Here is a 57671-nt window from a genome sequence, read left to right as displayed (position 1 = left end):
AAGTCCGATGGCTTCCAGTTTGCTTTCTTTCAGGATCCTTTTTTCCAGTTGATGGCGCTCATTTTCGAATTTTTGTTTTTCGATGAGGCGTTGGCTTTCTTCGTAAGCCTGGTTCTTTTTGTTGTAACCCCTGATCAAAAGGATGAAGATGAGAATTATAGCAGAAATCAGCAATAACAGGCTCAATAGGATATAATTGTTTTGAATAGGCACACGGTTATGCTCGTAAAAATCCGAGTTCAGGGAGATGACCCAGTGGGCTGCGCCGATGTCGATCCATTCGAAGGCACCCAGTTTCAGGACCTTGGTCGGATTCTCTTCACCCCACCAATAGGAATAATAGCTGAGCGTTCCTTCTTCTTGGGTGAGTTGGGCTTCCTCCAAGCGTCTCAGATCGGAAAGGTCCAAATCCGGGAACTGCTCCTGGCGGCCGGAGATGATATCAAGGCCAACTTGGCTCTCGACCGGATGGATGACGACTTCCATATCGGCGTTCTTCACCAATGGATAGCCGCTGTAGTCGCTAGTATCGCTGAATATTTCCGCCTTGAACATATTTTCAAGGTTCAACGGTGCGATAAAATAACCGTTGATTTGGCCATCGGTTGCAACGATTTGGGAATAAAGGTTGACGAACGATTGGTTTTCCAGAAAATATTCGCTGCTGTTTTGGACAAGCGAGCCGCTGCTGAGTAAAGTTTCCAGAGTCGGGTCCGCTTGCAGATAAGTTTCGGCGATATCTTCGGAGAGTTCCTGGAGGGCACCATTTTTGAACTGCCAAGCCTCCGCCAAAACACCTGAGCCGTCAAGCTGTATCAACAGATTGGTTTGATCTGCATAGGCCCCCAAATAAGCGGCGATGATCGCCTCTCTTTCGGAAGCGGCGAGTGGCGCTTCCAGGTGATTATCGGAAGTCAGCTCATGGGAGAATTGCTGAAGCGATAAGGACCGGTTTTCGATAACAAGCTTCAGGTTGTTCGTCACATAATTCAAGGTGCGCATCAGTTGTTCCTGACCGCTTTTCTTGGCGTTCTGTTCCACGGTGTAGAAGCTGCCCGCAATCGTGACCAAGGTAATCGCGATGATGATGAATAACCCTGTCATGATGATATTGATGATGCGTGTCGTCGGTTTGTTTTCCATCATAAAAGCCCTTTCTTAAAAAATGTATAGTATGTAAATAACCACTTGACAAAACGATGTTCTGCTTGCGAAACTAGAGAACATTGAGGAGGAAAAATATGAACAACCAAAAAATACTCGTCGTGGATGACGATATCGCAATCAGACGGCTTATTTGGAAGTCGCTGCAATCAACGGGCGTTCTTATTTACCAAAGTGATTCCATCGAAAAAACACTGGATATCATGACCCGTGTGACGTTTGATCTTTTTCTGTTGGATATCAGTCTGGAATATGAGAATGACGGCTATCATCTGGCGCAGCTGATCCGCGCCGACTATCCGTTAACCCCTATTATATTTATAAGCGGCAAAAAAAGCGAGACCGATATCATCAACGGTCTCGAAACAGGTGCTGATTATTATATTACGAAGCCTTTTTCGCCTAATCTTTTGCGGGCTCAAATTTTGAGTACATTGGAAAGGATGAAGACCATCCAGTCACAAAAAACAAATCCCAACAGTCGCACCATCAAAGTGGGCGATTTTACCTTCGATAAAAACCTGTATCAATTACAAAAGAGGGGGCAAGATATCGCCCTCTCCTCCAAAGAGATCCAATTGATGCTGTTTTTCCTGGAAAATCCGAATCAAGTTTTTTCGAAGGAGCAAATCTATGCGAACGTCTGGAATGATGGTGAGATCGACAACAATCTGATCATGGTCTACATCAGCTACTTGCGCAATAAAATCGAGGATGACTCGAAAAAACCGCGTTATCTGAAGACTGTCTGGGGAATCGGCTATACATTCAGCCCGGACGGCGAATAGAATCAGAACAGATTCTCCAATTTTGCAAAAAAGATACCTAATGATAAAAGATCGGCAGCTCCTCCCGGGCTCAAGTGTCTTTCTATCAAGACTAGGTCATAGCTGTACATCAACTCTTTCAGGTTGTCTTCCGTTGAAGCCTGCAGGAGTTTTTTTGCTTCCGATTTGACTGTCTGCCATGAATCGACGCCTCCACGGTGAATGATGTTGCCATCTTCGACTTGGCTCATCAACAAGAGCAGCGTCTCCAACAATAGCGTTTCAATGGGCTGGCCTTGATTTTCTCTTAAAAACGGCAAAATCAGTTCGCTCAGGGCAGGGTAGCCGGCTTCGGCTTCGCCGCGGATACCGGTAATGCCATAGCGGAGGTATAATTTTTCTCCATACGTCAAGGAGGTTTTGGCAGCGAGATCGGCAAAATCATCCGTCACCAATCCATGACTCATTTCTTGGGCATAGGAGAGCACTTTTTGCGTATCATTTTGTGTGAAAGGAGGCTGCAGACCCCGACCGATGCAAGCGCCGGTCGCCCCCAACAGAACGGCAAATGAAAAGTTGGCGCCTTTGTGGGTATTGATGTTTTTGGTGGCGGCCAACATCGCTTTTTCGGCGTGGACGCCCATTGAGCGGACTTTATGGAACAACTCTTTTGCGGTTCCTTCATGTTCGATTCCTAATTTTACATATTGGTACAGGTAAGGGCTCAGGCTGACGATGCTGTCCAAAAAAGTAAAGAAGTTCATGTCGGAGTGGGCGCCGTTGTTGTTGCGATCCACCAGACCGGGTTTTGGCGTCAATGCTACTTCATAAAGGAGAGCTTTCTCGGCTTGTCCGGCAATTTCGACGAGCAGCTCATTCATTGGTTTCAAAGTCAATTTTACGTTTCTCCATTTCTTTGACGATAAAATTCAGCGAGCGATCCAAATGTTCGTGGGTGATGAGTTGGATCTGGAGCGCATCCTGAGTCTTCATTCCGCGGTAGATCAACCAGTGTTCCGCCAAAGCAAAATCACGTCTTTCCTTCGAACTGATCGAAATGTCCCTGAAGTACATCAAGTATTCCGATAGCTTCAGAACGATGGACTTCAAGCGTTGCATCTGGCTTTTTTCGTATATGAAATCATTGAATTCAAAAAATTTCTGCTGTAATTCCTCGACTTTATCTTCCTGATTCAACACTTCGCAATATTCCAAATGCAGGCGCATCACTTTGAAATCCTCGGCTGTCATCAGCTTCATGGCTGTTGTTGTAGCGAGGGTATCCAGTGCTTTGCGGATATCGTAAATTTCGTACGCATCTTTTATGCTGATGCCTTTTACGACGACGCCGACTCCAGGGACGTGTTTCACTAAATCTTCTTCGGTCAACTTTTTCAGAGCGTAGCGGATGGGTGTGCGGCTGATGTTCATGTTTTCGGAGAATTCTTTTTCGTTGATGCGTTCTCCGGCTGGGATTTCGCCTAAAATGACGGTCTTGCGGAAAGCCTCGTATATCAGGTCTTTGAGAGGCATGTTTTGGCTAAGGTCCAAATTTTTGCTGACTGCTTTGATTATAGTGCTCATATTTTTCCCCTTCATCCTATTATTTTTTGGTTAACGGTTGGTTAGTTCTTTCTGAGAGCGATTCCTTTATACTAAAAAGCCGAGCAGAGTCGCCCGGCTTTCCATTCCTTATAAGGATTATACGTTTCTTTATTGCGGGATGTAAAGCGGCATATTGCCGAACAATACGATTGTCACTAAGAAGATAAGGAAGATTCCTAGCGCATATTTCGCAGATTCTTTCTGCCAAGCGCCCATGTCCAAACCAGTCAAACGAAGCAACAGGTAGATGAATGCTACCAATGGGCTAAGTAGGTGGAATGCTTGACCCATCAGGGAAGCCAAAGCCATCTGCATGTTCGTGAATCCGTAAGAGCGACCAGCTTCTGCCAATACAGGCAAGACACCGAAATAGAAGCCATCATTGGAGATGAAGAAAGTACCTGGTGCAGAGACAAGGGCGATGATGATTCCCCAGAAACCTGCCAATTGTTTAGGAATGATTGTTGCGAAGCTTTCTGCCAAAGCAGTAGCCATTCCGGAACCCTGGAACAAGCCCATGAATACGCCAGCTGCGAATACTAAGATAACTACTTGCACAGCGTCTCCGCCATTTGCGCCGATACGAGAAGATTGATCTTTAAGAGCAGGGTAGTTCACCATCAAAGCGATACACGTACCAACCAAGAACAACATCAATGGTGGCATTGAGATAGCTTCGATGAACGATCCAGCAACCAACCAAGCGATCAGGCCGACTGTAAGGATGGCATTGAATACGAAGTTGTTTGGGCGACGGATTTCTTGTGTTTCAGGGTCTGTAACAGTAGTCATTTCATCGATTTCTTCATCAGTCAGGACTTTAACGCCTAAACGAGCGCGTTCTTTGCGGCCCATGTGCGGTGCAACCCAGAAAATAACATATGCTAAAGCCAATACCATACCAGGAGCAAGGTAAGAAAGGATGCTTGCATCAACTTCCAGAACAGCCATTGCACGAGCAGTAGGACCGCCCCATGGAAGCAAGTTCATGATTGTGTTTTGCAGGATGATCAATACAGCCAGATTCATTACGTTCATATTCAATTTCTTATAGATAGGAAGAAATGCTGAAACGCAGATCAATGTTGTAGTGGTTCCGTCACCATTCAAGGAAACAGTCGCAGCAACGACAGCAGTTGCCATCAAGACTTTCATCGGATCGCCTTTAGCGAAGTGGATCATTTTCTTAGTGATAGGGTCGAATAGACCAGTATCCAACATGATAGAGAAGTATAGAATAGCGAACAATAACATGATACCTGTTTTAGAAGTAGTGGTTACCCCTTCCAAAACAAATTCCCCAATGTTTCCTGAGGTAACACCCGTTGCCATAGCGATAAGCGTAAAAACAAGAGGGATGATTACTAATGCGGTGAACGGTGATAATTTCTTTTTCATGATCACGTACATGAAGATTGCGATCATTCCATAAGATAAGACTGTAAGTAACATTTTTTTTCTCCTTCCGACTATAAAAAAGTTTTTTGAGAGTCCCCGACTGCTTCCATCTTTAAATAAGGTAAGTGAACAGATTCACATTTTTTCTAATTTAAAAAACCCGAAGTTGTTTGGGCTGTCTCTCTAAGAGCAATAATAGTTACTTTACAAGTTAATTGAAAGCCGTTACTTTAAAAAAACACACAAAACACACACGAATTGAAACGCTTTCTTAAATGCGGCTTAACCAAATATTAAAAAAGTCTTAAATGGCTATAAACGTTGATATGACAGTATTTGTGGTGGTTTAGCGTTTTGAGAACATAAAAAAAACAATAAAACGGGCGTATTGACCTGTTTTTAATGAGAGAAATTTCTATAATGGGATTAAATCCATAGAAAGGACGTGAGAAAATGATTTTTTTCAAAGGTTTCTTTGGGAAAAAGGACACAACAGCGCCTGAGCCAGTACCACCAGAAACTGTTTCTGCCAGTGCACCCGTAAATGACCTGATTGAAATTCCAGCTTTTATACCCACTGATCCGAATGAATATGAACTAGTCAGTGTCATCGCGACAGCAATCGCAGCAGGAGATCATCCTAAATCGCAGTTTGTGGTAAAAAATATTATGAAGCGTAATCCCGAGGCTCATCTTGTTTCGCTGATTTCCGCAAGCCTTGCGGCAGGCACCATGCCTGAAAGTAAATTTGTCGTAAAAAAAATAAGTCAGGTTAAATAATAAGGAGGAATTATAAATGTTAAGAAAATTTAAGATTGCAATCGATGGTAAGGAATACTTAGTGGAAATGGAAGAAATCGGCGGCGTGCAACAACCGGTTCACGCACCAGTTGCAGCAGCACCGGCAGCTCCAGTAGCGGCGCCAGCGGAACAAGCAGCACCGGCACCGGCTGCAGCGCCAGTTTCAGCGGCTTCAGGAGATGCAATGACATCCCCAATGCCAGGAACTATCCTAAGACTGTTAGTGAACATCGGCGATGAAGTAAAAGAAAACCAACCCTTGATGATTCTTGAAGCAATGAAAATGGAAAATGAAGTTGTCGCAAACCATGCTGGTAAAGTAGCCGGTATCCATGTGAACCAAGGTCAAGTCGTAAATGCCGGCGATGCATTAATCACCATCGCATAATTATTTTATTAGGAGGAAGTGAATAAATGGAGACATTATTAGCAGGAATTACATCCATTACGATGGGTCAAATCGTGATGATGCTTATCGGGGCTACCCTGATTTATTTAGGAATAAAGAAAGAGTACGAACCTACATTATTAGTGCCTATGGGACTGGGTACCATCTTGGTCAACTTCCCAGGTACCGGCGTTCTGACCCAAATGGTCAACGGATCTGAATCAGAGGGCGTTTTGGATGTTCTCTTCGAAGCAGGTATCAGCACAGAGCTGTTCCCGTTACTGATTTTCATCGGTATCGGTGCCATGATCGATTTCGGTCCGCTATTGCAAAACCCGTTCATGTTATTATTCGGTGCTGCCGCTCAATTCGGTATCTTCTTTACAATCGTAGTCGCTATCTTCTTCGGATTCGATATCAGAGAAGCCGCTTCAATTGGTATCATCGGTGCCGCTGATGGCCCGACAGCCATCTTCGTATCCAACCAGTTGGCGCCTAATCTACTAGGACCGATCACTGTAGCCGCTTATTCCTACATGGCGCTTGTTCCGATCATCCAACCGATCGCCATCAAAGCTGTCACTACCAAAGCAGAACGTCGCATCCGCATGACTTACAAAGCGGAAGGCGTATCCAAAATGACAAAAATTCTTTTCCCGATCATCATTACGATCGTTGCCGGTTTTATCGCACCAATTTCCCTTCCGTTGGTAGGTTTCCTGATGTTCGGTAACTTGTTGCGCGAATGTGGCGTCTTGGACAGACTTTCCTTGACTGCCCAAAACGAATTGGTAAACATCATCAGTATCCTGTTGGGTCTTACGATTTCCGTCAAAATGCAGGCTGATTTGTTCTTGAATTTCCAAACATTGATGATCATCGCTTTCGGTTTGGTTGCCTTCATCATGGACACAATCGGCGGCGTATTGTTCGCAAAACTGCTGAACTTGTTCAGAACTGAAAAAATTAATCCAATGATCGGTGGAGCCGGTATTTCCGCCTTCCCGATGTCAAGCCGTGTTATCCAAAAAATGGCTACGGATGAAGATCCTCAAAACTTTATTTTGATGTATGCTGTCGGTGCGAACGTATCCGGACAAATTGCATCGGTAATCGCTGGTGGTTTAGTACTTGCCTTCTTTAGTTAAGAAGGTTCATTGAAAGGAGAATTATTATGGTATATGATCCAGAAGCTTTAAAAATTGCATTTGAATTGATGATTTTCGGTATGGGCGGCATCTTCCTAGTCTTGTTCCTCCTGTATGTTGTATCGATTGTACTGATCAAACGTTTTCCAGCCTAAAAATAAAAAAAAGAAGGCTCACCTATGTATGAACTGAAAAGAATCTGGATAACGCGTGTTCCAGCGGACAAAAAAGCTTGGGAAGATTTATTGGTCTTAGGCGGATTGGTCCCGGACGAGCAAGTCGACTATACAGTAGGCCTCTATGACCGAAACAAATTAGTCGCTACCGGATCGACTTATCAAAATATCATCAAACTAGTCGCTGTCGATCCTGAATATCAAAGCGAAAATTTATTGACAAAAATCGTGATGGCTTTATCTTCCAAGCTTCACGATGAGGGCATTATCCACTTCTTTTTGTATACGAAACCCTGCGTGGCGATTTCCTTTGCATCTCTGGGCTTTAAAGAGATCATTCGCACAAACACGATTCTCTTTATGGAACAAGGCTCACCCGATTTTTCGGACTACATGGCCTTGCTTGAAAGCCGTAAGAGGGATGCCGATCATGCGGGGGCCATCGTAATGAATGCGAATCCGTTCACTAAAGGTCATTTGTACTTAGTTGAAACGGCTGCTGCACAAGTTGATATTCTCTATCTTTTTGTCCTGTCCGATGATCGCTCCGAATTTTCGACGGAAGAGCGATCAAAGCTTGTCAAGGCGGGCACTCAGCACCTTCCGAATGTGGTCATTCTCCCGACAAGGGATTATCAAGTGTCATCCGCTACTTTCCCATCCTACTTTCTGAAGGATCAGGCAGTAGAAAGCCTAGCCCGCGTACAGGCGACGCTGGATGCAACCTTGTTCAAGGAGAGGATCGCGCCTGCTCTCCAGATCAAAACGCGCTTTGTAGGGGAAGAACCATTGTCCCCCGTTACAGAGGTATATAACGAGAGTATGCGTGAGATTTTTTCTGATACGCTTGCCCTGACAGTCGTTCCCCGGATCGAACTGGATGGACAGGTCATCAGTGCTACACGTGTACGAAAAGCATTGAAAGAAGATGATTTTCAAACAATTAAAAAACTTGTACCAGCAACAACGTATTTGTATTTAATAGAAAATTATGGAAAAAATAATAGGGGTGAAAAAAGTGGAAATTAAAAAATATGCAGTAGCTGGAACGACTGAATCAAGTGACATCATGATCGTCGTAGAACCTAGCAATAACAATGAAGTTGCCATTACACTAGATTCAAGCGTAGAAAAACAATATGGCGATCGTATCGAGGAAGTCATCATCGCAACACTTAAAAATCTGGGCATCACAAGCGCGAAAGTATCCGCTGTTGACAAAGGTGCATTGGATTGCACGATCGAAGCGCGTACAGTAACAGCCATTCATCGTGCTGCTGAAAACGACGACTACAACTGGAAGGAGATGGACACATGGAACGTTTAAGAAGAACGATGATGTTTGTCCCGGGTGCAAATGCTGCAATGCTTAGGGATGCACCCCTGTATGGTGCTGATTCAATCATGTTTGACTTGGAGGACGCTGTTTCTCTGAAAGAAAAAGATTCAGCCCGTACCTTGGTGCATTTTGCATTGAAAACATTTGATTACAGCAAATCAGAAACAGTTGTACGTATCAATAGTTTAGACACTGTTGGAAAACTAGACATTGAAGCTGTAGTTTTGGCTGGCGTAAATGTTATCAGACTTCCAAAAACAGAAACTGCTCAAGATATCATTGATGTAGATGAAGTAATCACTGCAGTAGAAACAAAATATGGTATCGAAATCGGAACAACTAAAATGATGGCAGCCATCGAATCTGCTGAAGGTACATTGAATGCTCGTGAAATCGCAAAAGCATCTACTCGTTTAATCGGGATTGCATTAGGCGCAGAAGACTACGTAACAAACATGAAAACAAAACGTTACCCGGACGGTCAAGAATTATTCTTCGCAAGAAGCTACATTCTTCATGCTGCTCGTGCAGCTGGAATTGCAGCTATTGATACAGTTTACTCTGACGTTGACAATGTACAAGGCTTCGCTAGAGAAGTTGAACTTATTAAACAACTTGGTTTTGATGGTAAGTCTGTTATTAATCCTCGTCAAATTCCAATCGTTAACAAGATTTACGCACCAACAGAAAAAGAAATTCAAAATGCAAAAGAAGTTATCTGGGCAATCAGAGAAGCAGAAGAAAAAGGTTCTGGCGTTATCTCATTGAAGGGTAAGATGATTGATAAACCAATTGTTGAACGTGCACAACGTGTTATTGCATTGGCCAAAGCGGCTAAACTGATTAACGAGGAGGAGGTTTTATAATGGCCATCAATAAAGTTGGAAAAGATATTCCTGATGTATTTGCTCAACAATATGGTGTTTATGATGGGGAATTAGCAAACATCGCTGATTACGAAGAGTCTACTCGTAAACTTCATCCTGTAAAGCCTAACGACAAAAAGATGTTGGGTAGCATTCGTGAAGCGATTGAAAAAACAGGCCTTAAAGACGGCATGACAATTTCTTTTCACCATCATTTCCGCGAAGGTGACTTCGTAATGAACATGGTTATGGATCAAATTGCTAAAATGGGTTTCAAAAACATTTCTATCGCACCAAGCTCCATTGCAAATATTCATGAACCATTAATTGGACATATTAAATCAGGTGTTGTGACAAACATTACATCAAGCGGATTACGTGATAAAGTTGGGGCAGCTATTTCCCAAGGTATCATGGAAAACCCTGTTGTGATTCGCTCTCATGGTGGACGTGCCAGAGCAATCGTCCGTGGAGATATCCATATCGATGTTGCTTTCTTAGGCGCTCCAAGTTCTGATGAATATGGTAATGTGAATGGAACATCAGGAAAAACAACGTGCGGATCTTTAGGCTACGCTATGGTAGATGCAAAGTATGCTGATAAAGTTGTCGCTATTACTGACTCATTGATGCCTTATCCAAACACACCAATCAGTATTCCTCAAACAGATGTTGATTATGTTGTTGTCGTTGATGCAATTGGCGATCCTGAAGGAATTGCTAAAGGGGCAACACGGTTCACTAAAAACCCTAAAGAACTATTGATTGCAGAATATGCTTCTAAAGTAATAATTAATTCTCCTTATTATAAACAAGGTTTCTCTTTCCAAACAGGTACCGGTGGAGCATCTCTTGCTGTAACGCGCTTCTTGAGAGATTCTATGATTGAAGATGGTATCAAAGCTAGCTTTGCTTTAGGTGGTATTACTAACGCAATGGTAGAATTGCTTGAAGAAGGACTTGTTGGAAAAATCATCGACGTGCAAGATTTTGACCATCCATCTGCTGTTTCTTTAGGAAATAATGTTAACCATTATGAAATTGATGCAAACATGTATGCTTCTCCATTAAGCAAAGGCGCTGTCATCAATCAATTGGATACAGCTATTTTATCTGCGCTAGAAATCGATACCGACTTTAACGTGAATGTTATAACAGGTTCTGATGGTGTTATTCGTGGCGCTTCAGGCGGACACTCAGATACAAGTGCAGCATGTAAAATGAGTTTGGTTATTTCGCCACTTATTCGTGGACGTATCCCAACAATTGTTGATACAGTAAATACTGTCGTTACACCAGGTGACAGTGTAGATGTAGTTGTTACCGAAGTTGGTATTGCTATCAATCCTGAACGTAAAGATTTAATTGAACACTTCAGTAATCTTGATGTTCCTCAATTTACAATTGAACAATTAAAAGACATTGCATATTCTGTAGTAGGAGCGCCAGAACCTATTGAATACGGAAACAAAGTAGTTGCTTTAATCGAATACCGTGATGGCACGATAATCGATGTGGTAAAAAATGTCTAATTCAACCCTTTTTACTGAAGGAGAACGCGTCACTTTAGAAGAAATGTTGGCAGTGCGTGAAAAACGTGTCGCCATCCAACGGGAATTATTGAGCAGCCAGAAAGAGGACAGCCTCTTGATGGCACTCATGAATATCCCGGGTCCGATAAAAAACAATCAACAGTTGGAAGCTGTCTTTACTGAAGTTCTGGAACGCATTGAAGAAGTGTTGGGCAATGATCTGCCGCAAGCTTCCCTCTACCGGAACCTGAAGACAGGGGCGGAATACTTTTTCCTTTCGCCATTGACGCCTGCACAACTGAAGGAAAAAATGGTGATGATCGAAGAAACGCATCCTTTTGGCCGATTGTTTGACCTGGATGTTCTTTGGATGGAAGGAAATGATCTGAAGAGCATCAGCCGGACCGCGTTAGGACTGAACACGAGACGCTGTTTCATCTGCAATCGTGATGCAAAAGATTGCGGACGCAGCCGTCGCCACACCATTGAAGAAATGCAAGATGCCATTTCTAAAATAATACAAGAAGGAAGTGACCAATTACATGACTAAAGAAATCCGTTTTATGGAAACGGTCTTGCGTGATGGTCAACAAAGTTTGATTGCAACACGTATGCCACTATCAGATATGTTGCCGATCATCAAAACCATGGATGAAGCCGGCTACCACTCCATCGAAATGTGGGGAGGCGCCACTTTTGATTCTTGTATCCGTTATTTGAACGAGGATCCTTGGGAACGTCTGCGCACGATCCGTAAAGAAGTCAAAAATGCAAAATTGCAGATGCTTTTGCGTGGCCAGAACTTATTGGGATACAAACACTATTCCGATGATGTCGTCAGCGCATTTGTCGAAAAATCGATCCAAAACGGAATCGATGTTGTGCGTGTCTTCGATGCATTGAATGACTTGCGCAACCTGAAGACAGCCATCGATATCACCAAAAAAGCTGGCGGCCATTGCCAGACTGCAATCTCTTATACAACCAGCGAATTCCACACAGTCGACTATTTCGTCGGCTTGACGAAGGAAATGGCTAAAATGGGCGCAGATTCCATCTGCATCAAGGACATGGCCGGCGTTTTGACGCCAGCCGTCGCTTTTGAATTGGTAAGTAAAATCAAAGCTGCAGTTGATTTGCCTTTGGAAGTCCACACACATGCGACAAGCGGCATTGCTGAAATGACCTACCTGAAAGCTGTTGAAGCTGGTGCTGATATCATCGACACAGCCATCTCCCCGTTTGCTGGCGGCACAAGCCAACCGGCTACTGAATCCGTCGCAATCGCGTTGGAAGGTCTGGGTTACAACACGGGTCTTGATATGAACAAACTTGCAGAAATCGCCGATCATTTTGCACCGATCCGGGATCGTTTCCGCAACGAAGGCATCCTGAACCCTAAAGTGAAGGACGTCGAGCCGAAAACATTGCTGTATCAAGTGCCGGGCGGCATGCTTTCCAACTTGTTGAGCCAACTGACTGAACAAGGCCTGCAGGATAAATACGACGATGTATTGGCAGAAGTTCCGAAAGTGCGTGCGGACTTAGGCTATCCTCCATTGGTTACACCGTTATCGCAAATGGTCGGTACGCAAGCCTTGATGAACGTCATCTCAGGCGAGCGCTACAAACTTGTGCCTAACGAAATCAAGGAATATGTAAGAGGTCAATACGGCAAACCGCCTGTAGCGATTTCTGCAGAAATCACGAAAAAAATCATCGGCAACGAAGGCATCACAACTGTGAGACCTGCCGATCTGATCTTGCCGCAAATGCCTAAATTTGAAAAAGAGATCAGCCAATACGCTAAATCCACAGAAGATGTTTTGATGTACGCTTTGTTCCCGCAACAAGCAAAAGACTTCCTAGGACGCAGAGAAGACAGATTCTACGATGTTCCAGTACAAACAATCGATGTTTCCATCGACGTACAATAAGGATACAAAAGTAAAAAAGCCGAAATGCCCACGGGCATTTCGGCTTTTTTGTTAGTCATGCATCCCAAATCTGTTTTGTCGAAAGAGCTGAGAGCAGTTGGCTGTTCTGGTTGCGTTTGACCAGATTGTTGATCCTGCGCTCGTCGTAACCAGAACAGATCATCGTTTCTTCTGCTGACTCGGGTTGGATAATCGGCATCGCAAAGTCCAGATCTGAGCTGTCGGTGATGACGAAAGTCAGGAAAGCGTAGGCGCAGATTTGGCTTTCACCCGAGCGCACATCCGTGGCAGTCAGTTTGGCGAAGGCTTCCACGGAAGTGTTCCCGCAGCCGGAAACATAAGCCTCCACGTAGATGGCCTCATTTTTCCGGACGGGTTGGATGAAGGCGACCAAATCGACAGTCGCGGTGAAGGAAGGCCGCTTGACGAAGTTGAACACGGCCCTGCCGCAGGCTGAGTCGAAATGCGACATGATTTCGCCACCGAACAGGGTATCTTTATCGTTCAATTCGCTGTAGGAAACGAACGCAGTGCGCACGTTGCGCGTCTGGTTGCAGGTCAGTTCTTTTTTTGTATGGTCCATATCATCATTCCTTATTTTGGATTATTTTTTCCATTGTATCATAGCTTTCGGCCGCAATAGTGTCTTCCTGTTGCTTTTGCATTTTGCCGGTCGAGGGTTCTGGTTTGTATCCGTTTGCATAACGTTATAAAATGGACACAAGAGATGCATTTCCTGCCGAAAGGAACGCGGCTTGCATCTGTCCGCCGAAACCCGCAGAAGAAAAGAGGTCTCCGCAATGAACAGAAAACTGATGCGCATGCTGATTGTTGCCGCTTATATCCTTCTCCCTGTATTTATCGCTGCAGTCTCTCTCAGGAACAGGAGCTTCCTTTCCGCAGGCCCGCCATTTCTGGGGATTGTATCCTATACTTGGCTTTTGACGGGAGTCATCATCGCATCCCGTCCGAGGTTCATCGAACAATACTTCAGCTTGGACAAGCTGAATCGATTCCATGCCATCATGGCCGTCGTCGCCTTATCGATCGGAGTCACGCATAAATTATGGGTGACTGTTCTCTGGGGCTGGGTATACCGCTACTCGACCATCTTCGGGGACTTAGCCATCATCTTTTTTTTGACCATCGCTGTCCTTTCCGCCCTCATCATGACCAACTGGTTTGGGCGAAAAAAAATCGTCAAAACGGCCAAAACTACCCTCAAAAAATATCCCATCGCCAACTATGAGAAGATGAAAGTCATCCATAATTTCAATATACTCGCCGCCACTTTTTTGGCTATCCATGTCTTGACCATGACCGTGATCGTGCAGGGCGACTACCTTGCCGCAGGCATTTTCGGAGGCTATTTCGCTTTGGCGTTTGGCCTGTACATCAACCATAAATTCCTCAAACCCACAAGACTCAAGAAAAATCTGTACACCGTCACAGCCACAAGACCGGAAAAGGGCAATGTCCTGGAAGTCCATCTGAAGCCGGACAATGGCGAAGTATTCCCTTACCAAGCCGGGCAGTTTGTCTTTCTGCGCCTCTATGACCCACAGTATTCATCTGAAGAGCATCCTTTCTCGCTGATCAGTGCCCCACAGGATCGGGATGAAGTCGCACTGGCCATCAAGGATTCCGGGGATTACACGCACCGGTTCCAAACGCTGCAGCCGGGAGTCAAAGCGTCGCTTGAAGGCCCTCATGGCGGTATGTGGCATGTTCAAGAAGGGATGCACGATAAAACAGTGAGTATGGTCATGTTTGCGGGAGGAATCGGGATCACACCGATGCTGGGGATATTGGAAAACAGTGCGCACCTACAATTCCCGAACAGAATGGTGCTGGTCTGGAGTCTGAAAAATCAGGAGGAGTATGGGTTTACCGATAAGTTCCAATCGTTGAAGGACAGGCTCCCTGATTTCCGTTTGGTTCCTTTTTTTGCCAATGAGAGTGGCTTTCTGGATGAAGGGAAAATCGATAAGATTCTCCAGGACAATGAGATCCGATACGAGGCTGCCGAATACTTGTTGTGCGGTCCGCCGCCATTCATGAATGCGGTCGAAGCAGTTTTGCTTAAAAAAGGTGTTCCCAAAGACCGCATCCATTATGAAACATTTGGTTTATGATGAAGGAGGAAATTGCTATGAGCAGAAAAAAATTGAGCTTGATGCTACACGCAGGGATTGCCGGTCTGTTGTTGGTCGCATGCGCACCTGCCACTGTCGAAGACAGTGCATCTACGAGTTCCGAAGTCGCAACGGATAGTTCCATTACAGAGAGCTCAATCACCGAAATGCGTACCTTCACGCTTGAAGAACTCAGTCAATACAATGGCAAAAATGGCCAGCCTGCATATGTAGCCGTCGATGGGGTCGTCTACGATGTCACAAATGTGGAAGCTTGGAAAGACGGTGAACACAAACAGGGGTTGACGGCAGGCAATGAATTGACGGAAGAAATCACCAGCCAATCGCCTCACGGCAAACAAGTCCTTGAGGGGCTGCCGATCGTGGGCGAGTTTGTAGACTGATTATTACAATCGTGCAGAGAGAATGGGGCCTTCCTTGGAAGCGCTCCATTTTTCTCGATTAAACGGATAGTGTGACAAAAAAATGACAATGAGACAAGGCTGTTTTTTCTGTTCAGAAAAGCTCATTGAGGCGTTCCTGGATGCAAGGAAAGGGCTTCGTGTAGGGGGTTGTGAACAGAAACCAAGACGTTTTTCTCCAGTGTTGGTCCAATGGTTCAATTTTGAACAGAATCCGAACCTTTTGAAAATGGGGTGAAAGTGCCTTCAATTTTTCGAAAAAAATGCCTATACTTGTTCTTGTAGGAATACTAGAACTGCTAGCAATGCGTTGCAGTACCGGTCTGTACCGGAACTATTTTGAGAGGGGACATATCATGAGAGTCGATTTAAATACTAAACCTTATAACTTGGATGCCGAGGGAATCAAGTGGGTCAAAGATACGATTGCCGGCATGTCGGTTGAAGAGAAAATCGGGCAACTGTTCATCAATATGGGATCAGAGCGCACGGAGGAATATCTGACGGGCGTACTGAATAATTACCACATCGGAGGCGTCCGCTATAATCCAGGGATGGCAGAAGAAGTGTATGAGCAAAACAAAATTTTGCAGGAAAACAGCAAAATTCCTTTATTGATCGCTGCCAATACAGAAGCAGGCGGCAACGGCGCATGTAAAGACGGTACCTATGTCGGTGTTGAAGTGAAAATCGCAGCTACAAATGATACGAAGTATGCCTATGAAATGGGCCGCGTTTCCGGTGTCGAAGCTGCTGCTATCGGCTGCAACTGGAGTTTCGCTCCGATTGTGGACATCAACCGCAACTGGCGTAACCCGATCATCGCAACCCGTACATGGAGCGGCGATGTGGATAAAACGATCGCATTGTCTTTGGCATACATGAAAGGAATCCAGGAGAGCGGCATCGCACCAGCGGCAAAACACTTCCCTGGGGACGGAATCGATGAGCGCGACCAACATCTGTCATTCAGCGTAAACCCATATTCCACTGAAGAATGGGACGCTACATTCGGTAAAGTGTACGGCACCTTGTTCGATGCCGGCTTACCATCCATCATGGCAGGTCATATCTCCTTGCCTGAATACGTGAAATACTTCAATCCGGAAGCTAGCGTCCAGGAACAGATTATGCCGGCTACTTTGAACAAATACATCCTGACAGATCTGTTGCGCGATAAAATGGGCTTCAATGGTCTGGTCGTTACGGATGCCAGCCACATGGTCGCGATGACGTCTGCCATGAAACGTCAAGATATGCTGCCGACAGCTATCGCCGCAGGTTCCGACTTGTTCTTGTTCTTCAACGATCCGGACGAAGATTTCCAATGGATGTTGGATGGCTACAATAACGGCGTCATCACCGACGAGCGTTTGGAAGAAGCTTTGACGCGTATTTTGGGTACAAAAGCTGCTTTAGGACTGCATAAAAAAGCGAAAACAGAAATCTTGCCGTCCAAAGAAGAAGCGATGGCTAAAATCGGCTTGCCGGAAAACAAGGCAATCGCAGTTGAAGTTGCCGACAAAGCGATCACTTTGGTAAAAAACAACCAAAATATCTTCCCGATTTCACCGGATAAAACGAAACGTGTCCTGTTGGTCAACGTTGAAGGCCACAAAGGCGGATTCGGTGCAATGATCGGCGGCGAAGCGGTCCGTCCGGTCGATACATTGAAAGGTATCCTGGAAGCTGAAGGCTTCGAAGTCTCCATCTGGGAATCGACGGAAGAACGGATCAACAAATTGCCGGAAGAAGAAAGAGCTGCTGCCGTTGCGAACGTGTACGCTCAAAAACGTCCGATCAAAGAATTGATAGCAGCCTACGACTTGATCATCAACGTGGCTTCGGTACAACCGAATACGGATCAACGCATCCAATGGCCAGCTTCAAAAGGGACACCGGACATTCCTTTTTATGTCCATGAAATCCCTACAATCTTTGTATCTGTGCAAGCACCGAACCACTTGGCTGACGTGCCGCAAGTACAAACTTACATCAACACATACGATTCAAAAGACTTCACACTGCAAGCTCTTGTCAATAAAATGGTCGGCCGTTCCGAATTCACTGGCGTTTCTCCGGTGGATGCATTCTGCGGATTCTTGGATACGCGTTATTAATCGATAAGAAAAAACTTCACAAGTCCGCGATCCGCGAGCCTGTGGAGTTTTTTTGCGGGTTTTTCAGTGCTGTTGAGCCCTCCCGCATGCCTCAATTATCGAGAACATATTTGCAAGTACATGGTAGTGGTGATAAAATGAAAGAAATTTCATTTATCAAAAAATGAATAATAGAGCCTGAAAATGGCCCGAATGCGTACAGCCAGAGGAGGCAAAACGATGAAAAACGATTTGAAGGAAAAAATTCTGAAGATTATTGAAAAGAACAACAAACTGACTGATGAAGAAGTTGCGGTCATGTTGGGCGTTGCCACAGAAGAAGTGGCGATTGCCGTGAAAGAACTGGAAACGGACAAAATCATCTGCGGCTACCATACCTTGATCAATTGGGACAAGACCGGCGATGACGAAGTTTCTGCCATCATCGAGCTGCGCGTAAATCCGCAAAGAGGGTCCGGCTTCGACCGTATCGCGGAAAAAGTCTACCAATTCCCTGAAGTGGATACTGTTTTCCTGATGTCCGGCGGGTTTGATTTTATGGTGCAACTGAAGAAAGCTCCGATGAAAGAGATCGCACTATTTGTTGCGAAACGTCTTTCCGTCATCGACGAAGTACAATCAACCACTACTCATTTCGTATTGAAACGTTATAAAGATCACGGCACGTTGTTTGTGGATGAGGGTGGCGATAAACGGATGGTGTTGACTCCATGAGAAATCCGATAAATGCTAAGGTGCGGGAAATCAAACCTTCCGGCATCCGGAGATTTTTTGATATTGCGAATGAAATACCCGGAGTGATTTCGTTGGGGGTAGGCGAGCCCGATTTTGATACTCCTTGGATTGTGCGTGACGAAGGTATGTATACACTCCAAAAAGGGCGCACCTTCTACACTGCCAATGCCGGTTTGGCCGAGCTGCGCCAAGAAATCTGCCGATATCTGGAACGCCGCTACAATCTGCATTATTCCCCGGAAGATGAAACCGTCGTTACGGTAGGCGGAAGTGAAGCCATCGATTTGGCATTGCGTGCCATGTTGGACCCGGGTGATGAGGTCGTCTATGCGGAGCCTTGCTATGTCTCCTATCTTCCGTGTATCGTCTTGGCTGACGGGGTTCCCGTCGCCATCCCGTTACAGGAGAAGAACCAATTCCGTTTGACGAAAGAAGAACTGGAAGCGGCGATTACTCCGAAAACAAAAGTACTGATTCTTTCTTATCCCAACAATCCAACTGGTGCCGTTATGTCCAAAGAGGACTTGGAAGCGATCGCTGAAGTCATCATCGCCAACGATCTATTCGTCATCACTGATGAAATCTATAGCGAACTTTCCTATAATGGAGATCACGTCAGTATTGCCTCTTTACCGGGAATGAAGGAACGGACTGTGTACATCAATGGATTCTCGAAAGGGTTTGCGATGACCGGTTGGCGTTTGGGCTATGCAACTGCTCCACCGATCATTATGGAACAGATGATCAAAATTCATCAATTCTCCATTATGGCCGCACCGACGACAAGCCAATACGCAGGTATTGTTGCATTGAGAAGCTGCGATGATAATGTTGCCGAGATGCGTGAAAGCTACAATCAACGTCGCCGTTATTTAATGAAAATCCTTAAAGATTTGGACTTGCCATGTTTTGTACCTTACGGAGCCTTTTATATCTTCCCGAACATAACCGAATTCGGCTTGACTTCGGAAGAGTTCGCTACACGTTTGGTTCTGGAGGAAAAAGTGGCCGTTGTGCCAGGAACAGCCTTCGGAGAGAGCGGAGAGGGCTTTATACGTATTTCCTATGCCTATTCGATCGAAGAGCTGAAAGAAGCCTTCGAACACATAAAAAGCTTTATCGAACGCCTACGTGCAGAGAATAAAAGCAATCAATAAAAAGAAAGACTGCAGAGTTGCGTTCCTACGCAACTTGTGTGGTCTTTTTTTGCTCGATTGGTGAGGAAATGGCTATGTATCAGTGTTTTTGAACTTTTTTAAAATTTTTAAATAAAAAAGGTTTACAAAATATACCCTATGGGGTATTATGAATCCATAAGCGATTGATACTACTTACGAAAAAGGAGCCAAGTATGCTATTTAATTTATTCAACAGTATGCCTTCCGTATCCACTAAGGAACTGGAAGCAAAATTAACTGAAAAACCACAAATAATCGATGTCCGTGAACCGAACGAATTCATCGCAGGACATATTCCAGGCGCAAAAAATGTTCCGTTGAGAAAAGCGGAAACTTATACCCCTAAGGGTAAAGTGTATGTGATCTGCCAATCAGGCGGACGCAGCAAACGTGCAGCAACTATCTTAAAATCCAAAGGCTACGATGTAGTCAATGTCAAAGGCGGCATGTCCGCATGGTCAGGCGCGACAAGAGGAGGAAAACTATGATGAAAATTGTTATTATCGGTGGAGTGGCAGGCGGTATGTCCGCTGCAACACGTTTGAGAAGATTGAATGAAGATGCAGAAATCATCGTACTGGAAAAAGGACCTTTCGTTTCCTTTGCGAACTGTGGCTTGCCTTACTATGTTTCAGGCGATATCCAAGAACGCAGCGATCTATTGGTCCAAACGCCTGAGCAACTGCGGGCACGTTTTGACTTGGATGTCCGTCCTTTCAGTGAAGCGATTGCGATCGATTCAGATAAAAAAGAAGTCACGGTCCGTTCAAAAGAGGGCGAATACCAGTTGGCTTACGATAAAGTCATTTTATCCCCAGGAGCAAAACCATTCGTACCGCCAGCTGAAGGTCTATCCGAAGCCAAAAATATCTTCACAATGCGCAATGTGCCGGATGTGGATGCTGTCACAGGTTTCATCCTTGAGCATAAACCGAAAAAAGCAGTCGTCATCGGAGCTGGATTCATTGGTCTTGAAATGGCTGAAAGCTTAGCACACCGTGGTTTGGCTGTAACAATCGTCGAAAAAGCACCGCATGTCTTGCCTCCTTTCGATGAAGAAATGGCGGCTTACTTAGCGGATGAATTGAAAGCAAACGGCGTGACACTGTACACAGGCGTTGCGGCTACGGCTTTCCAAAACGAAGGCAAAACAATCGTCCTTGAAAACGGCGTGACACTGGATAGCGACTTGACCATCATGTCAGTCGGCGTCCAGCCTGAGAACAGCCTAGCGATCGCTGCGGGTATCGAAACAGGTATGCGCGGTGGAATTCTGGTCGATGAAAACTATGAAACAAGCAAAAAAGACATCTATGCAGTCGGTGACGCAATCATCGTGAAGCAGCAGATTACTGGTGAAGACACCATGATCGCTTTGGCTTCGCCCGCGAACCGTCAAGGACGTCAAGTAGCTGATGTCATCAGCGGCTTGAACAGAAAAAATAAAGGCAGCATCGGAACCGCAATCGTGCGTGTATTCGGTTTGGCCGGCGCTTCCACAGGTATGAACGAGCGCCAATTACAACTGTCAGGCAAAGAATTTGCAGTCGTGCATATCCAAGGAAAGAGCCATGCCGGCTACTATCCGAATGCATCAGCAATCGTCCTGAAATTGATTTTCCATCCGACAACCGGTGAAATTTATGGAGCGCAAGCTATCGGGGCGGATGGCGTAGATAAACGTATCGATATCATCGCTACAGCAATCAAAGGCAATTTGACGGTCCATGATTTGCCGGAATTGGAATTCACATACGCACCTCCGTTCGGTTCAGCCAAAGATCCAGTCAATATGGCCGGCTACGCAGCCATGAACATCATCGAAGGCGTTTCTGAATCCATCCAATGGTATGAATTGGAAAAGATGCAGGAAGCTGGCTATCAACTGTTGGACGTCCGCGGTGAGGGCGAAATCGCAAGACTAGGAGCCTTGAATGGCGCCATCAACATCCCAGTCGATGATTTGCGCGCACGTATCGGAGAATTATCGAAAGAAACACCGATCATCGTCAGCTGCCAAAGCGGCTTACGTAGCTATATAGCAGAACGTGTATTGAAACAAAATGGCTTTACAGTCAAAAATTTAGATGGTGCATTCAGCTTATATGCAACCGTCAGACCAGAAAAGGTGGTAAAATAATATGTATCAATCAATTACAATGCCGGAATTCGAACAATTATGGAAAAAAACTCCTGTCAAACTAGTGGACGTACGTGAAGCAGACGAATTTGCACATGCACACGTTGATGGTGCCATCTCTATGCCTTTGAGCGGTTTAGAAGACACTGTTGATCAATTGGATAAGGATGGAAATTACTATGTTATGTGCCTGAGCGGTGCGCGCTCAATGGCAGCTTGCCAATATCTTGCTTCAAAGGGCTACAAAGTAACGAACGTAATGGGAGGCATTTCGGCCTGGAGGGGTGAAGTTGTGTGAATCAATACAACAAAAATATAATCAACCGCATGAAGCGTGCGGAAGGACAAATGCGCGGCATCCTTGCCATGATGGAAGACGGAAAGAACTGTTCTGACGTCGTGACGCAATTGTCCGCAGTACGATCCAGCATCGACCGCGCAATGGGCATCATCGTTGCCGAAAATCTGGTTGCCTGTGTGAATGACCAGGAAAAAGACGGCATGTCCAAAGAAGAAAGTGTCCAACAAGCAATCAATTTGTTGGTTAAGAGCAGATAAAGCGAGAGAGCGTGATGATTCGCGTTTGCGTGAGAGCGAGATGAATCCCGGGTAGAAATCGAGCACTAAGAGGATATTACGAGAACGGCCGTTTTTTTGGCCGTGACGTAATATCAGCTTAGGCAGAGATTTCTGGGATTCAGAACGCGTTTACGATAGAGCGCGATGAAATATAAGAGGGGGCTGTCTCGTGATGATGAGACGGTCCTCTTTTTGCGAGGAGCGCAATGGCACAGGTCTCCGGTTGTCCGATTCAATCGGATTATCGGACAATCTCCGATGCTATCGGTCTCTAGTTGTCCGATTTTTCATGTTTATCGGACAAGCTGCGATGGCACCGGTCTCTGGTTGTCCGATTCATTCGGATTATCGGACAAGCTGCGATGGCACTGGTTTCTGGTTGTCCGATTTTTCATGTTTATCGGACAATCTCCGGCGAAGCGCCCCTGGCCGGAGATCACCGGTAATTATCAGCCGCACCTCCGACGAAGCCGCGCTCATCGGAGAACCCAAGCTCAAATGTTGGCTGAACTCCGGCGAAGCCTCCGCTCGCCGGAACAGAGCGGAGAACTGCAGTTAACCGGAGCAAAAATGTAAAATAATGAATACCGTACTTCAACACACAATTATTTTGTCCCCACAAGCCATTCTGATACACTGAACATGAAGAAGTTTTTTATATTCTGGCATAGCACAGCTTCGCTATCAGAGAGGGTGTTTCAGTTGGAGAAAATCATAGAAGTCAAAGGCTTATCAAAACGTTTCGGAGATGTGCAGGCGGTCAAGGACATCGATTTCCATGTGAATGCCGGCCAGCTTTTTGCATTTTTGGGGCCGAATGGAGCAGGCAAGTCAACGACAATCGATATCATCTGCACACTGCTGCAGGCGGACAGTGGTGAAGTCACGATAAATGGATTCACTATAGGGAAGGATGATTTTGCAATCCGCTCCAATATAGGCGTCGTCTTCCAAACAAACTTGTTGGACAAACTGCTGACCGTCAAGGAAAATCTTGAGGTAAGAGGGAGTTTTTACGGCTTATCCAAATCGGAATGGGAACCGGCATTCCTTCGAGCGACCGAGGCTGCCGGGGTAACGGGATTTTTGGACAGGCCGTACGGAAAGTTGTCTGGTGGCCAGAAGCGGCGAGCGGATATCGCGCGCGCCTTGATCAACACGCCAAAGATTCTCTTTTTGGATGAGCCGACGACCGGATTGGATCCCCAAACCCGCAAGAATGTCTGGGATACGATCCGGAAACTCCAAGCGGAACACGGAATGACGATTTTTCTGACGACGCATTACATGGAGGAGGCGGCTGGCGCAGATTATGTCGTCATCATCGATGAAGGAGAAATCATCGCGGAAGGGACCCCTGATGCGCTGCGGGAAAGATACAGCTCTGACGTATTGAAGATGCGCACCGAAGCAGTATCCGAAGTGAGCCGCATTTTGGATGCTCATCAAGCGCAGTATGAGCTACAGCAAGACCTCTTCCATGTGAAATTAGGCAAAACAATGGATGCACTGCCCATTCTGGAGCAATGTAAGCCATACCTGACTTATTTTGAAGTGGTGGCAGGGTCCATGGATGATGCCTTTATTGCGATAACAGGAAAGCAGGTGCAAGAATGATACCGATCATTGGCCGCAACATAAAAATATTTTTCAGGGACAAAGCGAATGTTTTCTTCTCCTTGCTGGCAGTGCTGATCATCATCGGACTCTACGTCTTTTTCTTGGGTAAGAATTTGAGGAGCGGTTTGGGGGATTCGGTAGGTGCGCAGTATGTCATGGATAGCTGGATTATGTCCGGTGTCATCTCGGTTTCCGGAGTGACGACAACAATGGGGGCATTCGCTGTCATGATCGATGACCGGGCCAATAAAATATTGAAGGACTTTACCGTCTCACCGATCCGACCCAGCAGATTGGCGGCGGCCTATATCCTGAGTTCGGTAGTTGTTGGTTTCATCATGAGCCTCGTCACGTTCGTGTTGGCCGAATCTTACATCTTCCTCAACGGTGGGGAGTTGTTGGCTCCGCTGGCCATACTGAAGATGCTCGGCCTGATTATTCTCACCGTGTTGACGAGCAGTGCGATGGTCTATTTCCTGACTTCCTTCTTCAATAGCCAGAACGCTTTCGCGACAGCCAGCACGATCCTCGGCACCATCATCGGATTCCTTGCCGGTGTCTATGTGCCAATCGGACAGTTCTCGGACAATGTGCAGACGATCATCAAACTGTTCCCGATGACCTATTCGGCTTCCTTGATGAGGCAAGTGATGATGGAGGAACCTTTGAAAATCTCGTTCGCAGGGGTTCCGGTTGAAGGTTTGGATGCCTTTAAACTGATGATGGGGCATACAATCCGCTTCGGTGAAACCACAGTGACTCCCTTTACGAGCATCCTTATCCTGATCGGCACCGCACTGTTGCTTTACGGCTTATCTATCCTGAACATCTCCAGAAAGGCGAAATAAGCAAAGAACCGATGGCCTCGCATTGAGCGCCATCGGTTCTTTCGTTTTTAAAACAGGTTTTTGATCTTCTCGATGTTTTTGATGATGACGGATGTTGTGCCGTCGGGATTGTTGATGAATTCCACAACGTCCGGGTCTTTGTAAAGCTCCAGCGGAATGCTGATTTCGATGCCGTTATCGAGCCTGAATTTTTGCTTGGAATATTTCGGTCCGGCGATTGCCGCTTCCGCAGGGGCGCGATCGACATAGCCCAATTCCTCGACCTGTTCGAAATATTTCTGCTTCTTGGCGAAGTTATCGCCGAACAAGGCTTCAGCGATCTTTTCATTGTCGATGAGGTTGTCTTCCTGCATACTCGTGACGATGGCTTCCTTCGTTTCGGCCAATACCTGGAATTCTTCGTCGTTGAAGGCTTTGCTTGTTTTTTGGACAGCCTTTTTGATGATGGAGATGTTCTCCTTCAGGCTCGGTTTCGGCGTGTCTTCGAGGAACATTTCCGTGAAGTAGTTTACTTTTTCCCCAAGTTCGGCAATCATGTGCTTTTTCTCGATGACATGGTATACCATCTGCTCCAGATTCACAACAAGGCCTTCCTGGATTGCTTGTCTTTGCGAAGGCAGAATGGCACGATTCAAGATGATCTGGTTGGTCAGAACGTCCCCTTCATACGAAACAAAGTGCGTATAGCTGTCTGAGTAGTTCAGCTTGAACACCCCAAGGCATGGCACTTCATCCAATTCAAAATGCGCAATCAGCAGATCTGCGGGCGGGATTTCGGGATTCAATTTGGTCACATTGAAGAATTTTTCCGACAAGGCTTTCGTGCCTTCGACAAAGTCGCTTTGGCAATTCTTGAACAGGGCAGTCATCTGATTGCCCTCTTCCAAAATCCCGTCCTTCATGCTGTCGGAATCTTCGACCTTTGCGACCATCGCTTCGATATATTCAATCATCATGCGCTCTGACGTATCCAGTCCGGCATAGGAAAAAATCGGTTCATTCGTGTTGATGTCCAAAATGTGTAAAATAGCTTGTTTAATGCGTATCAATTTCTTCAACCTCCGTTTTTGTTCACGCCTATCAGTATCCCATAAAATCGCCTTTCAAACAAAGCAAAAATATCAGCTTCCTATTTGCCTAAGCATCGCATATAATGATGTTATTTGAAAATGAAAAGGAATGGAGGGACGGAATGTCTCAATATAAATCCGGCGTGCTGTTTACCGTTGTAGGGGCTCTGCTGTGGGGGATTTCGGGGACCAGCGGGCAGTTTCTGCTGCAGCAGCGCGGTTTGACCTCCGGCTGGCTGGTCGCCGTCAGGATGCTGATGGCTGGCTTGATTTTGTTGGTGCTGTGTTACAAAAAAGAAAAGGATGCTATTTTTCGGGTCTGGAAAGAGAAGCATGACCGCAGGGATTTGTTCCTGTTCGCGGCTTTGGGACTATCCTTTTGCCAATACACGTATTTTGCGACCATCAGCCATTCAAATGCCGGAACGGCTACAGTCCTGCAATTTTTGGCCCCGGTCCTGATCATGATTTACCTTTCCGTCAAGAATAGAAAATTACCGCGGACGGCTGAAATGGTAGCCATCGTTTTTGCCGTCGCCGGTATTTTCCTGCTGGCCACACATGGTAGATTCGATAGTCTGGCCATATCGCAAGAAGCATTGATGTACGGACTCTTGTCGGCTGTGTCCGTCGTCATCTACAACCTCCAGCCTGCCCGATTGATCAAAACCTATGGGACGCTGCTATCGTTGGGGTGGGGCATGCTGATCGGAGGCGTTCTGCTTTCGATCGTGTACCAGCCTTGGAGGATCATAGGCACTTGGGATCTCGCTGCATTTGCTTCTTTGCTGGTCATCATCCTGTTGGGGACGGTCATTTCCTTCAGTCTCTATCTGGAAGGCGTGCATCGCATCGGTGCTACGGTCGGAAGCCTGCTATCATCGGCCGAACCGCTATCGGCAACGTTCCTTTCCGTCTTTTGGCTCGGGACCACTCTCGACTGGACAGATCTGATCGGCATCGCCTTGATCCTGTCGACCGTGTTCTTGTTGACGCTGAAATCAAAACCGTTGAAATCAAGCGAGGTCATCCAAACCGAACTGAATATCTGAATTTTTCAAGAACGTGGTGCCGAAAAGCATCACGTTTTTGTCTTTTGACAGCGTCATAATTTCTAAACCAGAGCATTTGTTCTATAATGAAGACAGGTAAATGTCAGTTTATGAGGATGGTCAATTCAGAAATGAGGGGCGAATTATGGTGAAAAAGACGAAGATAGTCTGCACAATCGGACCAGCAAGCGATTCAGTCGATGTGTTGGTAAGGATGATGAACAGCGGCATGAATGTGGCGCGGCTGAATTTTTCGCACGGCGCACATGATACGCATATGGTCAGTCTGAATAATGTCAGGGAAGCTGCACGATTGGCGAACAAAAATATAGGCATCATGATGGATATCCAAGGACAGAAAATCCGGACAAACAAAATGACGGATGATGCCGTTACCTTGGTTTCCGGGGAGTCGGTAATCATCAGCATGGAACCCGTGCTGGGAACAAAAGAAAAATTTTCTGTCACCTATCCTGAACTGATCAATGATGTGACGATCGGCATGCATATTTTGATCGATGACGGATTATTGGTTCTGGAGGTTACGGATATCAATTATGAAGCCAAAGAAATCATAGCCATAGTCCAAGTGGACGGCATTCTGAAGAATTCAAAAGGCATCAATGTGCCGGAAGCTAAATTCAGTATGCCCGGTCTGACGGAAAAAGATGCTGCGGATATCCGCTTCGGTGTGCAGCAAGGCGTGGACTTCATTGCCGCCAGCTTTGTCCGCAGGGCCAGTGATATCCTGGAAATTATTGAGATACTTGAAGAAATGGGTGCGACGGATACGCAGATCATCGCCAAAATCGAAAATCAGGAAGGTGTACAGAACGCCGAAGAAATACTCAAAGTGTGCAGCGGCTTGATGGTGGCGCGCGGCGATTTGGGCGTGGAAATAAACGGTGCCGATGTGCCTATTGTCCAAAAAGATCTGATCCGGAAATGCAATCTGGTCGGAAAACAAGTCATCACTGCTACACAGATGTTGGACTCTATGCAATGGAACCCGCGGCCGACAAGGGCAGAAGCGAGCGACGTCGCGAATGCTATATTTGACGGAACAGATGCAGTCATGCTTTCCGGCGAGTCGGCTGTCGGCCAATACCCAGTCGAAACCGTCGCGATGATGGCACGGATTGCGGAACGGACGGAAGAAGCTCTTGAGGCAAATGGCGGGAATCTATCCACACTGGCCTTGTTCGATAAGGCATCCGTTACCGAAGCCATCAGCCAAGCTGCAGCGCGCACGGTCATGAATCTGGGCATCAAAACCATCGTAGCGGCAACTAGTTCCGGACATACGGCCCGCATGATCTCCAAATACCGGCCGAAAGCGAATATTTTGGCGGCGACCTACAGCGAAAGGATTCAGAGAGGGCTGACGCTTGTGTGGGGAGTTCAGGCTTTCGTCACCGAAGAACCGGAAAATGTGGATGATATGCTGAGTAAGGTAACTGCATTGGCGAAAGAAAAGGGATTTGCGCAACCTGGAGAAGCTATCGTCATCACTGCTGGGACGCCGATAAAAGAAAGCGGCACAACTAATCTAATGAAGATTGAACGGATACCCGATTGAACTTAATGCATCGCACAATTGCATAAGAATAGGCCGCCTCATTGCGAGACGGCCTATTCTTATACAATTGTGCCCGGCAAGAGGCCAGCTAACCAGAGCTCTCCTCCGGCCAGCGGAACGGATCATCATTAGAATGCAAACAAATGCGGGGCCACCAAAACTGGTGGCCCCGCATTTTAGGTTACTTGTGTGATCAGGAAATGATCTGGTAGTCTTCTAATTTTGTTTTGACTGCTTCGATGTGCTCTTTCACTCGTTCCGGTGCCGGTCCGCCGGCTACGTTTCTGCGGATGACGCATTCCTTCAGGTCAACCTTTTTGTAGATGGTTTCATCAAAAGCGTCCGAGTGTTTTTTGTACATATCCAACGGGAAGTTTTCCAGCGTCAGGTTCTGTTCCTCGCATTCTTTCAGGATATTTCCGGTGATCTGGTAAGCGTCACGGAAGGGGATGCCTTTTTCGACCAGGAAGTCGGCACAGTCAGTCGCATTCAGATAGCCTTTTTGCGAAGCCTTCAGCATGGCTGCTTCAATCACGTCCATATCGTTCAGCATTGCAGGCAGAATCTCCAGACAGAATGTGACTGTGTCGATTGCTTCGAACAGCAATTCTTTTTCTTCTTGCATATCTTTGTTGTAGGCAAGTGGCAAGCCTTTCATCAAAGTCAATACGCCAATCAAATCACCGAAGACACGGCCGGATTTGCCGCGCAGCAATTCCGCGATGTCCGGATTTTTCTTCTGTGGCATGATGCTGGATCCGGAAGAGAATGTATCCCGGATTTTAACAAATCCGAATTCCTGTGAGGACCAAAGGATGACTTCTTCAGCCAGACGGGAAATGTGGACCATGATGATTGACATATCCGCCAACATTTCCATGGAATGGTCGCGATCGGATACGCCATCGAGACTGTTCCGGGAAAAATCCTTGAAGCCGAGTGCTTCAGCAGTGAAGGCGCGGTCCAACGGCAAGGTGGTAGTCGCAAGTGCGGCACTGCCTAGCGGTAAATAATGCAGTACCCGTTCTTGGGCATCATCCAGACGGGATTTGTCCCTCAGGAACATCTCCGTGTAAGCCATCAGGTGATGGGCAAAAGTGATGGGTTGTGCACGTTGCAGATGGGTATAACCTGGCATGATCGTTTCCAGATGCTGTTCGGCTTTTTCACTCAATGCGAGGGCAACGTTGGCAGTAAGACTGGACAGATGCTCCAACGCAGAAACAGAATACAACTTCAAAGCAGTCGCTACTTGGTCGTTGCGGCTTCTTCCTGTGTGGACCTTTTTGCCGATAGCGCCAAGACGTCGCGTCAATTCCGCTTCCAGGAAGCTGTGGATATCTTCTTCCGAGAAATCGATGGTCAGATCGCCATCCTGCAGTTCATCATTCATTTTGCCCAGTTCATTGACGAGAGCATCCGATTCTTCGCGAGGAATGATTTCGGTTTTGCCCAACATTTTTGCGTGAGCGATACTTCCGGCGATATCTGCATAGACCAGACGGGCATCCGCATCGATGGATGAATTGAATTCAAATGCCTTTTCATTCATGGAACCGTGATAATTATTTGACCAAATTGCCATAATTTCCTCCTCGGCAGGGTGTTTGTCTTGATGTGGATGACCACACCGCAATCCCTGGCTCTTTTCGATAGTATTTTAATACGCTTCATTATTGATTGCTGCTTTTTTCTTTTGCTTCTGTCAATTGTACAATTGTTTCGAACGCGAGTTCAATCCCTTTTTGCAATTGCGCATAATCTGTCCATTCTTCCGGAGTATGGCTGATGCCGTCTTTGCTGGGGACGAAGATCAGGCCTGTGTCAGTGAAGCTTGCGAATATCATGGCGTCATGCCCGGCGCCGCTTACCATTTTTCGATGGCGCAACCCTAGTTTTTCGCAATTTCCGATCAGCAGTGACTGGATAGTGGTCGACATCCCGACAGGCTCCGCATAAAGCAATTCCTCTGTGCTGAAAGAGATGCCCGGCATTATTGCATCTGCCGCTAGCTGCTTGATTTTACCGAGGATGCGCCGGATGGTACCGTTATTGGCGGAACGGATGTCTACTGTGAAATCAACCTGATTCGGGATGACATTGGCGCCGTTCGGAAGGACGTTCAGTTTTCCGACAGTCAAAACCGGCATGTCTGATTCACCTAAAACCAGCCCAGGAAGTTCCTTCAGAATCGATACCGCCGCCACTAAGGCATCGGCGCGGCCTTTCATCGGAGTCGTTCCCGCATGCCCGGATTTCCCTCTGACGGTGATGCGAATTTCGGTCATGCCGACGATCGATTGGACAATGCCCACATCCTGTGCCGCTTCTTCCAATAATGGACCCTGTTCGATATGCAATTCCAGGAAGGCTTTCACATCACTTGCGGTACGCAGCGCCGAACCGATGTCAGCAGCGTTGAATCCCATTTTTGCCATCGCGTCCGCTGCCGATTGACCGGTACTGTCCTTCATTTCATGCAGATCAGTAGGGGTAATTTGGCCTGCTATCATGCGGGAACCCAAAACACCGCCTCCGAAACGAGAGCCTTCTTCCTCGATCATGGCAATGACTTCGAGCGGATAACGGGGCTTCAGACCGTACTCCTGAAACAAAGCCGCCACCTCAAGACCAGTAACGACTCCGGCGGGACCATCGAAGGAACCACCATTCGGGACACTGTCAAAATGAGAGCCGATTATTACGGCAGGCACATTTTTCAACAAACCTTCTAGTCGCCCATAAATATTTCCAACCGCATCTTCCCGAACAACAAGGCTGAGGTTTCTCATTTCTTGCTTGATGTAATGACGGGCTGATTCATCTTCTTTGCTGTATGAGAGTCTGGTCGTTCCGTGACCGGGAGTTGCAGTAAAGCGCGCAAGCGACTCGATGTGGGTCTGGATGCGTTGTTTATTTGCTTTAAACATAGCTATTCGACACACCCTTTCTTAATGATGCTCTTTCCTAAAAAAATATGCAGGTGCAAGTATTCTCATTCTTTTTTAATTTTATTTTCTATATTGAATCCTAGAGCAAAAGCATCCAAAAAGCAAGGGAAATCAAGGATATTCATGAAAAATGGAGAATTAAAATGAGATGCTGCAATGAAAAACGCCACAACTCGTCATTGACAGAGGGCTGACAGCACGTTACAATAGCATTAATTTATTTTTAAATGTGAATTTAATGAAAAGATTCATCTAATAGCAATAATAGGGGCGGAGGAATGAGAATGATGGACGGCTATATGGACATGCATATGTGTTGCGGAAAAGTTAAGCATGTACGTCGTGCGCTCATTTGAACAGCCTTTTTTGGGAAGTGTCTGCAGGTTCGTCCGATCGACTGTAAGGGAACGATCACTGATTGATGTGTAGCCTTCTGAAAAAACAATAAGGGTTACCATGCGCATGAGTGTGTCGTCATACATATGTGCTTTTTTTGTACGCTAACGAGAAATTGAGGGAAGTGCGTGCAGATGGTGCGCACACATCATTAGAAAAAAATGTGACGGGAGGAATAATGGATGAAACCGATTATAGGAATTGGAGGCAACCATCTGACTGCTGAACTCGGCAATCAGATGGAAAAAACATACACACCGCAAGGGTTTATCGATGGTGTACAAGTAGCAGGAGGGATTCCGCTCGTGATTCCCATCAGCGATCCATTGGATGCAGAGCATTACATCAACGCTGTGGACGGATTGATTTTAGCAGGCGGGCAGGACGTATCCCCGATTCTTTATGATGAGGAGCCGACGCACCGGTTGGGTGTCACGCATCCGGCGAGGGACGCTTTCGAGATTGCTTTGGCCAGAGAAGCGTACAATCAATGCAAGCCGATTTTTGCGGTATGCCGCGGAATGCAGCTGATCAATGTCGCTTTTGGCGGCAGCCTGCATCAGGATATCAGCCAGCTGGAAGAGTATGATGTCCAACATGACCAGAAAACGAACATCCAGTATGCTTCCCATTCTATTTCGATTGCCCCGAATAATTTCTTGCGTTCCTTTTTGGGTGAGAAGCATCTCGTCAACTCTTTCCATCACCAAGGCGTCAAGGAATTGGCGGAGCCTTTTGAGGCCATCGCTTGGAGCTCCGACGGGTTGATTGAAGCCTTCCAAGCAAAAGAAAGAAGCCAAAATATCTTCGCGGTGCAGTGGCATCCGGAATTTATGCTGGCCTCTTCCCAGAAAATGCAATATTTCTTTGATGAGATCGTCTTCCTGGCGGGGACAGGCATCCATTACCAAGACAACGTGATGCATTATTGAAAATCGTTCAGAAACCTGCTGCCATCCGGTTGTTGGGTTTCTGAACTTTTTTTGCGTTCGAATCTACTAAAAATAGCTAAAGAACGCGCTATAGATTAAAATATAGGTAAGAAGAATACCAATGGTAGCTGGGAGGCTTAACTTATGAAACGTGTACCGAACATCCTGACGCTGATCCGCCTTTTTTTGATCCCTTTTTATTTGATGGTCTTCTATTCGGATGCGGCGCACCCGGTCCGTTGGGCGATGATCATTTTTCTGGTCGCCAGCCTTACCGACATCATTGATGGCTATATCGCCAGAAAATATGATGCCATCACGAAATTCGGGCAGGTGGCTGACCCTTTTGCGGACAAAGTGATGCAGATTTCAGTTCTGTACACATTGATGGATATCGGCTATATCGAAAACTGGTTTTTCCTGATCGTATTGATAAAAGATGGCCTGCAGATATTCCTGGGCGTGGCTTTACTGAATGTCGAGCCGAAAATCATCGTGCCGGCGAATGTATTCGGGAAGGCCACGACCGTCCTGATTTTTGCCACGATCCTTCTTTCCTTGTTCCGTCTGCCGGGTTTGATCTATCTGCAGATTTTTGTCGGGGGATTGGCGGTCATCACCTTCTCCCAGTATGCTTATCATGTCTGGCAAGCGTGGAAAAGAAACAAGTCAGGCCAAATGGATAATCAGTGAACAGGGGCTGTATCAGAACCAGAAAAGGATTTTCTGGCTTTGATGCAGCCTCTTTGTATGGGAATTGAATTTATGCTCAGAGATAGCCCGCCAAAACCTATTTGGCGGGGTAAAATGTCCAAGAGCAATACGAGTTTCTCCTTCAAAAGCCACTTTGGCGGGGAATTCCATCACCAAATCGCAAAGAAGAGGCTGCCTCATTTTTCGAGACAGCTCCCTTTCCTAGATATTCGGATAAGCCTTTAGGATATACGCTTTGATGCGGTCGATGGCTTCTTGCAGCACCTCTTCCGATTCGGCGAACGGAATCCTCAAGTAGCCTTCACCCATTTTCCCGAAAGCGGAGCCCGGCGTGAGTGCCACGTGGGTTTCCGTCAAGATTTCCATCGCAAAATCATAGGAGGTTTTACCGAATGTCTTGATGTTCGGAAAGGCATAAAAGGCGCCTTCCGTACTCAAACAATGGAAACCCGGAATCTGGTTCAAACCATCGACGATGATGTGGCGGCGACGGTCGTATTGTTCCAAGAAATAGCGGACATCATCCTGCGGTCCGGTGATCGCAGCGACAGCGGCTTTCTGGATGAAAGGCGGGACACAGAATCCTACGCCTTCCCGGAACTCGGCCATGCGATCGATGGCTTCCTGATTGCCGACGACATAGCCGATCCGCCAACCCGTCATCGCATAAGTTTTTGATAAGCTGTTCACCACGAAATGATTGTCTTTCGCTCCCGGAATCTCGAACAGACTGAAATGCTTCTTGCCGTCGTATATAAGGCTTTCGTAGACCTCGTCCGACAGAATCGTGATCTGATGGCGATCGGCCAGGGCCACGATGGCTTCCATATCGCTCGGATCAAGGATCGAACCCATAGGATTATTCGGGGTATTCAGAATGATCAAACGCGTTTTGTCGGTCAGGACCTGCTCGATGTCGGAAGCTTGCATCTTGAAAGAATTTTCTTCGTAGACAGGAACTGGAATAACCTGTGCCCCCAAAAGCATGATTTGGCCGAGATAATTCGGGTAGCTCGGATCGGCGATGACCACCTCGTCGCCCGGGTTCAGGATCGCCATCATCACGTGCAGAATGCCTTCCGTTCCGCCGAAAGTCGCCATGGCTTCATTCGGGTAGAAGGGGATGCCGGTCTGGTCCGTGTATTTTTTCGCTACGGCTTGCTGAAAGGCGAGCTCGCCGACATTCGCGCCGTAGTGCGTATGATTGGCGGCGATGGCATCCTGCCCGGCTTTTTTGATGTATTCAGGCGTTTCGAAATTCGGTTCGCCCATTGTCAGCATCAGCGTGTCCTCGAATTGGGCGGCCAGTTTCGCCATTTTTCGGATACTGGATGCCGGATAGTTTTTGGATAGTTCAGACCAATGGTACATGTATGTTTGCTCCTTCTAATCAACTTTTCTTTTATTTTATCAGATATTCTTCGACTATCCTAGTGTTGGCCGCGGGGACAAGTGAAGGAGAACGGAACAAAAAAGGAAGATAAAGATAATTTTCTGAAAAGTTGCATTCAGCCAGGTCATTTTTGGTATAATGAAAGGATCGGTACAAAAACAGAACGACTTTTCATTTGTGGCAACGGGATAGCCTATCTACGTTAACCTGAACAATAGGTGTGGAAGTCAGATTTTGTAATAACAATTTAGGAGCATCAGGATGTCAGACCAGAAGATTTATCTATTATTGACGGATACGGGATCTCTATTGACTCGGACGATCAAACTGTTCACAAGACAAAAATATAATCACGTATCCTTGGCGTTTGATGCAGCGTTGGCGGACACCTTCAGTTTCGGCCGAAAAAAAGCCAATAACCCTTTTATAGGGGGCTTCATACAGGAAGATGTGACATCTGCTTTCTATAGTCAGGCAAAATGTGCGGTGTATGAGCTGACCGTATCCGATGAACAGGCGGCAGTAATGAGAGGCTATGTTTCTTCATTCGAAATGGACAAAGAAAAGTACCATTATAATCTGCTGGGGCTATTGCCTGCTCTATTTAATAAGGAATGGGTCAGGGAAAATTATTTTTTTTGTTCACATTTTGTTTCGACTGTATTAGTGGAGGGTGACGTGCTGCAATCCGAGAAGCCTGTGACATTGATGAGGCCGGCAGATGTTTTGGAGGCATTGCCGTTTGTACCTTTGTATGAGGGGATTCTTTGTCATTTCAATGAACTGTCCATTGAGGCAGTCGAGCAAGGTTTGGCATATGAAGCTCAAATGGTGATTGAGTCGCTTGATTTGGATAGCGCTGATCACTGCTTCCCTGAGAACTTTTTGCCATTTCCCGTCGCTTAGATCGGTCTATGTCTGACAAGGAAATGTCAGCAAAAAAAATGAAGATTCCATAAAAGCATTGACTTATTTCTAATTTAGATTTAATATTTAAAAAAAGATAATGAAAGGAGTTGCAGCATGATGAGAAGAATGAACGCACGTAATACAGCCACTTGCCATGCTGTAAACACTTTATTAGTCATTATTATGCCCTAGGATTCAAACTATTCAATTAGTTGAGTCCTATTCTTAGTGAATCAGGGCTCGACGCAAGCTGAAGCCCTATATCACATGAGGGCTTCTTTTTTATTAATATGCAGGGGAAAAGGGGAGACAGCAATGCGTAGTGATATAATCAAAAAAGGAATAGATAAAGCGCCACATCGTTCCTTGCTGAGAGCAACTGGACAAATCAAAGAAGAAGCGGATATGGACAAGCCGTTCATAGCTGTCTGCAATTCCTATACAGATATCGTGCCTGGGCACGTGCATTTAAGAGAATTAGGCGATATCGCCAAAGAAGCGATCCGTGAAGCCGGCGGGATTCCTTTTGAATTCAACACGATCGGTGTCGATGACGGGATCGCAATGGGACACATCGGAATGCGCTATTCATTGCCATCGCGCGAAATCATTGCCGATGCCGCTGAAACGGTCATCAACGCACACTGGTTCGACGGTGTTTTCTATATCCCGAACTGCGACAAAATTACACCGGGTATGCTGTTGGCGGCTGTCCGCACCAATGTTCCGGCTATTTTCTGCTCAGGCGGCCCGATGAAGGCTGGCCTTTCCGCTACCGGACAGGCGCTGACGTTGTCATCCATGTTTGAAGCCGTGGGAACTTTCAAAGAAGGCAACATGACAGAAGAAGAGTTTTTCGACATGGAAGCAAACGCATGTCCGACTTGCGGTTCTTGTGCGGGTATGTTCACCGCCAACTCGATGAACTGTTTGATGGAAGTATTGGGATTGGCATTGCCATACAACGGTACTGCTTTGGCAGTCAGTGACGAGAGAAGACAACTGATCCGCGAAGCGGCCTTCAAACTGATGGACTTGGTCGAAAAAGACATCAAGCCGCGCGACATCATCACTGCTGATGCGATCGATGATGCCTTCGCCTTGGATATGGCGATGGGAGGATCGACGAATACGGTGCTGCACACGTTGGCTTTGGCGAAAGAAGCCGGAATCGACTATGACATGAACCGCATCAACGAAATTGCGGAAACGACTCCGTACCTTTCCAAAATTGCCCCATCATCTGTTTACTCCATGCATGATGTGCATGAAGCGGGCGGTGTGCCGGCGATCATGAATGAATTGATCAAACATGGCAACCTGCATCCGGACCGCATCACAGTCACAAGCAAGACGATCCGTGAAAATGTTGCGGACCACGAAATCAAAAATGAAGCAGTCATCCACAAATACGAAGATGCCTATTCTCCGGTCGGTGGCTTGTCCATCCTGAACGGGAATATCGCTCCTTTCGGCGGCGTCATCAAAGTAGGCGGCGTGGATGCCGACATCAAAAAATTCGTCGGAAAAGCGATTTGCTTCAGCAGCCACGATGAGGCAGTGGAAGCGATCGATAATCGCACCGTCAAAAAAGGTCATGTTGTCGTCATCCGTTATGAGGGCCCTAAAGGCGGACCCGGGATGCCGGAAATGCTGGCTCCAACTTCTTCCATCGTGGGACGTGGCTTAGGCCGCGATGTTGCGCTGATCACGGATGGCCGTTTCTCAGGTGCCACTCGCGGTATCGCAATCGGACACATTTCTCCGGAAGCAGCTTCAGGCGGACCAATCGCCTTGATTGAAGATGGCGACGAGATCGTCATCGACCTGGAACACCGTACGATCAACGTAAGCGTCCCTGATGAAGTGCTGGAAGAAAGAAAGAAAAAACAGACACGCTTTGTGCCTAAAGTGAAGACAGGCTGGTTGGCACGTTACGCTGCGTTGGTTACCTCAGCCAATACCGGCGGCGTTCTGAAGACACCAGAAGAAATCTTTGCAGAATACGAATAGAACAAAAAAATCCGCGCCGGAGTTACCGGCGCGGATTTTTTTGTTGTTTTGAAATTCAGTTCATTCGTCGCGTCCCAGAGCGACTTGCATCTCTGCAACTGTTTTTCTGTCCAAGTTGAAGATGAATTTGAAGCAGAGGAAGACGAGGGTGTAACCAATCAATGGGAAGAGGGTAGCCATATCACGGATGGCCAAGGAGTTTTCCGCCGTCCAAGTGGCGGCATCTTTTACGTCCAGTGTCGGAATCATGATGGCGATGGCTGCAGGAACGAACGATTGTCCGAAACCTTGTGCGACTTTACGCAACATAGAATAGGTAGCGTATACGGATCCTTCGTTACGGATACCGGATTTCCACTCTTGATAATCGATTGCGTCAGCAACCATACCCCAAGTGTAGATCGTCAAACCGAAGGCAAAACTATTTGCGATGATCTGCATCGCGATCCAAAGAATCGGATTTTTGATTTCGACCAAGTAAAGGAAAGCGTAGACTGCGATAGATCCGATCAATGGCCAAGTCGACAATTCCTTTTTACCCAATTTTCCGACCAAGGTACCACCGAGGGCAGTACCAACAAATAGTGGAATAATTTGAGTCAGGATGGAGTAAGAACTCAAGGTTCCATCTCCGAAGTACATCTGGTAAGTCAATTGATGCAATTGGGTTCCGCCCAAGATGAACAGAATTTGTGCGATGGAGGCAAGAGCGATACCTAAAATTGCACGGTTGCGGAAGAAGGCTTTTAATGTCTCGAAGTAATTGAATTTTACTTCCTCACCCTCAGTCTGAACATGCTGGATGCGTTCTTCCGTATTCAGATAGAGAAGCGCAAAAGCAATGATGGAAACGATACCCAAAATGACTGCAATCGGGAACAGCCTTTCGCCGCGGAAAATACTTGCTGTTTGTCCGTTTTTTGTGACTTGTTCATAAGCAAACAATGGAATCAGGATGCCTAGAGGAACACCAGCGATGATGTATCCCCAAGAACGTGCGTTGGATAAAGCAGCACGTTGTGAAGGTTTGGAAGTCATAACGGAGCTTAGGGCGCCGTAAGGAACATTCACGACTGTATAGGTGACATCCCATAAGATGTACCCACCGATACACAGAGCAAGTTTAGCAGGATAGGACCAGTTAGCCGCATCAATGAACATGACGGTTGCCGCTAATGCCAGGAATGGAGAACCGTGCAGAATCCACTGCTTGAATTTCTCACCTTTTTTATTTGCACCCATCCGATCGACGATTGCACCGATGATGGGATCGTTGATGCCATCAAAGATTTTTGTGATCAGTATGATGATGGAATAGTGGGTCAAGGAAATCCCAATGTATTGTGTGTAGAAAATGAACATGTAGCTGGAGATTAGCGTGAAACTCATATTGCAGCCGAAGTCGCCCATGAAATACCCAAGTAGGTCGCGGAATCCGAATGGACGCTTTGTAGCGCCGGTTACCTGATTTTGAGCCATTTTTAAACTTCCTTCCTTAAAAAAATGATTTTGATTTGAAAACCGATAAATAATAACAGAAAATGCGTATCATAATATGAAATGGTTTTTCTCTATCTGATATGAGTATAAAAGAAAACGTATACAAGTCAAAGAGGATGAGCGTAAATATTTAGCCTTGCAGACAGTTTTGTCAAATTTTTGACATAATCCTACAGCAACCTTACGCGTTTTGGGCAACCCCCCTGAGAAGAATGTTTCGAAAAAATGACGTTCCAACTTCTAATCAACTTCATTTACTTCCACAAGAAGTCACAAATGCTGTCAGTCCCGAATAACCTAAAATTTGAGGGAAATGAAATATTTATGGATATTCCACTCAGGGGGCTTATCATCATTTATATTATTTGTTATAATATCATAATGTGAAACGGTTTCCCGTTCAATGAATCAAAACACTGATATTTGATTTGATAAGTATGGAAAATGGAATGGTATACAAAGACTTTTTAAGTTTTGAACTATATTAAGAAAAGGATGATCATAAAATGGTACAAAAAGAAGAATCAAACACAAGCACAAGCACAAAAGTGCAATCGATAGATCGGGCCCTATCGATCCTGGAAACCTTGGCGGACTACCCTAGCCTCAGCTTGATGGAACTGAGCGAAAAGGTCCATCTGCACAAAGCGACGACCCATCGTCTAGTGAATTCTTTGATGGAAAACGGGTACATCGACCGCAATCCTGACAACAAGCAATATCGTATTTCTTTGAAGATGTTCCATCTTGGGAATAAGCGTGTCCACAACATCGACTTCTTGAATGTGGCCAAAAGCATGATCCGTCAGTTGTCGGATGATACGAAACAGACCGTGCATCTGGTTGTGGAAGACAACGATGAAGTGCTGTACATCGATAAGTATGGTGAGTCCCGCGGCGTGCGGATGCAATCAAAGATCGGTACGAAAGCGCCACTTTATTGCACTGCGGTCGGGAAAGCGCTCCTGAGCACCCGTCAAAATGCTGCCGTCCGTGAATATTGGGACAGTATCGTTCCGGAACAGAAGACCGGACGCACAATCACCACTTATGAAGAACTCGTCAACGAGCTGGATGAAATCAGAAGGAATGGATACGCCCTCGACGATGAGGAGTTTGAAGAAGGCATCGTTTGCATCGCTGCAGCGTTTTCGAGCGCAAGGGAAGTTGCGGCCGGTGCGATCAGCATCTCCTTGCCGTTGTCCGAAATGGTTGATAAAGACTTCTATACAGGAAAAATTTTGGAGTATGCCACAAAGATTTCACACTTCCTCGGTCATTTTTGATCCTTTCCAATCTGAAGCCGATACAGCAGGAACTCCCCACGAACCGCATGATACATGCGTTTGTGGGGAGTTTCTTTTGTATATCCTTTCATTTTTTCTGGGGCCATTCAGGGGTACGCCACATTTTTTTCACAATTGGCCAATCATTTATATATTTCTGATGGAATTTCGTTGACATAAAAGATGGTAAATTCTATAATGAATTCAAGTTATGATACTGAGTTCCACAATGTGAAACGATGAATGGAGGATGACAAATGAGCGTCAAGAGAGATACCCTGGCTCAATTACAAGAGAATTACCTGTTTGCAGTAGTGCGCGGAGCTTCCGAAGAGGCAGGTTATGAGATTTCCAAAGCAGCTTATCAAGGAGGCATCAAGAACATCGAGGTGACATTTTCGACACCGGGTGCTGAAAATGTTATGCGTAAACTGTCTGATGAATTCGCAGGCACGGATATGGTCGTAGGTGCAGGTACGGTATTGGATGAAGTCGCTGCGAGAATTTCGATTATGAACGGAGCGAAATTTATCGTAAGCCCTTCCTTTAATGAAAAGATTTCAAGAATGTGCAACCTATACACTGTTCCATACTTGCCTGGATGCGGTTCTGTTACAGAAATTCAAATGGCTTTGGAAACAGGCTGTGAAGTAGTCAAGCTTTTCCCGGGTGGTTTATTGGGTCCTGGATTCATCAAAGACGTTCATGGTCCTATTCCTTGGGTTGACGTGATGCCATCAGGTGGCGTAAGCATTGAGAACATGGACAAATGGATCGCAAATGGAGCTTGGTCAGTCGGTGTCGGCAGTGCCTTGACACGGAACCTTAAAGAAGGCGGCTATGCCAGTGTAGCGGCTGCCGCTAAAGAATTTGCCGATCGCTTGGCAGAAATCAAAGCACAATAATCAATCGTATTTCAAAATAAAGCTCGGAAGGGGATTTCTTCACATGTCATTTATTCATGACGACTTTATGCTACAGTCCGAAACGGCTAAAAAACTTTACCACGAATATGCGGAAAACATGCCCATCTTCGATTACCACTGCCATTTGGTGCCACAACAGATTGCTGAAGATTATGAATTCGAAAACATCACGGAACTATGGTTGGGCGGCGATCATTACAAATGGCGCGCGATGCGTGCGATGGGGATTCCGGAAGAAAAAATCACCGGGAATGCTTCTGCTGAAGAAAAATTTGAAGCATGGGCCTACACTGCTGAAAATGCAGTAGGGAATCCATTGTTCCACTGGACAGCCTTGGAATTGAAAAAGTATTTCCATATAGAAGAAACACTTACCAGTGCCAACTGGAAGGAAATCTATGCGGAATGCAACCGCGTGTTGAAAGAAGAAAAGCTGACAGCGCGCACGTTGATCAAAAATTCCAACGTCACCTTCATTTGCACGACAGATAACCCAACGGATACGTTGGAATGGCACAAAGCAATCGCTGAAGACAAGACATTTGATGTGGCAGTCGTTCCTGGTTTCCGTCCGGATGAAGCTTTCGCTATCCAAGACGCAACCAAGTTTGCTGGGTTCATCGGAAAAATGCAAGAGGCGACCGGCAAAGAAATGGCTACATTCGCTGAATTGTTGGAAGGAATGGAAGAGCGGATCCAATATTTTGCGGATCATGGTTCGAACGTTTCTGACCACGGCTTATCCCAAATCTACTATGCTGAAGCCACGGATGAAGAGATTGAAGCCATCTACGCCAAAGCGCTCGCTGGTGACAGCATTTCTGAATCAGATTACGCAAAATACCAAACACGCTTGTTGGTGGAACTGGGCAAAATCTATGCTGCCAAAGACTTCGTAATGCAATTGCACTTCGGCGCCATCCGCAACAACAATAAGCGCATGTTTGCTGCCTTAGGAGCGGACGCCGGTTTCGATTCCATCCAGGATCAACCGAACGTGTCCTATGCTTTGAACAATCTCCTCGGTGCTATGGATCTGACGAATGAACTGCCTAAATTCATCGCCTATAATCTTGATCCTACTTATTTCGACTTAGTGGGAACGGCAATCACCAACTTCCAAGTGAACGACAAAGGCATCAAGAGCAAAGTCCAAATGGGTTCCGGTTGGTGGTTCAACGATACCAAGTACGGCATGCTGAAACAATTGAAATCCTTATCCGAGGCAGGCTTATTGATGAATTTTGTCGGCATGCTGACAGATTCAAGAAGCTTTATCTCCTATACGCGTCATGAGTATTTCCGCCGTATCCTGTGTGATTTCATCGGTGATCTTGTGGAACGTGGAGAAATCCCGAATGATGCCAAATTATTGAAAAAGCTGATCACGAACATCAGCTACAACAACGCTGTAGAATACTTTGATTTTAAAAAATAAAAAAATAAAAAAAAGAAGAGGAAGTGCATTGCAATGGAAATGTCATTCAGATGGTACGGACATGAAGATCCAGTTACACTCGATAATATCCGCCAAATACCTGGCATGAAAGGAATCGTAACAGCAGTTTATGATATCCCAGTTGGCGAACCTTGGCCAATGGAACGTATCGAAAAATTGAAGGCTGACGTAGAAGCAAAAGGTCTGCGCATCTCTGTTATCGAATCCGTTCCTGTACACGAGTCAATCAAAATCGGTCGCCCAGACCGCGACAAATATATCGCTGCTTACAAAGAAACTTTGCGCAACTTGGGCAAAGCAGGCATTCCTGTAGTTTGCTACAACTTCATGCCTATCTTTGACTGGACTCGTTCCAACTTGGCATACGAATTGCCAGATGGCTCCAACGCGTTGATCTTCGACGAAGAAGAAGTCAACAAAATGGATCCACGTACCCTTTCACTTCCAGGTTGGGATGAAAGCTATACTCCTGAAGGAATGAACGCCCTGATGGATGAGTACAAAGAAGTAGATGAAGAAAAATTGTGGGAAAATCTAGAATACTTCATCAAAGCAATCATGCCTACAGCTGAGGAAGCCGGCGTGAAGATGGCTATCCACCCTGATGATCCTCCATACAGCATCTTCGGCTTGCCTCGCATCATCACAGGCGGCGAAGCACTGAACCGTTTCATCAAATTGTACGACAGCGAATATAACGGCGTTACATTATGCGTAGGGTCCTTCGCTTCAGATCCTAAAAATGATGCAGTAGCAATCTTGAAAGACATGCTGGCTAAAAAACGTGTAAACTTCGTGCATGCACGTAACGTGAAATTAGTTGGCGGACGTTCATTCGAAGAATCTGCTCACTTGTCAGAAATGGGATCCATTGACATGTATGAAGTTGTTAAAGCATGTGTGGAAAACGGCTTTGAAGGTGCAATCCGTCCAGACCATGGCCGTATGATTTGGGGAGAAACTGGTAAACCAGGTTATGGTTTGTATGACCGTGCGTTAGGTGCAACTTACCTGAATGGTTTGGAAGAAGCAGTGAAGAAAAACTTGAAAGCTCAACAATAACAATAAGAAAGAAGGAACATCACCATGACAAGCCCATTCGTTCATGATTTTACCGATAAAGTAGTAGTAGTTACAGGTGCAGGCGGAGTATTATGCTCTTTCTTCGCAAAAGAGTTCGCCAGAGCAGGCGCAAAAGTAGCTCTTTTGGACTTAAACTTAGACAATGCACAAGCATACGCTGACGAGATCGTTGCTGCTGGCGGCATCGCTAAAGCATTCAAAGCCAACGTATTGGAATTGCCAAGTCTGCAAGCAGCTAAAGAAGCTGTCGTAGCTGAATTAGGCGAAGTGGATATCTTGGTCAACGGAGCAGGCGGAAACAACCCGCGCGCAACGACTGACAACGAGTACCATGAAACTGATTTGCCTGAAGGAACAAAAACGTTCTTCGACTTGGAACAAAGCGGCATAGAATTCGTCTTCAACTTGAACTTCTTGGGTACAGTATTGCCTACACAAGTTTTTGCTAAAGACATGATTGGCCGCCCAGGCGCTAACATCATCAACATCTCAAGCATGAACGGATTCACTCCATTAACTAAAATCGTTGCTTATTCAGGCGCGAAAGCTGCCATCTCCAACTTGACTGAATGGTTAGCTGTTCACTTTGCGCACGTGGGTCTGCGTGTCAATGCGATCGCACCAGGATTCTTGGTTTCAAAACAAAACCAAGCATTGTTGTTCAATGAAGATGGCACACCAACGCCTCGTACAGGCAAAATCCTTGGAAGCACTCCAATGGGCCGTTTCGGCGAACCGCATGAATTGATCGGCGGCTTGCTGTTCTTGGCTGACGACAAAGCTGCAAGTTTTGTGAACGGCGTCGTATTGCCAATCGATGGCGGCTTCAACGCGTATTCAGGCGTATAAGTTAAAGAAATAGAATAGGGCAGATAGAACGAAGTGTTTCATGCAGTTCAATGCTATCTGCCTTATTTTTTTGAGAACAAGTTAGGAGAGAAAAAATATATGTCTACACACCCAGCACAATTCACGAAACAAAAAAAATTCCTAGTATGTGTCGATTCCGATGGTTGCGCTATGGATACGATGAACGTGAAACATGAACGTTTCTTCGGGCCTTTGGCAGCTGACGAGTATGGCATCAAAGACCGCGAAACATTTTTGGCCGACTGGGACCGCATCAACCTGTTCTCCAGCACACGCGGAATCAACCGTTTCAAAGCATTGGTTTTGACGTTGATCGAAGCGCAGGAAAAAGGCGAAGACATCGGCGATATTTCAGCACTGACCGATTGGGCGAACAATGCGCCATCCTTATCGAATGCTTCCCTTGAAGCGGAAATCGCGAAAGCATCTTCCGAAGATCTGGAAAAAGCTTTGGTTTGGAGCAAGAAAGTCAACGAAGGCATCGAAACCGAATTGGCGGGCGAAGACAAGCCTTTCCCAGGCGTTCTCGAAGGGCTGACAAAAATCCATGGCCTGACGGATGTCGCTATCGTGAGCTCAGCCAACAGCGAAGCTTTGAACAGCGAATGGAACAGACACAATCTGATGCCGCAAGTTGACGTAGTCTATGGACAGGAAGTCGGCAGCAAAGCCGACGCAATTGCTGATTTGTTGACAAAAGGTTATGCAGCGAACGAAATTTTGATGGTCGGCGACGCACCTGGCGATGAACAAGCTGCAACGGTAAACGGCGTATTCTACTACCCGATCCTTTTCGGAAAAGAAGAATTCTCATGGGAGCGCTTAAGCAATGAAGCAATCGAGAAATTCCTGAACAAAGAATATGCGGGAGCTTACCAAGAAAAAGTGCTTGGGGAATTCCATGCCTTATTGGCTCAATTCGATTAATACCATTTCATGATTTCAAAATAGAAACATTACGTTATCAGGAGGAAAAAAATGCCAAAATTAGTTGATTTAAAAGCAAAACCGTATAATCTGAACGACAAACAGGTCGGATGGGTAAACGATACGATCGCCGGTATGACGGATGAGGAAAAAGTCGGACAATTGTTCACGAACCTTTTCTTCTTCGGCAACGATGCCTTCTCAGGGAACGACTTCACCAACAAAGAAATCATCGAAAAATTCCACATCGGTGGCGCACGTTATCAAGGAAAGTCAAAAGAAGATATCCAAGATCTATTGAATGACCTACAATCAATGTCAAAAATCCCTTTACTTGTTGCAGCTAACTGCGACTCCGGCGGAAACGGCGCATGCGGCGAGGGTACATACATCGCTTCCGGTGCACAGTGTGAAGCTGCAGGCGACCCTCAAGTTTCTTACCATGCCGGACTGGTATCTGCTCGTGAAGAAAAAGCATTAGGCGTAAACGTAAACTTTGACCCATGTGTGGACATCCTCTACAACTGGAGAAACACCATCGTAAACACGCGTGCTTACGGTACCGATGCAGAAACAGTCATCAAATATACAAATGCATATTTGGATGGCTTGACTGCTGAAAACGGCGAAAATATGGAAGACGGCGTGATCCAATGCATCAAGCACTTCCCTGGCGACGGAACGGAAGAACGCGACCAACACTTGGTTTTGGGAGTGAATGAATTAAGTCCCGAAGAATGGCGTGCTTCATTCGGTAAAGTGTACCAAAATCATATCGACCGCGGTGTTGAAATGATCATGGCAGGACATATTGCAGTCCCTGCTTTGCAAAAAGAATTGAACCCTGCTTTGGAAGACAAAGACATCATGCCGGCAACGTTGGCTGAAGAACTGATTCAAGATGAATTGAAGGGTGAATTAGGCTTCAACGGCTTGGTCATCACGGATGCAACACACATGCTGGGCATGGCATCCGCTATGCGCCGCGAAGACTATGTTCCAAAAGCAATCGCTGCTGGTTGCGATATGTTCCTGTTCTTCAACAGCATCGAAGAGGATTTCGGCTTCATGTTGAAAGGCTACCAAAACGGCGTCATCACGGAAGAGCGTTTGACTGATGCTTTGCGCCGTATCTTGGGCTTGAAAGCTAAATTGCACTTGCCAGAAAAACAAGCAAACGGCACCTTGTTGCGCACCCGCGAAGGCCTGGAAGTCATCGGCTGCGAAGAACACCTGCAATGGAGGGCGGAAGCGGCTGACAAAGGCATCTCTTTGATCAAAGATACCCAAAACAACTTGCCGATCAATCCAGTTGATCACAAACGCATCCGACTTTACATGTTGGAAGGCGAAAAAGGTGGCATCGCTGATAACGGCTCGAAAGCACAACAACTGTTCGTGGATGAATTGACAAAACGCGGTTATGAAGTGACTGTCAATGAACGCGGATCCCGCATCAAAGGCGCTACTCTGAAATACCGTGATGAAGTAGACTTTGCTTTGGAAGTTTCTGATATCGTCGGTTACGGCGCTCAAAACAACTACCGTATCCAATGGAGCACTGCGATGGCAAACGAAGTTCCTTGGTTCGTCTGGGAAGTTCCGCATGCATTCGTTTCATTGAACTTCACAACCCACTTGCATGATGCGACTATGGTGAAAACATTCGTCAACGCTTACCACAACAATGCAGAAACGATCAAGCAAGTCATCGACAAACTGGAAGGCAAATCCGAGTTCAAAGGCGGCCACAACGACCTGGTTTGGACCGACAAATGGCAAGCAAAATTATAGGATACGATGAATCCCGGGTAGAAACCGAGCACTAAGAGGACAAACACAAAGCGGACGCTTTTTGTCCGTGTGTGGTTGTCAGTTTAGGCGAACTCTAGGATTCAGAACCGTTCTATCAGTAGACGAGTAATGTGCCATTTTGTTCACAAATCAACCAAAACCCTGCTGCATCAAGTAAAGTCGAGAAGAAGTCTTCTCGACTTTGTTTTTTTGAACAACAATAAGCACTTTCAGTCAATAATTCAAAAAATGTAAGCATTTTAGGACATTGAATTGTAAACGCTGTTATTTTATAATTTGAAGTGTCAAAGAGAGTGAGGTGACGCGTATCGTAGAAAAGCTGTTGACCATATACCATGAAAAGGGACAGAAGTATGCATTGGATTTCCATACACATCCACAATATGAAATTTTCTTGTTCCACGGCGGAAATTGCCGCTTTTTGGTAGGTAATAAAATCTATTACCTTCAGCCCGGAGACTTGCTGATGATGGATGGGATGACGGTTCACCGTGCCTATGTCATCGGAGATAAGGAGGCCTATGAACGCAGCATCGTCCATTTCGATGCCGACTGGATTGCCCCTTTACTAAACGACCTGAACATTGACTATCTGTTGCGATTCTTTACTGAAAACCGCAATGGTCTCATTCGGACTTTCCGAAAGCAGGACGAGCTTCTGTTGGAAAATGCTATCCAGGAGATGAATCAGCTCCAGCTGCTGGACCAGTCCTATGCAAATGAAGCAAAACGTAAACTCTCATTAGTCCAGTTGCTTCTGTTGATAGATTCCTCAACGGACAAAATCGTTGAAAAAGGCCAGGCCTACATCGATGAGAAGACGCAGATAGCGGAGAAAGTATCGGATTACATATTCAAACACTACCGCAACTCGTTCAACATCGATGATATTGCAAGCGCCCTTAATTTGAGCAAGTCCTATTTGTCCCACGCTTTTAAAGAAATAACAGGAAACACGATCATGGCTTATGCGATGGGCTACCGGCTGTCACAAGCCTGTACGGCTTTATTGATGGAGCCAACCAAATCCATCAAAATGATTTCCGGCGAATGCGGTTTTGAAAGCGATGCCCATTTCAGCAGGTATTTCAAACAGAATATTGGCAGTACACCCAGTAATTACAGAAAGAACAAGAGAATCAGCATAGAAAAAGGAGAATGATGAGAATGACAGAAAAAGTGAAATTAGGAATTATTGGTTATGGTGCAGAAGGCGGCATGTATGCAAGTTTCTTCAAAAATAACGATGAGCGTTTGAATGACAACATCGAATTGGTTGCGATCTGCGACAATGATCCCATCAAAAAAGCCAAAGTTGCCGAAGATTTCCCAGGATTGCCATTCTTTGACAACTACATGGATCTTTTGGAATCGGGCGTAGTCAACGCAATCGTCACAACGGTTCCCCACTATGACCACTGTGTGATCGGTATCGATGCACTTAACCGCGGTATCCACTTATTGGGCGAAAAGCCAGCAGGTGTTTATACGAAAGATGTCGAACGTTTGATTGCTGCAGCTGACGAAAATCCGGAAACTACTTTCGCAATCTTCTTCAACCAACGCACGAATCCACTTTATCGCAGAGTGAAACAACTGATGGACGAAAAAGCGATCGGCGATCTGCAACGCGCTACTTGGATCATCACAACTTGGTGGAGACCGCAAGGCTATTACAACCAAAGCGCATGGCGTGCAACTTGGGGCGGCGAAGGCGGTGGCGTCTTAGTCAACCAAGCGCCTCACCAATTGGACTTGCTGCAATGGATCTGTGGAAAACCTGAAAAAGTATACGCAAAACTGCAATATGGTGCCGGACGGAACATCGTAGTGGAAAATGAAGTGAATGCGTTATTGGATTTCGGTAACGGTGCTACGGGCTCATTCATCACCTGCACAAACGATATCGTCGGAACGGACCGCTTCGAAATCTTCGGTACGAAAGGCAAAATCATCGTCGAAGATTCGAAAAAATTGATCGTGAAACAATTGACTGCTCCAGAAGCTGAACTATCCGAAAACATGGATATGCAGGATGTCATGAGACTCTTCATGGGACAAATCAACATGGCCGATTACGTTACTGTAACCGAAGAAGAGTTTGAGACACCTCAAGGTCTGCAGCACATCTCTGTGTTGAACAATTTTGCCGACCACGTCGTAAACGGCGAACCTTTATTGGCTAACGGCAGAGAAGGCATCAACGGCGTTACTTTAGCGAACGCTATGCATTTGTCTTCGTGGTTGGATAAAGAAGTGGATTACAACGTGGATGGCGACATGTATCTGGCAGAATTGAACAAACGCATCGCTGAAGAAGGGAAATTCGAAACAAAAAAATAAGAAAGTGACGTGATCAGGGATGTTAAGAGCGGCAATAATCGGATTGGGAGATGTATCGCCAGTCCACAAATATGCTATCGACGCCAGCGACAACGGTGAATTGGTTGCGGTCTGCGACATGAATGAAGCCTTGAGGTCCAGATATCAGGATGTGCCTTTTTATACAGACGTAGAGTCGATGTTGGAAAAAGAGAATCTGGATGTTGTACATATCTGCTTGCCGCACTATCTGCATTATCCGATCACGAAACGTTGCATCGAAAAAGGCGTGCATGTTTTCCAGGAAAAACCACTGGCTTTGGATTATGAAGAAGGGTTGAAGACTCTAGCGTTGGCTGAGGATAGTGGTCTGAAAGTTGGCGTGTGTTTCCAAAACCGATACAATGAAACTTTTTTGGAACTCAAAAGATTGCTCGCGGACGAGAATGTCGGAGCTGTGACGGCGGTCAAAGGATTGGTGGCATGGCATCGGCCTGAAACCTATTACACAACGAAACCATGGCGTGGTCAAATGGAATTTGCAGGCGGGGGATCCATCATTAACCAAGCCATCCATACGCTGGATCTGATGCAGGTCTTGGGCGGGGAAATAGACCGCTGCAAAGCCAGTCTGTCGAACCTCACAGACTACGATATCGAAGTCGAGGATACTGCTGTAGCGAATTTCACATTCAAAAACGGCGCGCGCGGATTTTATATGTCGACGAATGCCTACACTGAGAATTCCAGTGTAGAATTGCAGGTCATCACCGAAAAGGAAAAATTCACCATCAAGGATAACGGTTTGTATCGTTCGAACAGTTCCGGCGAAAAAGAACTGCATTTGCAGGATACGCCGTTGCAAGGGACGAAATTTTACTACGGTCCAAGCCATTCTGCTTTGATCCAGCGTTTCTACAATGCGGTCGAAGCAGATACCGAGGATTATGTGACCGTCCGGGAGGCCTTACCGGCCATGCTGATGATCGATGCAATGAAGAAATCTTCAAAAGAGAACCGTACAATCGAAGTGGAGGAAATTATCAATGGCTAAAGTAAAAATAGGTGTGCAAGCATCAACTGTGAAAAAAAGTTTTGAAGAAGTAGGGCCTTATGAAACATTGAAAAAATTGCACGAAATCGGATATAACTCCATTGAGATCTCTCAAGTAGCGACAACACCCGAAAACATTGCTGAAATCCAAAAAGCGACCGCTGATTTCGGCATGGAAATCGCATCAATGAGCGCTTCATTGAAGCCGCAGATGCCGGACGGTGAATCCTTGACAACCCACTACGACAAAATTTTGGCTGACTGCAAAGCGGTCGGTACGGATCTGTTGCGCATCGGCATGCTGCCTTTTGATGCGATGGCCAGTCTGGATAAAGTTTTGGAATTCTGCCATGACGTCAATGAAGTGACGCAAAAGCTGAAAGAAGACGGCATCACCTTGTACTACCATAACCACCATGTGGAATTCCGCAAGTATGACGGCAAATTCCTGTTGGACATCATCCGTGAAAAGGCGCCATTGTTGGGCTTTGAGCTGGATGTCCACTGGGTGCAACGCGGTGGTGCAAACCCACTGGAAGTCATCAAAGACTACAAAGGCAAAGTGGAATTGATCCATCTGAAGGATTACCGTATTGCAGCGATTCCGGATGAGGCATTCGAAGCGCTATACAACGGTGATTACGTAACATTCATGAGTGCATTCACAAATATTATCGAATTCGCTGAATTGGGAACAGGCAGTCTGCCTTTGAAAGAAATCATCGAGGAAAGCATCTCATCAGGAGCACGCTACCTATTAGTTGAGCAAGATGATACATATGGAGTGGATCCATTCGAAAGCTTGAAGATTTCTCGTGATCACCTATTGGAATTGGGTTACGGAGAATTATTCTAAAAACAACAACAGAAGGTTCGGAGATCATTCTCTTCGGACCTTTTCTTATCATGAAGGAGGACGTAATAGTGGGCAGCAAAGATGGCATGAATTATGCACCAAAAGGAAAAATAAACAGGGTAGTTGAACCAGGCGAATTCAACGTGGGGGTTACGGCTTTGGATCACGGCCACATCAACGGCATGACGAACGGTCTGATCGAAGCCGGCGCGACAATCAAATATGTGTACGACCCGGATGCGGAAAAAGTGGCCAATTATCTGGAGTCATTCCCGGATGTTACGGTTGCCGATTCCTTGGAACAGATTCTGGAGGATCCTGAAATCCATTTGGTCGCTGCAGCTGCGGTGCCTAATTTGCGCAGTGCCTTGGGGAATCGAGTCATGCGCGCAGGCAAAGACTATTTCACCGATAAAACAGGTTTCACTACTACGGAGCAATTGGAAGAAACCAAAAAAGTGGTCGCGGAAACCGGCAAAAAATACTGGATCTACTTCAGCGAAAGGCTGCATGTGGAAGGCGCCGTTTTCGCCGGTCAGTTGATCGATGAAGGCAAAATCGGCCGCGTCATTCAAGTGACCGGATTCGGACCGCACCGCCTCGACAAGGAAAAACGTCCGGATTGGTTCTTCAAAAAAGAACAATACGGCGGCATCTTGGCCGATATCGGCAGCCACCAGATTGAGCAGTTTCTTCATTATACAGGGAATTTGGATGCGAAAGTGCTGCACAGCAAAGTCGGCAACTACAATAATCCGGATACACCCGAATTGGAGGACTACGGCGACGCGACGTTGGTCGGCGATAATGGCGCAACCTTCATCTTCAAAGTGGACTGGTTCACGCCGGACGGACTCGGAACTTGGGGCGACGGCCGCACCTTCATCACCGGAACGGAGGGGACCATCGAAATCCGTAAATACATCAATGTGGCGACGGAACAGACTGGAGATCATCTCTTCCTGGTGACGAAAGATGGCGAGGAGCATTACTCCTTGACGGGTGAAGTCGGATTCCCGTTCTTCGGCGAAATGATCCTGGACTGCGTCAACCGTACCGAAAATGCGATGACACAGGAACATATCTTCAAGGCGCAGGAATTATGCCTGAAGGCGCAGGAACAGGCGCTGAACATCACCGCAAACCTGTAATAGACTATCCCTTGCTTCGCTACCGGACCATCCGGATGGCGAAGCAAGGTTTTTTTGTTTTCGATAGATTAGGATGGTGAGCATGCAACTTGAAGTCTGGCCGGCAGCTTGTTATGATTCGGAAGAAGAATATTTAGTGGATGAGGTGAAAGTATGCAAACATTGATCATAGTCAGCCACCCGACGCTGGCTGATTCGAATGCACAAAGATTTCTGTGGGAAAGCCTGCCTGCTGAAGGGGTGACTTGGCACCATCTCGAATCGGTTTATCCGGACGGCCAGGTTGATCGGGAGGCCGAACAACAACAATTGCTCCAGTACGACCGCATCATTTTCCAATTCCCTTTCTATTGGTACAGCTCACCCGCATTGCTGAAGCAATGGCAGGATGTCGTCCTTACTGAAGGGTTCGCCTACGGTCCTGACGGCGGCAGATTGGCAGGGAAAGAATTCGGCCTCGTATTGGCTCTCGGTGTGAATGAACGGGAATACCAGGCGGGGGGAAGGGAAGGCTTCACGCTATCGGAACTTACCCGACCTTATCAGGCGATGGCAAAAAAATGCGGAATGGTGTACATGCCGGCAATGGTCGTTTCGCAATTCGATTATCTAAACGACAGCAAGAGGAAAGAACTGCTGGTCGCCTACCAACAATACGTGTCCAAAGACACTGAGGCCAGTCTCAAGACAACGGAAAACTGGTTCAAAATCCAGTTGCAGTCGCTCGGGAAGGCGGGACTTTCCGAAGAAAATCAGCAGTTGGTGGAGCATCTGATCGCTGTTTTGGAGGACAATCGCGAGCACTTGGATGATTTGGCGTGGACGTTGGCACAGATGGAAGGCAATCAGCTTGGGTAAAGGTAAAGCGAGGGACGAAAATGGAAACTGAAAATTGGGTACAGGAACAACTGGATCACTTAATGGAAGCAAGCAAGGATTACCGGCAAAAGGCGCTCTTCCAGGAGACGAAGAAGCTTTTCCAGGAACAGTATCAACGGGTGGAACAGATGGAAGGCGAACTGGACGGCCGGATCTGGAGTCCGAAAGAGTGGTCGAATTAGGCTGCGGCGGCTGCCTCGCCGCGGAGTTCAGCCAACATGCTGTTTGTGTTCTCCGACCAGTGCGGCTTCGCCGGAGTTGGGGCCAGAAGTTACCGGTGTACTCCGGAGAGTGGAAGTCTGACCGGAGCTGCACACGCATTCCGTTGCGGTCCTCCGGTCAGCGGCGGCTCACCGTTCTCTTCAGGGCCAAAAAAGATAGGCACTGCCCCATTTGCGGGCAGTGCCTATCTTTTTTTGTTGGTTTTATCAGCTGAGTGGATATTGGTAGACGTAATCATCCATCACGAAGCCGCCTCCAATGGGGGAGACAATGGATTCCGTGCGCACAAAGCCGTATTTTTCGTAGAATGCGATCGAACCTTCGTTGTATTTATTGACTGTAAGCTCCAGGACTTTTTTCTGTTCCTTGACAGCCCGATCGACCATTTTTTGCATGATCTGATAGGCGTAGCCTTGTCCGCGGGCTTCCTGAAGCAGGTAGAGCTTGCTGATGAACAGTTTGTCGTCCTGCAACTGGATAGCCAAGTAACCGGCGGATTGGTCTTCGCTTTTGATGAGGAAATAATCCAATTTGCCTGTTTCGATATCCTCTTCCAGATTCGCTTTGGACTGGATGTTCTCCAACATATAGGATACTTGTTCCGGACCTAGGATCGGCAGATAATACTCCTGCCAGATGATGTCAGCCAAGCGGGACAGCTCGTTGATCTGGTCCAAGCTTTCGACAGGTTCCAACCGGAGTGCGGCTTCGCGCGAAAATGTCTGTGGGGTTGTCATGCTAAGCCACCAACTTTACTAGGAAATACTTCTTTTTGCCGCGGCGTACGAGGATGAAACGGCCTTCGAAAGAATTTTCGGCAGTGATGACGAATGCCAGGTCCGTGACTTTGTCGCCGTTGATTGAGATGGCGCCGTTTTGGATGTCTTCGCGTGATTGGCGGCGTGAAGGCTCGATGCCCAGGTCGACCAGCCAAGTGACCAATTCTTGTTCCTTCAGGTCGGACTCGAAAGTCGGCATATTTTTGAAACCTTCCGCGATTTCGTCGGCAGTCAATTCCTTCACTTCGCCGGTAAATAGGGCTTCGGTGATCTTTAGAGCGTCCTGCAAGGCTTGTTCGCTGTGGACGAAGCGCGTCATTTCGGATGCCAAAACTTTTTGGGCTTCGCGTTTGTGCGGCTCTGTTTCAACTTTTTCAGTCAGGGCATCAATCTCTTCCTTCGAAAGGAAAGTGAAATATTTCAAATATTTGATGACATCGCGGTCGTCCTGGTTCACCCAGAATTGGTAAAACTCATATGGCGTTGTTTTCTTAGGGTCCAACCAGACGGCACCGCCGGCAGTCTTGCCGAATTTCGTGCCGTCTGCTTTCAGCATCAAAGGAATTGTCAATCCGAAAGCTTTTGCTTCCGCGCCTTCTTTTTTGCGGATCAGATCCAAACCGGCAGTGATGTTGCCCCATTGATCCTGACCGCCGATCTGAAGGTTGACGCCCTCATTCTGGAAAAGATGCAGGAAGTCCATGGACTGCAGAATCTGGTAAGTGAATTCCGTGAATGAAATGCCGGTATCCAAACGGCTGGCTACGATATCTTTGGCCAACATCGTATTGATGTTGAAATTTTTGCCGAAATCGCGCAGGAAATCCAAAAGCGTCAAATCTTTGGTCCAGTCATAGTTGTTGACGAGACGGATGTCAGCTGAACTGTCGGATAGGAAAAGTTTCTTCATTTGAGCGGTCAAAGCATTTGCATTCTCGACGACTTGATCCATCGATTGTAGAACCCGTTCCTCGCTCTTTCCGCTCGGATCGCCGATTGATCCGGTCGCGCCGCCGATCAGGATGACGGGTCTGTGCCCGGCCAGTTGGAATCTCTTCAATACGATGAAGGGAATCAGATGCCCGATATGCAGGCTGTCGCCGGTAGGGTCAACGCCGCAATAGAGGCCGATCTGCTCATCCTCCGTTAATTTGCGTAAACCTGCTGCATCCGTTTGTTGGTTGATGGCGCCGCGCCATTCTAATTCGTCGATGATATTCATGTGCTTCATTCCTTTTCTCATAAATTTATATGCAAAAAAATCCCCGTCCAGACAAGAAAATTCTTGTTTGAACAGGGACGATAGTTACCGTGTTACCACCCAGCTTGCAGAATCATCCCGAATCGGAAAGACTTTGCCACTCTGACATGTATCGTATGCCGGCCGCTTATGCGCATAAGAAAGCTCAAAAGTGTAATTCGAATCCAGGCTTGCATCAGCTTCCACCAACCGCTGATTCTCTATAGGACAAAATCCCGATTCTACTGTCTTTTTCATCGCTTTTTATTGTATTGGTTAATTGCCGTAAGTATAGCGCAGCAAAACTTTAAATGTCAACCATGACAACAAAAAAAGTAATGCTACAGAAATGTTACAAAAGGGGAAGGTGCATGAAATATTACTGATGGCGCGGATTCGGGCACATTAAGCGATTCGTTTTACAGGAATGTTACAGTTAGGCTACAACTTGTCGAAACCGGGTTAAACGAAAATAAACTATGTTATGATTCATTATGTTGATGAATCTTAAGAAAAACTATAAAAAGTTAAAAGATATATAAGAATTATAACTGACGACAATCGAATGTAAGTGGAGGAATTAGACTTGAAGAAGAAATTAGTGGCTATTGTATTAGCAGGTACGATCCTTGCAACAAGTATAGTAACGCCTTTTACAGCGCAAGCAGATGAAATCTTAACAAAAATCCAACAACAAGAAACTAAAATTTCTGAATTGGACAGCAAACAAAGCTCAGCAACAAAAAACTTGTCTGCAATCACTGCAGAAGTTGATGCAGCCGAACAGAGAGCAGAGACTCTATTGGCAAACCGCGTAAAGACGCAAGATGAGATTGTTGCTTTACAAGAAGATATTGCCGAATTGCAAGTTGTCATCGCGCAACGCGAAGAGCAACTGGATGAGCAAGCAAGATCTGTTCAAGTGAACGGTTCAAACGAAAACTACTTGAACTTTATCGTAGCATCCGAATCTTTCACAGATTTAGTATCCCGCATCGATGTTGTATCCAAAATGGTTTCCGCCAATAAAGAATTGGTAGAGAAGCAAGTTGCGGATCAAAAAGCTGTTGAAGACAAGAAAAATAAAACTGAAGATAACTTAAATGAAATCAATGCAATGGCCATGGAGTTGGAACAACTTAAAGGCGATCTGCAAGTGAAGAGAATCGAACAAGAAAGCGCAGTTGCCGCTTTGGCTGCTGAAAAAGCAACCGCTGAATCCGACCGCGAAATGTTCTTAGCGCAAAAAGAAGAAGCTGATCAAAGAGCTGCCGCAGAGGCTGCTTCCATTGCCGCCGCTGAAGCTGCCGCAGCTAGTGTAGCTGCAACAGTCGCGCAAGCAAGTTCAGAAGAATCTTCATCTGCTGCTTCATCCGTTGACATTGCACCAAGCAC

At 46.2% G+C, this 57671-nt stretch carries 54 protein-coding genes, 1 pseudogene and 1 other annotated feature (2 of these 56 running past the window's edge); of the genes and pseudogenes, 43 read left to right on the top strand and 12 right to left on the bottom strand.

Annotated features, from left to right (window positions below):
• Positions 1-1146, bottom strand: the 5' portion of a protein-coding gene (locus C8U37_RS02815) for a sensor histidine kinase (RefSeq protein ID WP_108031747.1). Its footprint begins 696 nt before the window's first position; 1146 of the gene's 1842 nt are visible here — the first part of the coding sequence; it begins with the start codon at positions 1144-1146; the stop codon falls past the left edge of the window.
• Positions 1147-1241: 95 nt separating this feature from the next.
• On the opposite strand from C8U37_RS02815, the gene C8U37_RS02810 reads away from it, so the two are divergent.
• Positions 1242-1952 (top strand): response regulator transcription factor, encoded by a 711-nt coding sequence (locus C8U37_RS02810; protein ID WP_108031746.1) that lies wholly within the window; start codon positions 1242-1244, stop codon positions 1950-1952.
• A gap of 2 nt (positions 1953-1954) precedes the next feature.
• On the opposite strand, the gene citG is transcribed toward C8U37_RS02810, so the two are convergent.
• The 3 genes from citG to C8U37_RS02795 form a co-directional block, all read right to left on the bottom strand.
• Positions 1955-2827 carry a triphosphoribosyl-dephospho-CoA synthase CitG gene (citG, locus tag C8U37_RS02805; protein WP_342749367.1) on the bottom strand — a complete coding sequence of 291 codons (873 nt, stop codon included), beginning with the start codon at positions 2825-2827 and terminating at the stop codon, positions 1955-1957.
• Positions 2805-3515: a GntR family transcriptional regulator gene (locus tag C8U37_RS02800; RefSeq protein WP_108031745.1), complete on the bottom strand. Its 711-nt coding sequence runs from the start codon at positions 3513-3515 to the stop codon at positions 2805-2807. Before C8U37_RS02800 ends, citG begins: the two co-directional genes overlap by 23 nt.
• A 129-nt stretch (positions 3516-3644) precedes the next feature.
• The gene (locus C8U37_RS02795; protein WP_108031744.1) at positions 3645-4988 is read right to left on the bottom strand and encodes a CitMHS family transporter; all 1344 of its coding nucleotides are present in this window, start codon (positions 4986-4988) and stop codon (positions 3645-3647) included.
• Positions 4989-5387: 399 nt separating this feature from the next.
• Between C8U37_RS02795 and C8U37_RS02790 the strand changes: the two genes are divergently transcribed.
• From C8U37_RS02790 to C8U37_RS02750, 10 genes are read left to right on the top strand one after another with little or no spacing between them, the layout of a single operon-like run.
• Positions 5388-5714, top strand: coding sequence for a hypothetical protein (locus tag C8U37_RS02790; protein WP_245879743.1), 327 nt, complete (start codon positions 5388-5390; stop codon positions 5712-5714).
• Between the two features lie 16 nt (positions 5715-5730).
• Positions 5731-6123 carry an acetyl-CoA carboxylase biotin carboxyl carrier protein subunit gene (locus C8U37_RS02785; protein ID WP_108031743.1) on the top strand — a complete coding sequence of 131 codons (393 nt, stop codon included), beginning with the start codon at positions 5731-5733 and terminating at the stop codon, positions 6121-6123.
• Between the two features lie 26 nt (positions 6124-6149).
• Positions 6150-7271: a sodium ion-translocating decarboxylase subunit beta gene (locus C8U37_RS02780; RefSeq protein ID WP_108031742.1), complete on the top strand. Its 1122-nt coding sequence runs from the start codon at positions 6150-6152 to the stop codon at positions 7269-7271.
• Positions 7272-7297: 26 nt separating this feature from the next.
• Complete coding sequence (locus tag C8U37_RS14735) at positions 7298-7426, top strand: OadG-related small transporter subunit (protein WP_086988847.1); 129 nt, start codon at positions 7298-7300, stop codon at positions 7424-7426.
• A 24-nt stretch (positions 7427-7450) separates the two neighbouring features.
• Positions 7451-8476, top strand: coding sequence for a [citrate (pro-3S)-lyase] ligase (citC, locus tag C8U37_RS02775; protein WP_108031741.1), 1026 nt, complete (start codon positions 7451-7453; stop codon positions 8474-8476).
• On the top strand, positions 8466-8774 hold the full coding sequence (gene citD / locus C8U37_RS02770) for a citrate lyase acyl carrier protein (RefSeq protein ID WP_108031740.1): 309 nt from the start codon (positions 8466-8468) through the stop codon (positions 8772-8774). Before citC ends, citD begins: the two co-directional genes overlap by 11 nt.
• A complete protein-coding gene (citE, locus tag C8U37_RS02765; RefSeq protein WP_108031739.1) occupies positions 8762-9652 on the top strand; it encodes a citrate (pro-3S)-lyase subunit beta in 891 nt (296 codons plus the stop codon). Before citD ends, citE begins: the two co-directional genes overlap by 13 nt.
• Positions 9652-11184, top strand: coding sequence for a citrate lyase subunit alpha (citF, locus tag C8U37_RS02760; protein WP_108031738.1), 1533 nt, complete (start codon positions 9652-9654; stop codon positions 11182-11184). The genes citE and citF overlap by 1 nt, the downstream gene beginning before the upstream one ends.
• Complete coding sequence (citX, locus tag C8U37_RS02755) at positions 11177-11734, top strand: citrate lyase holo-[acyl-carrier protein] synthase (RefSeq protein ID WP_108031737.1); 558 nt, start codon at positions 11177-11179, stop codon at positions 11732-11734. Before citF ends, citX begins: the two co-directional genes overlap by 8 nt.
• On the top strand, positions 11727-13121 hold the full coding sequence (locus tag C8U37_RS02750; RefSeq protein ID WP_108031736.1) for an oxaloacetate decarboxylase subunit alpha: 1395 nt from the start codon (positions 11727-11729) through the stop codon (positions 13119-13121). Before citX ends, C8U37_RS02750 begins: the two co-directional genes overlap by 8 nt.
• A gap of 55 nt (positions 13122-13176) precedes the next feature.
• Here the strand turns inward: C8U37_RS02750 and C8U37_RS02745 are convergent, their stop codons facing one another.
• A complete protein-coding gene (locus C8U37_RS02745; RefSeq protein ID WP_108031735.1) occupies positions 13177-13704 on the bottom strand; it encodes an acyl-CoA thioesterase in 528 nt (175 codons plus the stop codon).
• A gap of 217 nt (positions 13705-13921) precedes the next feature.
• Here C8U37_RS02745 and C8U37_RS02740 point away from each other — a divergent pair, with 217 nt between their 5' ends.
• From C8U37_RS02740 to C8U37_RS02690, 11 genes are all read left to right on the top strand, one after another.
• Positions 13922-15256 carry a ferredoxin reductase family protein gene (locus tag C8U37_RS02740; RefSeq protein ID WP_108031734.1) on the top strand — a complete coding sequence of 445 codons (1335 nt, stop codon included), beginning with the start codon at positions 13922-13924 and terminating at the stop codon, positions 15254-15256.
• 167 nt (positions 15257-15423) lie between these two features.
• A complete protein-coding gene (locus tag C8U37_RS02735) occupies positions 15424-15660 on the top strand; it encodes a cytochrome b5 domain-containing protein (RefSeq protein WP_108031826.1) in 237 nt (78 codons plus the stop codon).
• 374 nt (positions 15661-16034) lie between these two features.
• A complete protein-coding gene (locus tag C8U37_RS02730; RefSeq protein WP_108031733.1) occupies positions 16035-17798 on the top strand; it encodes a glycoside hydrolase family 3 protein in 1764 nt (587 codons plus the stop codon).
• A 219-nt stretch (positions 17799-18017) separates the two neighbouring features.
• Entirely contained in the window at positions 18018-18512 is a 495-nt protein-coding gene (locus tag C8U37_RS02725) for an Lrp/AsnC family transcriptional regulator (RefSeq protein WP_108031732.1), read from the top strand.
• Complete coding sequence (locus tag C8U37_RS02720; RefSeq protein WP_108031731.1) at positions 18509-19690, top strand: aminotransferase class I/II-fold pyridoxal phosphate-dependent enzyme; 1182 nt, start codon at positions 18509-18511, stop codon at positions 19688-19690. Before C8U37_RS02725 ends, C8U37_RS02720 begins: the two co-directional genes overlap by 4 nt.
• A 194-nt stretch (positions 19691-19884) precedes the next feature.
• The gene (locus C8U37_RS02715) at positions 19885-20199 is read left to right on the top strand and encodes a rhodanese-like domain-containing protein (RefSeq protein WP_108031730.1); all 315 of its coding nucleotides are present in this window, start codon (positions 19885-19887) and stop codon (positions 20197-20199) included.
• Positions 20199-21851: an FAD-dependent oxidoreductase gene (locus C8U37_RS02710; RefSeq protein ID WP_108031825.1), complete on the top strand. Its 1653-nt coding sequence runs from the start codon at positions 20199-20201 to the stop codon at positions 21849-21851. The genes C8U37_RS02715 and C8U37_RS02710 overlap by 1 nt, the downstream gene beginning before the upstream one ends.
• 1 nt (position 21852) lies before the next feature.
• Complete coding sequence (locus C8U37_RS02705) at positions 21853-22149, top strand: rhodanese-like domain-containing protein (RefSeq protein WP_108031729.1); 297 nt, start codon at positions 21853-21855, stop codon at positions 22147-22149.
• Positions 22146-22409, top strand: coding sequence for a metal-sensitive transcriptional regulator (locus C8U37_RS02700; RefSeq protein WP_211306103.1), 264 nt, complete (start codon positions 22146-22148; stop codon positions 22407-22409). Before C8U37_RS02705 ends, C8U37_RS02700 begins: the two co-directional genes overlap by 4 nt.
• A 723-nt stretch (positions 22410-23132) precedes the next feature.
• Positions 23133-24047 (top strand): ABC transporter ATP-binding protein, encoded by a 915-nt coding sequence (locus C8U37_RS02695; protein ID WP_108031728.1) that lies wholly within the window; start codon positions 23133-23135, stop codon positions 24045-24047.
• Positions 24044-24898: an ABC transporter permease gene (locus C8U37_RS02690; RefSeq protein WP_108031727.1), complete on the top strand. Its 855-nt coding sequence runs from the start codon at positions 24044-24046 to the stop codon at positions 24896-24898. The genes C8U37_RS02695 and C8U37_RS02690 overlap by 4 nt, the downstream gene beginning before the upstream one ends.
• 47 nt (positions 24899-24945) lie before the next feature.
• Here the strand turns inward: C8U37_RS02690 and C8U37_RS02685 are convergent, their stop codons facing one another.
• Entirely contained in the window at positions 24946-25947 is a 1002-nt protein-coding gene (locus tag C8U37_RS02685) for a nucleoid-associated protein (RefSeq protein ID WP_108031726.1), read from the bottom strand.
• 143 nt (positions 25948-26090) lie between these two features.
• On the opposite strand from C8U37_RS02685, the gene C8U37_RS02680 reads away from it, so the two are divergent.
• Positions 26091-27020, top strand: coding sequence for an EamA family transporter (locus C8U37_RS02680; protein WP_170100168.1), 930 nt, complete (start codon positions 26091-26093; stop codon positions 27018-27020).
• Between the two features lie 148 nt (positions 27021-27168).
• Positions 27169-28590 (top strand): annotated as a pseudogene (gene pyk / locus C8U37_RS02675) (pyruvate kinase); the annotation flags it as partial.
• Positions 28591-28792: 202 nt separating this feature from the next.
• On the opposite strand, the gene argH reads toward pyk, so the two are convergent.
• On the bottom strand, positions 28793-30184 hold the full coding sequence (gene argH / locus C8U37_RS02670; protein WP_108031724.1) for an argininosuccinate lyase: 1392 nt from the start codon (positions 30182-30184) through the stop codon (positions 28793-28795).
• Between the two features lie 88 nt (positions 30185-30272).
• Entirely contained in the window at positions 30273-31529 is a 1257-nt protein-coding gene (locus C8U37_RS02665; protein WP_108031723.1) for a Zn-dependent hydrolase, read from the bottom strand.
• Between the two features lie 599 nt (positions 31530-32128).
• On the opposite strand from C8U37_RS02665, the gene C8U37_RS02660 reads away from it, so the two are divergent.
• Positions 32129-32878, top strand: coding sequence for a gamma-glutamyl-gamma-aminobutyrate hydrolase family protein (locus tag C8U37_RS02660; protein WP_108031722.1), 750 nt, complete (start codon positions 32129-32131; stop codon positions 32876-32878).
• A gap of 144 nt (positions 32879-33022) precedes the next feature.
• A complete protein-coding gene (locus C8U37_RS02655; RefSeq protein WP_108031721.1) occupies positions 33023-33571 on the top strand; it encodes a CDP-alcohol phosphatidyltransferase family protein in 549 nt (182 codons plus the stop codon).
• 222 nt (positions 33572-33793) lie between these two features.
• Here C8U37_RS02655 and C8U37_RS02645 read toward each other — a convergent pair whose 3' ends face one another.
• Positions 33794-34963, bottom strand: a complete 1170-nt coding sequence (locus C8U37_RS02645; RefSeq protein WP_108031719.1) for a pyridoxal phosphate-dependent aminotransferase — start codon at positions 34961-34963, stop codon at positions 33794-33796.
• A 283-nt stretch (positions 34964-35246) separates the two neighbouring features.
• Between C8U37_RS02645 and C8U37_RS02640 the strand changes: the two genes are divergently transcribed.
• Positions 35247-35891, top strand: a complete 645-nt coding sequence (locus C8U37_RS02640; RefSeq protein ID WP_108031718.1) for a hypothetical protein — start codon at positions 35247-35249, stop codon at positions 35889-35891.
• A gap of 318 nt (positions 35892-36209) precedes the next feature.
• Positions 36210-37907, top strand: a complete 1698-nt coding sequence (gene ilvD / locus C8U37_RS02635; protein ID WP_108031717.1) for a dihydroxy-acid dehydratase — start codon at positions 36210-36212, stop codon at positions 37905-37907.
• Positions 37908-37967: 60 nt separating this feature from the next.
• Here ilvD and C8U37_RS02630 read toward each other — a convergent pair whose 3' ends face one another.
• Positions 37968-39386, bottom strand: coding sequence for an MFS transporter (locus tag C8U37_RS02630; protein ID WP_108031716.1), 1419 nt, complete (start codon positions 39384-39386; stop codon positions 37968-37970).
• 527 nt (positions 39387-39913) lie between these two features.
• On the opposite strand from C8U37_RS02630, the gene C8U37_RS02625 reads away from it, so the two are divergent.
• From C8U37_RS02625 to C8U37_RS02560, 14 genes are all read left to right on the top strand, one after another.
• Positions 39914-40693, top strand: a complete 780-nt coding sequence (locus tag C8U37_RS02625; RefSeq protein ID WP_108031715.1) for an IclR family transcriptional regulator — start codon at positions 39914-39916, stop codon at positions 40691-40693.
• Between the two features lie 257 nt (positions 40694-40950).
• Positions 40951-41598 carry a bifunctional 2-keto-4-hydroxyglutarate aldolase/2-keto-3-deoxy-6-phosphogluconate aldolase gene (locus C8U37_RS02620; RefSeq protein WP_086626862.1) on the top strand — a complete coding sequence of 216 codons (648 nt, stop codon included), beginning with the start codon at positions 40951-40953 and terminating at the stop codon, positions 41596-41598.
• A 43-nt stretch (positions 41599-41641) separates the two neighbouring features.
• Positions 41642-43057 carry a glucuronate isomerase gene (uxaC, locus tag C8U37_RS02615; RefSeq protein ID WP_108031714.1) on the top strand — a complete coding sequence of 472 codons (1416 nt, stop codon included), beginning with the start codon at positions 41642-41644 and terminating at the stop codon, positions 43055-43057.
• 33 nt (positions 43058-43090) lie between these two features.
• On the top strand, positions 43091-44140 hold the full coding sequence (gene uxuA / locus C8U37_RS02610; RefSeq protein ID WP_108031713.1) for a mannonate dehydratase: 1050 nt from the start codon (positions 43091-43093) through the stop codon (positions 44138-44140).
• Between the two features lie 24 nt (positions 44141-44164).
• A complete protein-coding gene (locus C8U37_RS02605) occupies positions 44165-45010 on the top strand; it encodes an SDR family oxidoreductase (RefSeq protein WP_108031712.1) in 846 nt (281 codons plus the stop codon).
• A gap of 99 nt (positions 45011-45109) precedes the next feature.
• Positions 45110-45958 (top strand): HAD family hydrolase, encoded by an 849-nt coding sequence (locus tag C8U37_RS02600; RefSeq protein ID WP_108031711.1) that lies wholly within the window; start codon positions 45110-45112, stop codon positions 45956-45958.
• Between the two features lie 51 nt (positions 45959-46009).
• On the top strand, positions 46010-47752 hold the full coding sequence (locus C8U37_RS02595; protein WP_108031710.1) for a glycoside hydrolase family 3 protein: 1743 nt from the start codon (positions 46010-46012) through the stop codon (positions 47750-47752).
• Positions 47753-48071: 319 nt separating this feature from the next.
• Entirely contained in the window at positions 48072-48935 is an 864-nt protein-coding gene (locus C8U37_RS02590) for an AraC family transcriptional regulator (protein WP_108031709.1), read from the top strand.
• A gap of 5 nt (positions 48936-48940) precedes the next feature.
• Complete coding sequence (locus C8U37_RS02585; RefSeq protein WP_108031708.1) at positions 48941-50116, top strand: Gfo/Idh/MocA family protein; 1176 nt, start codon at positions 48941-48943, stop codon at positions 50114-50116.
• A gap of 19 nt (positions 50117-50135) precedes the next feature.
• A complete protein-coding gene (locus C8U37_RS02580; RefSeq protein WP_108031707.1) occupies positions 50136-51149 on the top strand; it encodes a Gfo/Idh/MocA family protein in 1014 nt (337 codons plus the stop codon).
• Complete coding sequence (locus tag C8U37_RS02575) at positions 51142-52005, top strand: sugar phosphate isomerase/epimerase family protein (protein ID WP_108031706.1); 864 nt, start codon at positions 51142-51144, stop codon at positions 52003-52005. Before C8U37_RS02580 ends, C8U37_RS02575 begins: the two co-directional genes overlap by 8 nt.
• A gap of 68 nt (positions 52006-52073) precedes the next feature.
• A complete protein-coding gene (locus C8U37_RS02570) occupies positions 52074-53156 on the top strand; it encodes a Gfo/Idh/MocA family protein (protein WP_108031705.1) in 1083 nt (360 codons plus the stop codon).
• Positions 53157-53309: 153 nt separating this feature from the next.
• Positions 53310-54014, top strand: coding sequence for an NAD(P)H-dependent oxidoreductase (locus C8U37_RS02565; RefSeq protein ID WP_108031704.1), 705 nt, complete (start codon positions 53310-53312; stop codon positions 54012-54014).
• 20 nt (positions 54015-54034) lie between these two features.
• Positions 54035-54217, top strand: coding sequence for a hypothetical protein (locus C8U37_RS02560; protein WP_108031703.1), 183 nt, complete (start codon positions 54035-54037; stop codon positions 54215-54217).
• A gap of 246 nt (positions 54218-54463) precedes the next feature.
• Here C8U37_RS02560 and C8U37_RS02555 read toward each other — a convergent pair whose 3' ends face one another.
• On the bottom strand, positions 54464-54994 hold the full coding sequence (locus tag C8U37_RS02555) for a GNAT family N-acetyltransferase (protein ID WP_108031702.1): 531 nt from the start codon (positions 54992-54994) through the stop codon (positions 54464-54466).
• A gap of 1 nt (position 54995) precedes the next feature.
• A complete protein-coding gene (gene tyrS, locus C8U37_RS02550; protein WP_108031701.1) occupies positions 54996-56258 on the bottom strand; it encodes a tyrosine--tRNA ligase in 1263 nt (420 codons plus the stop codon).
• Between the two features lie 70 nt (positions 56259-56328).
• Positions 56329-56543, bottom strand: a binding site (T-box leader).
• Between the two features lie 319 nt (positions 56544-56862).
• Between tyrS and C8U37_RS02545 the strand changes: the two genes are divergently transcribed.
• Positions 56863-57671 carry the 5' portion of a C40 family peptidase gene (locus tag C8U37_RS02545; RefSeq protein WP_108031700.1) on the top strand. The gene runs 514 nt beyond the window's last position, so the window shows 809 of its 1323 coding nt (coding positions 1-809); it begins with the start codon at positions 56863-56865; the stop codon falls past the right edge of the window.

It is taken from the genome of Trichococcus patagoniensis, assembly GCF_003051085.1.
In the GTDB taxonomy this organism is placed as follows: Bacteria; Bacillota; Bacilli; order Lactobacillales; family Aerococcaceae; genus Trichococcus; species Trichococcus patagoniensis.
Note: the sequence above shows the minus strand (reverse complement) of the source record. Positions and strands in the feature narration are given on the sequence as shown.

Excerpts from the sequence above, each read along its gene's own strand:
- C8U37_RS02810 (WP_108031746.1), top strand. The coding sequence starts at position 1,242 with ATGAACAACCAAAAAATACTCGTCGTGGATGACGATATCGCAATCAGA.
- C8U37_RS02800 (WP_108031745.1), bottom strand. The coding sequence starts at position 3,515 with ATGAGCACTATAATCAAAGCAGTCAGCAAAAATTTGGACCTTAGCCAA.
- C8U37_RS02795 (WP_108031744.1), bottom strand. The coding sequence starts at position 4,988 with ATGTTACTTACAGTCTTATCTTATGGAATGATCGCAATCTTCATGTAC.
- C8U37_RS02790 (WP_245879743.1), top strand. The coding sequence starts at position 5,388 with ATGATTTTTTTCAAAGGTTTCTTTGGGAAAAAGGACACAACAGCGCCT.
- C8U37_RS02785 (WP_108031743.1), top strand. The coding sequence starts at position 5,731 with ATGTTAAGAAAATTTAAGATTGCAATCGATGGTAAGGAATACTTAGTG.
- C8U37_RS02780 (WP_108031742.1), top strand. The coding sequence starts at position 6,150 with ATGGAGACATTATTAGCAGGAATTACATCCATTACGATGGGTCAAATC.
- C8U37_RS14735 (WP_086988847.1), top strand. The coding sequence starts at position 7,298 with ATGGTATATGATCCAGAAGCTTTAAAAATTGCATTTGAATTGATGATT.
- citC (WP_108031741.1), top strand. The coding sequence starts at position 7,451 with ATGTATGAACTGAAAAGAATCTGGATAACGCGTGTTCCAGCGGACAAA.
- citE (WP_108031739.1), top strand. The coding sequence starts at position 8,762 with ATGGAACGTTTAAGAAGAACGATGATGTTTGTCCCGGGTGCAAATGCT.
- citF (WP_108031738.1), top strand. The coding sequence starts at position 9,652 with ATGGCCATCAATAAAGTTGGAAAAGATATTCCTGATGTATTTGCTCAA.
- citX (WP_108031737.1), top strand. The coding sequence starts at position 11,177 with ATGTCTAATTCAACCCTTTTTACTGAAGGAGAACGCGTCACTTTAGAA.
- C8U37_RS02750 (WP_108031736.1), top strand. The coding sequence starts at position 11,727 with ATGACTAAAGAAATCCGTTTTATGGAAACGGTCTTGCGTGATGGTCAA.
- C8U37_RS02745 (WP_108031735.1), bottom strand. The coding sequence starts at position 13,704 with ATGGACCATACAAAAAAAGAACTGACCTGCAACCAGACGCGCAACGTG.
- C8U37_RS02740 (WP_108031734.1), top strand. The coding sequence starts at position 13,922 with ATGAACAGAAAACTGATGCGCATGCTGATTGTTGCCGCTTATATCCTT.
- C8U37_RS02735 (WP_108031826.1), top strand. The coding sequence starts at position 15,424 with ATGCGTACCTTCACGCTTGAAGAACTCAGTCAATACAATGGCAAAAAT.
- C8U37_RS02730 (WP_108031733.1), top strand. The coding sequence starts at position 16,035 with ATGAGAGTCGATTTAAATACTAAACCTTATAACTTGGATGCCGAGGGA.
- C8U37_RS02725 (WP_108031732.1), top strand. The coding sequence starts at position 18,018 with ATGAAAAACGATTTGAAGGAAAAAATTCTGAAGATTATTGAAAAGAAC.
- C8U37_RS02720 (WP_108031731.1), top strand. The coding sequence starts at position 18,509 with ATGAGAAATCCGATAAATGCTAAGGTGCGGGAAATCAAACCTTCCGGC.
- C8U37_RS02715 (WP_108031730.1), top strand. The coding sequence starts at position 19,885 with ATGCTATTTAATTTATTCAACAGTATGCCTTCCGTATCCACTAAGGAA.
- C8U37_RS02710 (WP_108031825.1), top strand. The coding sequence starts at position 20,199 with ATGAAAATTGTTATTATCGGTGGAGTGGCAGGCGGTATGTCCGCTGCA.
- C8U37_RS02705 (WP_108031729.1), top strand. The coding sequence starts at position 21,853 with ATGTATCAATCAATTACAATGCCGGAATTCGAACAATTATGGAAAAAA.
- C8U37_RS02690 (WP_108031727.1), top strand. The coding sequence starts at position 24,044 with ATGATACCGATCATTGGCCGCAACATAAAAATATTTTTCAGGGACAAA.
- C8U37_RS02680 (WP_170100168.1), top strand. The coding sequence starts at position 26,091 with ATGTCTCAATATAAATCCGGCGTGCTGTTTACCGTTGTAGGGGCTCTG.
- argH (WP_108031724.1), bottom strand. The coding sequence starts at position 30,184 with ATGGCAATTTGGTCAAATAATTATCACGGTTCCATGAATGAAAAGGCA.
- C8U37_RS02665 (WP_108031723.1), bottom strand. The coding sequence starts at position 31,529 with ATGTTTAAAGCAAATAAACAACGCATCCAGACCCACATCGAGTCGCTT.
- C8U37_RS02660 (WP_108031722.1), top strand. The coding sequence starts at position 32,129 with ATGAAACCGATTATAGGAATTGGAGGCAACCATCTGACTGCTGAACTC.
- C8U37_RS02655 (WP_108031721.1), top strand. The coding sequence starts at position 33,023 with ATGAAACGTGTACCGAACATCCTGACGCTGATCCGCCTTTTTTTGATC.
- C8U37_RS02645 (WP_108031719.1), bottom strand. The coding sequence starts at position 34,963 with ATGTACCATTGGTCTGAACTATCCAAAAACTATCCGGCATCCAGTATC.
- C8U37_RS02640 (WP_108031718.1), top strand. The coding sequence starts at position 35,247 with ATGTCAGACCAGAAGATTTATCTATTATTGACGGATACGGGATCTCTA.
- ilvD (WP_108031717.1), top strand. The coding sequence starts at position 36,210 with ATGCGTAGTGATATAATCAAAAAAGGAATAGATAAAGCGCCACATCGT.
- C8U37_RS02630 (WP_108031716.1), bottom strand. The coding sequence starts at position 39,386 with ATGGCTCAAAATCAGGTAACCGGCGCTACAAAGCGTCCATTCGGATTC.
- C8U37_RS02625 (WP_108031715.1), top strand. The coding sequence starts at position 39,914 with ATGGTACAAAAAGAAGAATCAAACACAAGCACAAGCACAAAAGTGCAA.
- C8U37_RS02620 (WP_086626862.1), top strand. The coding sequence starts at position 40,951 with ATGAGCGTCAAGAGAGATACCCTGGCTCAATTACAAGAGAATTACCTG.
- uxaC (WP_108031714.1), top strand. The coding sequence starts at position 41,642 with ATGTCATTTATTCATGACGACTTTATGCTACAGTCCGAAACGGCTAAA.
- uxuA (WP_108031713.1), top strand. The coding sequence starts at position 43,091 with ATGGAAATGTCATTCAGATGGTACGGACATGAAGATCCAGTTACACTC.
- C8U37_RS02605 (WP_108031712.1), top strand. The coding sequence starts at position 44,165 with ATGACAAGCCCATTCGTTCATGATTTTACCGATAAAGTAGTAGTAGTT.
- C8U37_RS02600 (WP_108031711.1), top strand. The coding sequence starts at position 45,110 with ATGTCTACACACCCAGCACAATTCACGAAACAAAAAAAATTCCTAGTA.
- C8U37_RS02595 (WP_108031710.1), top strand. The coding sequence starts at position 46,010 with ATGCCAAAATTAGTTGATTTAAAAGCAAAACCGTATAATCTGAACGAC.
- C8U37_RS02585 (WP_108031708.1), top strand. The coding sequence starts at position 48,941 with ATGACAGAAAAAGTGAAATTAGGAATTATTGGTTATGGTGCAGAAGGC.
- C8U37_RS02580 (WP_108031707.1), top strand. The coding sequence starts at position 50,136 with ATGTTAAGAGCGGCAATAATCGGATTGGGAGATGTATCGCCAGTCCAC.
- C8U37_RS02575 (WP_108031706.1), top strand. The coding sequence starts at position 51,142 with ATGGCTAAAGTAAAAATAGGTGTGCAAGCATCAACTGTGAAAAAAAGT.
- C8U37_RS02565 (WP_108031704.1), top strand. The coding sequence starts at position 53,310 with ATGCAAACATTGATCATAGTCAGCCACCCGACGCTGGCTGATTCGAAT.
- C8U37_RS02560 (WP_108031703.1), top strand. The coding sequence starts at position 54,035 with ATGGAAACTGAAAATTGGGTACAGGAACAACTGGATCACTTAATGGAA.
- C8U37_RS02555 (WP_108031702.1), bottom strand. The coding sequence starts at position 54,994 with ATGACAACCCCACAGACATTTTCGCGCGAAGCCGCACTCCGGTTGGAA.
- tyrS (WP_108031701.1), bottom strand. The coding sequence starts at position 56,258 with ATGAATATCATCGACGAATTAGAATGGCGCGGCGCCATCAACCAACAA.